Raw genomic sequence first — 49,855 nt, 5'->3', positions numbered from 1 at the left:
ATCAACTGACACGGCACCGGGCAACCGCGCGTCCGAGACCAGATCCACTGAGATTTCCAGGGTCACAGGGCCTCAGTTCTTCTGATCGCTGTAGGACACATGCATCACCAGGGACCAGATCATCTGAGACGGGACACGGGCTGGTGTGTGACCTAGCCGCCACCCTCCTGACCTGCACTAACGCAGTTGACGCCCCCTCTATAGATAGTAGAATTTAGTTAAGAGCTAAGGGGAAACCCACCAGTCAGCGACCCGAAGGACCCGCAATGACCACCTCGGACATCACTCCCGCCACCGCCCTGTACGTCGGCATCGACGGCACGGTCCGCGAACTCAACATCGGCTCCACCCTCAGCGAGCAGAGCAAGGTCATCGGCCGCGCCCTCCTAGACCACGCCGAAGCCATCGACTACATCCACCGGCCCGGCGGCACCTCCATCGTGGCCCTCGCACGCGCCCACCGCTCCCACAAACTCCCCAACCTGTACGCAGCTCTCGCCGTCCACGCCCTGGCCCACCCTCTCCCCCACATCGTCCAGGGCCCCGTCGTCTTCGCCGGATACACCGCCACGGGCGATCTCACCGCCATCCCCGACGACGACGCCGACACGATCCGCGACCTGCTCCACGACGCGGTCATCTGCATCTCCTTCTGAACCACCCGCACTGACACCTCTTGGAGCCCGCTCATGACCAGTACTGAAACCCCCCGCCTATCCCTGATCGACCTCTACCTCCTGGCCGATCCGATCCTTGACGCCGTCGGCGAGGGCTGGAGCAAGGACGACGACACACCTGGCGACGAGCAGACCATCCGCTTCGCCCACACAGACGGCCGCACCTTCGGCCTCCGCCGGCTGTGGGACGGCATGGCCGCCCAGACCTTCGCCCACGACCCCGCCCAGCCCGGCCCGCGCTACAACGCAGCCGCCCACTTCACCGACAGCGAAGCACCGCTCGACACCCTCATCTCCACCCTCCACCTGCGGCTGTTTCCCGGCCTGGCCGACCCGCGCCGCCATAGCAGCGAGCGCGGCACGCTCCGCGCCAACGGCACCCGCATCCCGGCTCCCGAACCCCAGCCGGAGCGGAACGAACAGCCCGTACCACGGCCCGCAGAGCCGACCGCCGCCCCCGCACCGGACACGGCCACGGCCCCGGCCCCGGCCCCGGCAGCCAAGACAAAGCCCGCGCGCAAGCGCACCGCGAGGAAGACGACCCCACCCGCCGCGCGTCGCAAGACCGCCCCGGCTAAGCGCAAGCCCAAGAAGGTCGCTGCGGCCTCCGCCTGATCACACGAGCCCGACCACGGTGTGGGCAGCTCCTGCTGCCCGCACCCCACACCCCGCACCACCCAAGGAACGAGCCCATGTCCGTCGCCGTCATCGACACCGAGCAGACCACCGAGAACCCTGAAGCCCTGCCTGCCTTTACCGGTCACTTCGCCTGGGTCGACCCACACGACCTCGTCATCGACCCCTACAACCACCGCCGCCACCGCGAGCACAACGAAGAAGACACCACCGAGCCCGACCCTGACCTGATCACCTCGGTCCAGGAAGTCGGCGTCCAAAGCCTCCTCCTGCTGCGCCCGCAGACCGGCGACAACGAAGGACGCCTCGGCATCATCTTCGGCCAGCGCCGCAACAAGGCAGCCCTCATAGCCGCCCAGAAGGCCAAGGACGAAGGCCGCCCGTACATGCTCGTGCCCGCCCTCATCCGCGACGACCTCCAGGGCGTCGACGACGAGGCCCTGGCCCTGTCAGTGATCGAGAACAAGCACCGCAAGGACACCCACGCCCGCGACTACATCGAAGCCGCCCAGCAGCTCTCCCTCATGGACGTCCCCTCGGCCGTCAAGGACCGGCACGCCAGAACCATCGGCCTGACCCGCGAGGAGATGGACGCCGCCCAGCAGGCATCCAACCTCTCCAACGCCTCCCTCCAAGCCGGACTCGACGCCGACTTCGACCTGGTCGAACTGGCCGACTTCCAGGAAGTCGAAAGCATCGACTACGCCCGGAACAAGCTGCAGCGGGCAAAGGAACGCGACCTCGCCGAGGGCACCGGCAACCGCGGCCACTGGGCACACGCCATGAACGAACTCCGCGAGAAGAATGCCGACCAAGCCAAGCGGGCACGACTGATCGCCGAACTCACCAACGCGGGCATCACGATGATCGACTGGAGGCGCACCTGGCACGAGACCCGCAGCCGGCCACTGGAAGACCTGCTGACCCAACTGGGCAAGCCCATGACGCCCGATGCCCACGCCTGCTGCCCCGGGCACGCAGCCTCCGTCCACCACTGGGAAGCAGAGGTGACGTGGCTGTGCGCCGACTGGAAGAAGAACCACCACGAGCTGACCCCCGAGGCAGCCAAGTCCGCCGCATCCTCTACCACCACGGAGGCCGAGAAGGAAGCCCGGCGCAAGACCATCCGCTACAACAAGGCGTGGCGCTCCGTACGGCTGGTCCGCCAGGAGTTCATCACCAAGATGTGCGACGCCCTTGGTGAAGCGTCCAACGAGGTCTGGGAACTCATCCTCAACACCATCACCGGCACCTCCCACACGTACTCCCAGTACGTGTCACGGCACCGCACGGATCTGGTCGCCGCGTTCTTGAAGGTCAAGGACCCCAACCACGACAGCCCCAGCGTGTGGCAGCGCGTCACCGCCCCCTTCACCAAGCTGATCGCACGCACCGGTAAGACCCGGCGCTGGCGCCTGCTGCTCGCCCAAGTCGCCGCCATGTATGAGTACGAGGCCATGGACGATCACGCCTGGCGCGACTCCATCCACGTGAACACCGTCGACTGGCTGACCTTCCTCGAAAACCAGGGCTACGTCCTCAGCGACATCGAGAACGAAGTCCTCACCACCGGCCGCGAGCAGCTGGCCAAGGCCCGCGAACAAAAGGCCAAGGACGCCGCCTGACGACGGCCCACCGGGTGCGGCCCACGACGGGCTGCACCCAGAGCCTCACACGGAGATCACCACACCATGCACCGCACCACCCCCTCCGCCAACATCAGCTCAGTCACCTGGCTGCGCCCGGAGTTCGTCGACAGGGAAGACGAGCTGATCAACCTCGCCGCCGGCGCGGACCTCGTCGGCGTCTCCCGCAGCGCGGTCAGCAACTGGGCTGCCCGGCATGCCAACTTCCCCAAGATCGCCCTGCTGACCGGCATCGGCAAGCGACGCAACAAGTACGTGCCCCGCGAGGAGTTCCTGACCTTCGCCCGCACCCAACTCGCCAAGCAACGCAAGGCCCCCACCCAGACCGCGCCCAGACGCCCGTCCGCCGAGATCCACGCCGAAAGGGTCGAGCACTACCAGCGCCAGGTGGAACGCCTCACCGAACGGGAAGCGAAGCACGCAGCACGGCTCGTACAGGCACAGCAGTCCCTGCGCATCGCGACATCCAAGCTCCGCAAAGCCCGCGCACAGCTGAGGGCCGACATCGCGGCCGCTCGACGCGCCGCAATCCCCGGGCCAGCCGACTGACCTGTTGACCACCCTCACGCCCCAACCCCTGCCCGCATGGATAGCAGAATTTCACCAAGCAGGCAGGGCCCTCCCTACACACGAAGGACCAACGCAGTGACCTATAAGACCGAGCGAACCCATCCCCGTCGGCGGCACCACCATCACCCTCAAAACCAGCAACCGCACCACCCTCGACCTCGACGTCACCACCACCGGCAAGATCGTCGTCCGCGGCCCCCACAGCACCACCGACAGCCAGGCCGCAGACCTCGCCGAACGCCGCCGCCACTGGATCTACCGCAAGCTCACCCGCCTCGCGGCACGAGCCCCCCTCGACCCGCCGCGCCACATCTCCACCGGAGAAACCTTCACCGTCCTCGCCGCCCGCACCAGCTCCGGATCGCCCCCGGCACCGACCTGGAACTGCCCATCGAGCACCACCAAGGCAAAGGAGGCCGCGACGAGATCCACATGCAGCGCAGCACAGCCATAGATCTGGGCAAAGCAAGGCAATCCCTCGTCCGCTTCTACGCCAGAATCGCCCAAGGATGGCTGGAAGAGAACGGTTCACACATCACCAGACTCACCAGCAAACCCGACATGCCACTCACCGCCTCCACCCGCCTACGCACCACGTGGGCCGCCCACCACCCCGCCGGCGGCCTCACCCTCCACTGGGCAACCGCGCAACTCCCCACACCCCAACTCCGCGAACTCCTCCACCGCACCCTCGCCTTCCACGCCGTCGCCGACACGCACCAGCTCGACCACGACCTGCGCAACCTCTGGATCGGCAACCTCACCCACGAGCCCACCCGCCACTGGCCCCCCACAACCCCTGCCCCGACTGCTCCGCACGCCCCGGAACCTCCACCTCGACCACCGCGGCATAGCCCGCTGCACACTCACCGGACTCCAGCGCACCGCCTGCCACCCACCCGAGACCTGCAACACCGTCTGGACCGGCACCCGCCCCGGCCAAGCCGAATGCATCGAGTACGGCTACTGCCGCCCCAGACCAGGCGGCTACGAGCCCTGCATTGATGACGACCCCGAGGCCATGCACGACTTCAACCGGCTGTACCGCGAATGTCGTTGGGATCCTGCAACGCAGCGCGTGATCCTCCAGCCCGACACGTGGCCTCCCCCACCCCACGCGAGCAGCCCCCGATCGGGCAGGACACCTCTCCAAGCTCAGAACCGCGAACTCTAAACGGTGGTCATCCGATTACCCCACGCCTCCTCATCTGCAGCGATGCGATGCGGTCGGCTCACTCCGACGAGCCACTGACGAAGAGGGACCCGTCGGGGGACAAGCGGGGGACAGAAGGGCAAAGATGATCAAGGAAGGGCCAGGAAAAACCAGGCACGAACAGGCAAGAACCTACGCCGTTCCCAAGCGGCGCCCCCGCACGAACTCGCCCCCGCCCGCCGCCCGGTCGGCCACTGACCGGCCCCTCGGACCCGCACCACACGACCTCAGCTCTGCACCCGATGCCGCACCGTAGAGCCCAACCGGTCCTTGACGACCTCCAGTTGGGCCGGGATGCGCGCCCTGAGGTCCGCGACATGGCTGACGATGCCGACGCTGCGGTCGCGTTCGCGGAGGGAGTCGAGGACGTCGAGGACCTCGTCGAGGGTCTGTTCGTCGAGGCTGCCGAAGCCTTCGTCGATGAAGAGGGTGTCCAGGCGGGTGCCGCCCGCCTCATCGGTGACGACATCGGCGAGCCCGAGTGCCAGCGCGAGCGACGCGAAGAACGTCTCACCGCCCGAAAGGCTGGAGGTGTCCCGCTCATGGCCGGTCCAGGCGTCGATGACGTGCAGGCCGAGGCCGGAGCGCCGGGCGCTGCCCGCCCGCTCGTCGGAGTGCACGAGGGTGTAGCGCCCGGAGGACATCCGGTGCAGCCGTGCGCTGGCGGCGGCTGCGACCTGTTCGAGCCGGGCGGCGAGGACGTACGACTCCAGGCGCATCCGCCGCTCGTTCTCGGTGGAGGTGCCGGAGGCGAGCGAAGCGAGGCGGGCGATGCGGTCGTAGGCGGCGCGCAGCGGGGCCAGTTCGCGGGCGTCGGCGTCGGCGCGGGCGGAGAGCCGGTCGAGTTCGGCGCAGCGTTCGCGAGCCGCGGCGTGGTGCGCGGAGGCGGCGCGCAGCCGGTGTCCCGCGGCGTCCAGCGCGGTTCGCGCGCCGTCCGGGTCCGCCGGCGGCAGGGCCGCGGCGGCGACGTTGTCGGGGTCGGCCAACTCCGCGTCCACTGCGGCAGATTCGGCCTGCCAGTCATCGAGCCGGCGCTGGAGCGTACGCCATTCGTCGTCGCGCAGCAGTGCCTCGGCGGCGGCCTTGGGGGTGTCGAATCCGGCGCGGTAGGCGGCGTCCGAGAGTCCGGCGTCGGTTTCCTTGAGCCGCTCCGCGCAGGAGTTCGCGGTACGCGCCGCCTCCGCGGCGGCGGCGAGCTGGGCGACCTGGCGTTCCAGCCGCGCGGCCCGCTCGGCCACGCTCGCACAGTCGCCCCGCGCCTGGCTCAACTCGGCTTCCAGTACGGCCCGTTCACGGTCCAGAGCCTCACGGTGCGAGGTACGGGCGGCGACCCGGCGCTCGGCACTCTGCTGCTCGGCGCGGCGTCGTTCGTACTCGCGCTCGGCGCGTCCCAGCGCCTCGCGCGCGGCGTGCAGATCCGCTCCGGCCGCGTGGTCGCGAGCGAATCCCGCTCGCAACTCCTCGACCTGGGCGGCGAGTTCGGCGGTCGGCGTGTCCCCCGCCGCGGCGGCCGCACCGGCCAGCGCCTCCTTGACCGTCTGGCAGCGGTTCTCCGCCTCCTGGCGGACGTCCTCGGTCCGGCGGTAGGCCGCCAGCGCAGCTTCCTCGGTCGCCCGGTCGATGTGTCCGGCGCCGGCGCGGGCCGGGTCGGGGTGCTCGGTCCCGCCGCACACCGCACATGCCTCGCCGTCCCGCAGACCGTCCGCGAGTTCGGCGGCGATACCGCGCAGCCGCCGGTCCTTGAGGTCGAGCCAGTGCTCGTGGGCGGCCAGTGATCGCTCCCTGGCCGTGAGCGACTCCCCCTCGGCCGACCCGAGTTCGCCGGCCAGCCGGTCGCGGCGGCGGGCCGCTTCCAGGCGCGCGGCGGCCGGCTCGATCAGGGTGCCGAGCTGCTCCGCCCTGGTCGCGGCTTCCTGGGCCGTCTCGATACGCCGCTGGTGGGCCCGGCGGGCGGTGTCCCATGCTGCGAGCCACTCCGCGGCGTCCAGCAGCGTCTGCTCGTCGGCGCGCGCCTCACGGTCGAGTGCGGCACGCTCCAGACCGATGTCGGCGGCCCGCCGCTCGGCCCGCCGCGCCGCCGCGAGGGAACCCAGGTCTTCCCTCAACCGGCGTTCCAGTGAGGCGAGTTGGTCACTCCCGGAGTCGGCGAGGTCGGGCGGCAGAACGGTCCTGCGCTGCCGCTCGGCGCGCTGCGCGGCGTCCAGCTCGCGCCAGGCCGCGTCACGCAGCGCGAGGGCGGGGGCGACGTCCGAGGCCGCGCGCGCCCGCTCCAGCCTGCTCCGCGTACGGTCCCGCTGCTCGGCGTGGGCATCGAGCCGGGCGGCCCGCCGGCGGGCGTCGGCGTGCCGCTGCTGGAGCCGGTCCCGCTCATGGGCCTCCTCCAGCCGCCGGGCCGCCGCCCGTTCCGCCGTCTCGGCCGAGTGCACCGCGGCCTGCGTGATCTCCAGCCGCTCCCGCGCGCCCACCCGGGCCACGGCGGCCCTGACCAGCACGGCCTCGGCGAATCCCGGCTCCCCGGGGCCGAGGACGGGGGCGTCGGGGTGGCCGGTGACGGTGTGTGCCGCCGCGCCCCGGTCTCCGCCCTCGGCGGGCCCGGCCTGCGCGGGAACGGTCGCCTTCGCCCGGCCCCGCGCCCGAGTCGGTGTGCCCGGCACTGCCCGCCCCGGCGCGGGGACCGACGGATCGGCGAGATCGGCACCGTCCCCGGCGGCCTGCGCCATCCGGTGGGCCAGCGCCAACAGCCGTTCGTCGCCCGCCGCCACACTGTCCGCCGCGGCCTTGCGGCGCGCGTTCAGCTGCTCTTCGAGGGCGGCGAACCTGCGGGTGTCGAAGAGCCGCCCGAGCAGCCGGCCCCTGGCCTCGGCGTCGGCACGCAGAAAACGCGCGAAGTCGCCCTGCGGCAGCAGCACCACCTGGCAGAACTGCTCCTTGCTCATACCGAGCAGCTGGCCGATCTCCTCGCCGATCTCCTGGTGCGAGCGGCTCAGCGCCTTCCAGTGGCCGCCGGACCCGTCGCCCGTACCGTCGCCGGGCGGCCCGTCCCCGGCACCGGCCGTCCCCGTGGGCACATACTCCCGCAGCCGGCTCTGCGCCTTCTCCTTCGTCGTGCCACTGCCCCGCTTCTTGGGACGGCTCTGCTCGGGCAGCCTGGTGATCTCCAACCGCCGTTCGCCCACGGTGAGTTCGAGGACGACCTCGGTGAGGGTCAGCGGGTCCGCGAGATCGCTGCGCAGCGCCTGCCCGTTCTGCCGCGCCCCGGGCACCGACCCGTAGAGCGCGAAGCACACCGCGTCCAGGACCGAGGTCTTGCCGGCGCCCGTCGGCCCGTGCAGCAGGAACAGCCCGTCCCTCGACAGCCGGTCGAAGTCGATGGTCTGGGTGCGGCCGAACGGGCCGAAGGCCGTGACGGCCAGCCGGTGCAGCCTCATCGCGCCACCTCGTGCAGTGTGTCGTCGACGCGTACCTCGTCGATCGCCGACCGCAGTTCGGCCCGCTCGTCCTCGTCGGCCGCGCGTCCGGCCCGTACGTGTGCCACGAAGTCCTCGGCGATCTCCTGGTCACTGCGCCCGCGCAGCCGCTGCGCGTACGAGGCCGACGAACGGGCGGGCCCCTCGTCGGGATCGAAGACGAGGCTGACGACATGCGGGAAGCGCTTGCCGAGCCGGGCCATGGGCTCGTGCGGGCGGGACGCGTCGGTGAGCGTCGCCTCGATCCACGCCGCTTCGTGACGGGCCAGCGCCGGGTCGTCGAGCAGCCGCTCCAGCGGCCCCCGGATACGGGCCAGCGGCCGCGGCACCGGGCAGTCCACCCGCTCCGCCCGCACCGCGCCCGCCGCGTCGAGGTCGACGATCCATGACGACTTGCGGTGCTCGGCCTCGGAGAAGGAGTAGGCGAGCGGCGATCCGGAGTAGCGGACCCGTTCGGTGAGCGTCTGGCAGCCGTGCAGATGGCCGAGGGCGGCGTAGTCGACGCCGTCGAACACGGCCGCCGGGACGGAAGCGACCCCGCCGACGGTGATATCCCGCTCGCTGTCGCTGGCTGCGCCGCCGGTGACGAAGGCGTGCGCGAGCACCACGGACCGCGTCCCCGGGGGCCGCCCGGCCAGGTCGGCCCGGACCCGGTCCATCGCCGCGCCCAGCACCTCGGCGTGCCCGGCCCGCGGGGCGCCCAGTTCGTCGCGCACCATGGCCGGTTCCAGGTACGGCAGCCCGTAGAGCGCCACCGGGCCGTGCTCATCGGCGAGCAGCACCGGGGTTCCGCAGGCCGCCGGGTCGGTGCGCAGATGGATTCCGGCACGCTGCATCAGTCCGGAGCCGACGCCCAGGCGGCGGGCGGAGTCATGGTTGCCGGAGATCATGACGGTGGGAACGCCGAGCCCGGCAAGGCGGTGCAGGGCGTCGTCGAAGAGCTCCACGGCGGCGAGCGGCGGCACGGCACGGTCGTAGACGTCCCCGGCGACGAGCACCGCGTCGACCTCCCGGCTACGGACCGTCTCGACGAGATGATCGAGGAACGCGCGTTGGGCGGCGAGCAGGCTCACGCGGTGGAACGACCGCCCCAGATGCCAGTCGGAGGTGTGCAGAAGTCTCAAGAAACCGCTCCGACCTGCACGCTTCCCCCTACTGCACCTATAAGACCAGCACGAACCAGCACAGGCTCGCAGTCAGCACCCACCACGCTAACGCCTGTCAGCACCCGATCCGTCACGGACCTCATGCCCGGCTCGTGCTCTTCAGGCGGAGCCCGCGGAGTCCAGGGGAGTTTCGATGTCGAAGTGGCTGCGCCGTCCGCTGCACAGCCAGACCGGATAGTAGCGCTTTTCGTTATCTGTTAGCTGGACTATCTATGATGGGGCCGGATCGGCAAGGCCGGGCACGGGCGGGGCGCCCGGGAGGCAAGGAGCGTCGGGCAGCGGCCCGGCGTGGGAAAGGGCGGCAGATGCGCATCGGGGAATTGAGTCGCGAGACGGGCGTCGCGGTCCCGACGATCAAGTACTACGTCCGCGAGGGGCTACTGCCCGCGGGCCGGCTGACCAGCCCGAACCAGGCCAGCTACGACGACAGCCACGTCCGCAGGCTGCGGCTGATCCGCGGGCTGATGGACGTCGGAGGACTCTCGGTCTCGGCCGTCCGAGAGGTGCTGGCCGCCGTCGACTCACCCGACGAGTCCGTGCACAAGGTGCTCGGCGCGGCGCAGTTCGCGATCACCGCGCCGCCGGCCGTCACCCCGGACGGCATGGAGGAGGCACGGAGCAGGGTCACGGAGCTGATCCACCGGCGCGGCTGGCGGGTCGAGTTGGAGAATCCGGCCGTCGAAGCGCTGGCCGTCGCGCTCGCCACCTTCCGAGGCATCGGCCACGGCGAGTTCGAGGAGATCTTGGACGACTACGCCGACGCCTGCGAAGGGGTGGCCGCCGCCGATCTCGCGTGGGTGGGCCGCAACGCGGAGGTCGACGGCATGGTGGAGAGCGTCGTGGTGGGGACCGTACTGGGGGACACCGTCCTCATGGCGATGCGGCGGATGGCGCATGTGGACGCGTCGGCGCGCAGGTATGAGGAGGGGCAGGGAGAAGGGGGCGCTCCGCCGATGACCCGCCACACAGGCCATAAGGCTCGCCGGGATGGGTGAAACGCTTCTACTCCCGCAGGGCTTTGCCCGGCGGGAGTAGGAGCGCGATGCCCCGGCGAGCTACTCCGTGAGTATCTTTTGCGCGACCTACTCGCCATCGTGCTCAGACGCGTCCACCGTCGCCGTAACGCCCACCTGCGGGACCTCGCCGGCACGCATGCGCTCCTCGACGCAGCCGAGCGTCTGTGTGCGTTCGCGCGCCCCAGCCGCCGCATGTCAGCGACCATCGCGATCACCCGCTCCATGGCCAGCGCGCTGCACGGCGACGCAGAAGCCACCGCACGTCAGATCGACGCGGCATTCGCCGTCCACACCGGCACACGGCACGACGACGACCCCGATTGCACAGAATGGCTGGCCACCGAGGCACTCTTTTTCCAGGCCGGTTGAGGCGATTGCATGGGTGCGCAATGTCCCCGAAATTCTCGGCCGGTCTCCGTCATTCTGTGTGCGACCGACGCCCCGTCAGCCGGGCCCCTCGCGCCCCTCCTCCGCCGAACGCCCCTGACGCGTCCCGTCCCCGTACCGCCCCGCCGGTCCCGGTTGTCACACGTCCCCGTATGCCTCGCCACCCAGCTCCAGCACCGCGGTCCCGGCTGTCGCGTCGGCCAGCCAGGCCCGGAAGGCGTCCAGGTCGGCCTCCGGCAGCCCGACCTCGATGCGTACGTCGGCCCCGTACGTCACCTCGCGCACCGCGCGACCCGTCGTACGCAGGTCGTTCTCCACCCGGCCCGCCCGCTGGTGGTCGACGGTGACCGTCACCAGCCGGAAGCGCTGCCGGGTGATGGTGCCCAGCGCGTCCAGCGCCTCGCCGACGACTCCTCCGTAGGCGCGGATCAGACCGCCGGCGCCGAGCTTGACGCCGCCGAAGTACCGCGTGACGACGGCGACGACATAGCGCACCTCGCGGCGCACCAGCATCTGGAGCATCGGCACTCCGGCGGTGCCGCCCGGCTCGCCGTCGTCGCTCGCCTTCTGGACGCCGCCGTCGGCACCGATGACGTACGCGAAGCAGTGGTGGCGGGCGGTGGGGTGCTCCTTGCGGATGCGCGCGATGAAGTCCTGAGCCTCGGTCTCGGTCGCGACGGGCGCGAGCGCGCAGATGAAGCGGGACTTGTTGATCTCGATCTCGTGGACTCCCTCGCGCGCGAGAGTCCGGTACTGGTCCTGCATCGCACCAGCCTATGCGGCCCTGTGACGCGCGGACACCGCCGGTCCCGGAACTCCGCGCCGCGCTGCGGTGTCCGCCGTACGGGCGCAGCCCACACGGCCAGGCGGCGTACTCGCGAGGCCCGCACGGTGCGTCGGGAAGACGTCCGGGCCGCCCGTGGGCACTGTGAGCCCACGGGCGAGGGCCTCGTGTTTCCGGGGCCGACTCGTGCACTCAGGAACGGAACGGCGGGTTGGCGGAGGCTTCATGGACAACAGCACACAGTCGGCGATGACGGCGGGCGTCCCCGTGACGGGTTCAGATATGCCCGAGCCGCCCCCGGAGGTCATCGAGGCGGCGCGGAACGCGCCCGATCACTGGCTGGCGATGGTGGATCTGACCTGGTCGGGCGACGGGCCACCACCGCTCTGGGCACTGATCGGCCAATGGCGGTCGGGGCCGACCGGCGAGATCGAGGAGTGGCGGGACAACCCGGAGTACCGGCCGTCCCCGCAGATGCTGGACTGGGCGGACCCGGCCGACCCGGTCGACAAGGCCGTGCAGCTGGCCGCGACCGGCTACGGCCCGGCGCAGGACGTACACGAGGCGCTGGCGCGCGCGGAGGTCTCCGTTCTGGTCACCACGACCGGGACACCGCTGGCCGCGGCCTCACCCGAGGGCACCCCGGTGATCCCCGTCTACACCTCCCCGGCCTACCTCGAATCCGTGGGGCGTCTGCTGTACGACCGGCGGCCGGTGGCCGAACTCGTCGAGCAGCTGCCGCCGGGCCATGCCCTGTATCTGAACCCGACCGGCCCGGTGAGCATGCTGGTGGAGACCAAGCCGCTGCGTGCGGCGCTGGCCGCCGTCGGCGCCGGGACCTCGGAGCAGCCGGACGAGGACCTCCCACCGGCCGCTACGGAGACGCTGCGCCCCGGCACCGGGGCCGCCGGAATCGAGCCGGTGCCCATCGGCAAGCCGGCCCGCACCACGGGCAGCAGCACCGTCGTCGGCGCCGGGATGGCAGGCAGCGGGGTGGTCGGCGGCGCGAACTGACCCGTCGACGCTCGGACCCGCCCCGCCCGTCTTCCCCTTCGGGCGGGGCGTCTGCCTACGCACGCAGATTCCTGTTCGCGACTCCTGCCACGGCTCTTGCGCGCGACTCCGGCTCACGATGCCTTCTCACAATTCCTGTTCGTGATTCTGTTCGTGATTTCTGTTCGTGATTGTTGCTCGCGCCGGGAATCTCTGGCCGGCCGCGTCCGTTGATCCACACAGGGCCGGTGATCCACACAGGGCCCTTCTCCATCCAGGACCTTTCCTCAGGGCCCTTCTTCAGGACCGTTCTCCAGCCGCGGGAGGCAGTGCGTGTACGGCGACCCCAGGACGATCCGCAGGATCCTCACCGAGCTCGGCGACACCTGGGCCGTGGTGGGCCTGTCCGCGAACGAGCGGCGCGCGGCGTACGGCGTCGCCGAGGTGCTGCAGCGGTACGGCAAGCGGATCGTGCCGGTGCACCCGAAGGCCGAGACGGTGCATGGCGAGCAGGGCTATGCCTCGCTGGCGGAGATCCCGTTCCCGGTCGATGTGGTCGATGTGTTCGTCAACAGCGATCTGGCGGGAGGCATCGCCGACGAGGCCGTGGCGGCCGGGGCGAAGGCCGTGTGGTTCCAGCTCGGAGTGATCGACGAGGGGGCGTGGGACCGGGTGCGTGGGTCCGGTCTCGACATGGTGATGGACCGCTGTCCGGCCATTGAGATACCGCGTTTGGGCTGAGCGCCGGCTGCGTTAGCGTCCGTGCATGATCACGCCACGCGCCGCTCGCCCCGCGGACGCCGCCGAGCTCGTCCGGCTGCGCCGCCTGATGTTCTTCGCGATGAACGGGCGTGATGAGCCCGGGAGTTGGGAGCGGGACGCGGAGGCGGTGGCGCGTCGCCAGCTGGCCGGGCCGGACGCACCGCTGGGCGGGTTCGTGGTGGACGGCGAGGAGGCCGGCGCACCGCATCTGGCGGCGTGCGCGATCGGACGGATAGAGGAGCGACTGCCGGCGCCCGGACACCCCTCGGGGCGCTTCGCGTTCGTCTTCAACGTCTGTACGGATCCGCGCTATCGGGGCCGCGGCTATGCGCGCGCCACGACGGAGGCGCTGCTGGCCTGGTTCGCCGAGCGTGGCGTCACCCGGGTCGATCTGCATGCCACGGAAGGCGCCGAGCCGCTGTACCGGAGCCTGGGCTTCACCGAGCACTCCACAGCACTGTCACTCGATCTGCGCCCCGGCACAGGAAGTCACTCAACTTAGCCATAGCCGTAGCCGTAGCCAAACGGGGGAGGTCATCACTGAACTTCTGACTTACGACCCTCACCTCTGACTCACGACACCAAGCCGAACGCAGTCAACGGCCCCGCAGTGAGGGAGCTCCCGAGGGAGCTCTAAGCGACACCGAGCCCGTCCAGGACCGTGGCGCCCGGCAGTTGGGCCAGCGCCTTGCCCGGCACGATGAGCTTGCCGCGGCGCCCGCCGCTGCCGATCAGCGCGTACGGCATATCGGCGACGGCGGAGTCCACAAGAATCGGCCAGGCGGCGGGCAGGCCGATCGGGGTGATGCCGCCGTACTCCATGCCGCTGTCGCCGACCGCGGTGTCCATCGGCGCGAACGAGGCCTTGCGGGCGCCGAGTTGGCGGCGGACCACGCCGTTGACGTCGACCCGGGTATGCGAGAGCACGAGGCATGCGGCCAGGGTGATCTCGCCGCCGCGCTTGCCGGCCACCACGACACAGTTCGCCGACTGCTGGAGCAGCCAGGCGCCGTAGTGCTCGACGAGGCGTTCGGTGTCCGCGATCGCCGGGTCCGTATCGACATAGCGGAGTTCCTCGACCGGTACGGGTCCGCGCCAGCCGCGGATCGCGGCGGCGACGGGCTCGGTCAGCAGGTCCAGGCACTCGGCGGCAGGCCGGACATCGTCGAAGGCATCCATCGGCACGGGCATGGCGCCAAGTTAACAGGCGTGGTGGCTCAGCGGCCGAGCGGGATGATCACCGACATGGTCATCTCCACCGGCTCCGTACCGTCGTTGCGGTAGCCATGGGCGACCTTGGCCTCGAAGGTCGCCGAGGCACCCGCGGCCACCGTGTGCTCCTCACCGTCGACGAGCAGCGTCAGTGTGCCGGCGCGCACATGGAGCAGCTCCACGGTGCCGGGCGGATGCGGATCGGAGCGGCTTTCGTCACCGGGCATCAGCCGCCAGTCCCACAGCTCGAAGGGCCCGGGCGCCTCGGCCCCCACCAGGAGCGAGGTATGGCTGCCGGCGTCGGTGGACCACATCCGGACGGCCTCGCCCGGCGCCACGATCCGCACCTGCGGGCCCTGTTCATAGTCCAGCAGCGTGGTGATGCTGACGCCGAGCGCGTCGGCGATCTTGACGGTGGTGCCCACGCTCGGGTTCGTACGGGCCTGCTCGATCTGGATGATCATGCCGCGGCTGACACCGGCGCGGGCCGCCAGGGCGTCGAGGGTGTAGCCGCGCTCGGTGCGCCAGCGTTTGAGGTTGCGCGCGAGCGACTGGGTGAGCTGGTCGAGGTCCGTCACGGTCCATCCACGTCCAAGTTGCACGTCGGAGTTAAATATATTCAATTCCGTAGTCGAGTTTGTTGTACTACGGTGTGGTGCACTTCAGCGTCCAGCTCACTGTACTGCGAGGTTTCACCATGACAGCGGTCTTCGCCCTGGCCACCAGCCTTCTGTGGGGGCTTGCCGACTTCGGCGGCGGACTGCTCACCCGGCGTCTGCACGCACTCACCGTGGTGGTCGTGTCACAGACGCTGGCCGCCGTGGTGCTGGGCGGCATCGTGGTGCTCACCGGCGGCTGGCGGGAGGCCGGTCCGCAGCTGTGGTTCGCGGTCGCGGCCGGCGTCGTGGGACCCGCCGCGATGCTCTGCTTCTATCGCGCCCTGGCGCTCGGCCCGATGGGCGTGGTCTCACCGCTCGGCGCGATCGGCACCGTCCTCGTACCGCTGGGCGTCGGCATCGTCGCGGGCGAACGGCCCGGACTCGTCCAGGCCACGGGGATGGTCGTGGCCGTGTTCGGCGTCCTGCTGGCCGCCGGACCGCGGATCGGCGGCGCGTCCGTGGCCCGCCAGACGATCGTGCTCACCATGATTTCGGCACTCGGCTTCGGCGCGGTGATGGCGCTGATCGCGAGCGCGTCCACGACCGTCACCGGGCTCTTTCTCGCCCTGTTCGTACAGCGGGTGTGCAATGTCGCGGTCGGCGGCGCCGCCCTGTACGCGACGGTGCGGCGCGGCACTCCGGCGCTGCCCGAGGGCGGCTTCGCGGCGCTGCGCGGCTCGCTGCCGGCGCTCGGCTTCATCGGTATCGCCGATGTCGCCGCCAACGGCACCTACGCCATCGCCGCCCAGAACGGCCCGGTCACCATCGCGGCGGTGCTCGCCTCGCTCTACCCCGTCGTCACCGCTGTCGCCGCGCTCGGCGTCCTCAAGGAGCGGATGCGCGCGATCCAGACGGCGGGCGCCTCGCTCGCCCTGGTCGGCACGGTCCTGCTCGCCTCCGGCGGCTGACGCCCACTCACCGTGCGCCTTACCAACACCGTGCGCCTTACGAGGCGTCCACCGACGACCGGCCCGGGGCGGCCACACCCGCCGCACCGGCCTCGTCACACTCCCCCGTCTCCGTCGTATCCCCCATCTCTCCCGTCGTCGCGCTCGTCTCCGCCGTCTCCCCTGCCCCGTCCTTCCACTCCGCCAGCGCGAGCAGCTGTTCCGGGCTGACACCCTCCGGAATCGGCACCGGCGCCGGCGTACGCAGCGGTGGCTGCCAGCCCTCCTCCGGGTCCCAGCTGCGGACGACCTTGGCGGGTGCGCCGGCGACGACCGCATGGTCGGGGACCTCGCCGCGGACGACGGCGCCGGCCGCGACCACCACGTTCCTGCCCAGCCGCGCACCGGGCAGGATGACCGCCCCGGTACCGATCCAGCTGCCGGGGCCGATGGTGACCGGGTCGGTGCGCGGCCACTGCTTCCCGACCGGCACCTCCGGGTCGTCGTAGCTGTGGTTAGTGGTGGTGATGTAGACACCGGGGCCGAAGAAGCAGTCGTCACCGATCGTCAGCCGGACATCGGCGATCACATGGCTGCCGCGCCCCAGGACCACGCCGTTGCCCAGCGTGAGGATCGGTTCCGAGCCAAGATCGAGGTCCGGCATCATGCCGGCGGTCAGGGTCACGTCCTGGGCGATGATGCAGTAGTCGCCGATCTCGATCCACGGGTCGCCGAAAACCGTGCCCTGCGGGTAGGCGAGCCGGGCGCCGTGGCCGATACGGCGGAAACGGTAAGGGCCGGGGCGCTCGGCCGTGACGGCCGCGGCCTGCCGCACCCAGCGTGCGCCGCGGTGGACGGCGCGGGACACCGCCCGGCGCCGCCAGGCCGCGACAGATGAGAACACGTTCTGGTTTATCGGCACTCGCACACCGTACTCAGCGTCCCGGGCGACCGGCCGCACGGTGCGCTGTGATCTTCGCCCCACCCTCGGCCACCCCAACCGCCCGCCGGCCGCGCCTCCGTCGTCTACGGTGCTGTGGGCGCGGCACAGACCTGACGAGGAGAGCGAACAATGGCGGGACGGGCGTTGATTTCAGAGGTGGGCGGCGAGGAACCGAAGATCGATCCGGCGGCGTTCACCGCGCCGACGTCCGTTGTGCTCGGTGACGTCACCATGGCTGCGGGTTCGAGCATCTGGTACCACACCGTCCTGCGTGCGGACTGCGGCCCGATCGTGCTCGGCGCCGACAGCAACATTCAGGACAATTGCACGGTTCATGTGGACCCGGGTTTCCCGGTGACCGTGGGCGAGCGGGTATCCGTCGGCCACAACGCGGTGCTGCACGGCTGCACCGTCGAGGACGATGTCCTGGTCGGTATGGGCGCCACGGTCCTGAACGGTGCGCATATCGGCGCCGGGTCGCTGGTCGCCGCGCAGGCCCTGGTCCCGCAGGGCATGCGGGTGCCGCCCGGCTCGCTGGTCGCCGGGGTGCCCGCGAAGGTCAAGCGGGAGCTGACCGATGAGGAACGCGAGACCATCAAGCTGAATGCCGCGATGTACCTGGAGTTGGCGGCACGGCATCGGGATGCGGTGAAGGACGCCGATAGCTGAGCCCGGCCGCCGCTGAGCCCCTGACCGCTGAAGCGCCGCGTGTGGCCCCCATGCAGGACCGCGCCGACCGCACCATTGCCCAGGACCTCAGCGGTGGCGGGAGTGTTCGGCGACGGTCAACGCAGACGTCAGCAGCTCCGCGTCGAACAGGGCGGCATCCGCGAGGCGGTTGGCGTTCGCGTACGCGTTCATCATGAGTTTGGCGGTCCTCAGAGCCGAGGGAGACCTGCGGGTCAGTGGTTTGGTCCACCGGGTAACCGTCGTGTCCAGCTCGTCTTCCGGGACGGCCTTGTGCAGGATGGACAGCTCTTGCGCCCTCTTGGCGTCGAAGTTGTCGGCGGTCAGTATCAACTCACGGACCTTGGCGGTGCCCGCCTCGTTCAGCAGCCGCGGCAGGATTCCTCCCCAGGCCGGGGGCACTCCAAGGCCTAGTTCCGGCAGCCGGAAGCGGCAGTTGTCCGCGCCGACCCGCAGATCACAGAACACCGCGAGCCCCACTCCGGCCCCGACCACCCCACCGTGCAGCCGCGCGATGGTCACCACCTCGGTGGTCGCGAGTGCATCGCAAACCCGGCGCGCCTTGTTGCCGAGGCCGCGAAGCGTCGCTCCGCTGGGGTCCTCGGTGAGCAACGCGGGGAACTCGCTGCGGTCCCCGCCCAGGCAGAAGTTGTCCCCTGCACCAGAGAGGATCAACACGCGGATGGCCGGCTCGTCATCCAGGGCGCCGAGCACGGTGAGCAGTTCGTCGAGGATCAGCCCGGATATGGCGTTACCCGTCTCAGGACTGTTCAACTGCACCTTGAGGACCGGCCCTTCGCATGTCACGAGAAGGGTCTTGAAGTCTTGCACCATGGTCTTCCTTGTTCTTCGTTCGGCGCTTCTTACGAGTTCGGCACATCAGGTATGGACCACCTGAAGTGCCGTGAGGCGGCGGAAGGCCACGCGTGGCGCCCAGACGGGAGCGGCACTGATACGCAAGCTCGGCAGGCGCTTGAGCAGCGAGGTCAGCAGGCACGTTGCTTCCAGACGGGCCAGTGTGTTGCCTAGGCAGTAGTGGATGCCCCCACCGAAGCTGAGGTAGGTGGCCTTGCGTCGAATGTCGAACACACCAGGATCGGCATACTGGTTCGGGTCGTGATGCGCGGCGCCGATCATGAGCTGCACCATCTCGTTCTTGCGCACTCGCACCCCGGCGAGTTCGGTATCCTCAGCCGCCACCCGGCTGATCATGTGTATCGGGGCGTCGTACCGCAGCACCTCGTCGATCGCGCCCGGTATGTGCTCCGGATGGATCCGCAGCCACTCCAGTTGGCGTGGGTGCTTCATTAGCAGCCACACCATGCTGGACAACACATGAGCCGTTGTCTCCAGCGCTGCCAGGACCATGAAGAGCGCAAGGGAGTAGACGGCCTCGTCCGCGGCATGCCGGTCGGATTCGAGTGCGTCCCAGGTCCGGATCCATGACGAAATCGGGTCGCCCCCGGGCGCCTTCCGGCGTTCCTGCACCAGCTCGGTGAAGTACTGCCGCAGACGGTGCGTCGCTGCGTCGGAGAGCGCGAGATGGCTCGGCGTCGGAAACAATTCCTGTGTGTAAACCTGGTCGTGAGTGAGCGACCGCAGGAGAGGGTAATCGGCAGACGGTATCCCCAGCCATTCACCGATGGTTATCACGGGAAGTTCTTCGCCGACTAGCGCACAGAAGTCGGCCGGACCTTCCCGCAATTCTTCTGCGAGCCGATCAAGGAGCCGCTCGATTACCTTCTCGACCGAAGGCTTTATTATTTCCAGAGACTTCCGGTCGAATATGTTTCCCAACGGTCGCCGCATGCGGGTGTGATGCGGCGGGTTGAGCATGGGCAAGGTATCGCCCATCTGACGCGAGGCTGCGGCACTCCATCGTGCCGCGTCATCCTGACACGTGCGCCAGCCACTGTCGGGCACGCGCCAGGATCTACTCCTCAGCACCTGGTGGCACAGCCTGTAGGAGGTCGCCAGGTGCCCGCCCCATGGAGCCGGAACCACTTCCCCCATTGTCCTGAGTTTCGCGTAGAACGGCAGTGGATTCGACTGCCCGTCGGCCGTGCGCAGACGCGAGAAAAGCGAAACCACAGTACGCCGATCACCGGGTGCGGCAGCCAGGGCGGGCTCCACGGCGACTCCCTCATTCAGAAGATCACACAATAATCGCCAACCTTGCATACCCCCGCGCTTGAACGTTCATGCGATCTTGGAACGGTTGCACTGTTACAAGCGTCACACCTTCCACCAGGTCAGGAATCCACTCCACCAGCTGCCCTTCCGCGGCTTGCCCTCGCGATTCTGGGTAGGTGTATCTCCCGCGGTATGCCCATTTGTCCGGTCAGGTGCGGACGTTCGCTTCTCCCGTACCGGCGTGAAGCGAGCGGGCAGCGCGTTGAGCGCCCGGTGGAACGGACCAGGACGCCAGGTCAGAGTGCGCGCAGGCACACCCAATTCAATGTCGGGCAGCACGTTGAGGAGCTTCTCGATGGCCCTGATGGAGATCAGCAGAGCCGGATCCTTGGCCGGGCAGGCATGCGGTCCCGCGCCCCAAGCGAGATGCGCGCGCTTACTGACCGTCTGCCGGCTCGCGGACAGACTCGGATCCGTGTTGGCGGCCGCGAAGCTGATGAGCACCGGCGTTCCGGCCGCCAGCTTGGCCCCCGAGAGTTCCACGTCATGCACGGGGTAGTGCGTGGCGTAGTTGGCGATCGGCGGGCTATTCCACAGCACCTCATTGATGGCATCCTCGACCAGAACTCCGGCACCGTGCTGGCCGCCGCCATACTGCTCGTCTGAAAGCAACAGAAGCAACGCGTTGGCGATGATGTTCTGCACTGGCTCGGTGCCCGCACCAATGAGAAGGGCCAGCTGGTGAACCATCTCCTCATCGGACAGCTGTGACTGATGCTGCATCAACCACGAAGTGACGTCGTCGCCCGGACTGGTCCGCTTGAGCGCGACAAGCTCGAACAGGGATGCCGCCATGGCCTCGTTGGCCCGCTCCGCGTCGATACCGTCGAAGAGGTTGGAAATGGCGAGGATCAGCTGGTCCCCTAGCTCTGCCGGGCACCCGAAGAGATCGTTAAAGACCAGCAGAGGCAGAAGCTGTGAGTAATCGGTGATCAGATCGGCCTTGCCCCGGACACTGAACTGGTCGATGAGATACGCGGCGACACGGTCGACGTGCCGGCTCACCCGGTGCATGTCCAACCGGCCCAGACTCTCCGTCACTGCCTGGCGTAGCCTCAGATGTTCAGCGCCGTCGGAGAACATGCTGTTCGGCCGGTACATCATCATGGGCAGCACAGGGCTGTCCAGAGGCACCTGCCCCTCGTTCAGAGCCCGCCAACGGCGGGAGTCCCGCGCGAAGGTGTCCGGATTCTGGAGGATATGCAGCGCCGCTGTGTAGTCCGTGACGAGTTCGGCCTCCACACCAGGAGCCAGCTCGACGGGCGCGCTGGGGCCGTGCTCTCGCAAGCGCTGGTAGAAGGCATCCGGGGCAGCAGCGAATTCGGGACCGTACATCGGCAACCGTTCACCGCCGTTGTGTGCGGGGCAGCCCGGTGGCGGGCCCTGGAATTCCGAGTGAGATTGCATGCCTGAACTCCTAGTTGAGGCGAGACTGTAGATAACGGACGAGCACCATCAGTGAATCCGCCGATGACCGCTGGTCACGCACATCACAGTTGACGACGGGCGTCTCCTGGAGCAAGTCCAGGGCCTCGCGGATCTCTTCGATCGAGTGGGCGGGGGTCCCGTCGAACCGGTTGACGGCGATGGCGTACGGGATTCCGTACTGCTCCACCAGGTCCATGACAGGAAAGGAGTCCTCAAGGCGCTCGGGATCGACCAGCACCAGTGCGCCGAGTGCCCCGCGGGTCATGTCTTCCCACACCTGAACGAAGCGCTGCTGGCCGGGCGTTCCGAACAGGTACAGGACCAGCTTCTCACTGAGCGTGAGGCGGCCGAAGTCCATGGCGACCGTTGTCGTGGTCTTGCCGGGAACGCCCTTCAGGTCGTCAATTCCCTCGCCGGCCTGCGTCATGACCTCTTCGGTACGCAGTGGGGGAATCTCGGACATGGTCCCGATGAACGTCGTCTTGCCCACGGCAAAATGTCCGACCACGAGAATCTTCGCCGCGGTCTGCACCGAATTGCGCAGGTACACTCCGTCATCCAAAGCGAGCCTGGAGCCCATTCAGCACCTCCTCAAGGATTTGCCTGTCGACGAGCTGGGCACTCGGTATGGGCGCACGAGTACAGAGGTGTCCTTCCTCGGTGAGATCGGACACCAGAATCTTGACGACACCCACGGGCAGCCGTGTGTGTCCGGCGATCTCGGCGACCGAAAGAAAACCTCCCGAACACAGCTCGATAACGCGGAGCTTCTCCGGGTCGAGAGGTTTGGTCCTGGGGGGGTCCTGGTGCACTGTGACCAGCGTGATCAGTGAGAAATCACTGTCGTCTGGAAGTCCACGGCCGTTCGTGATGACATACGGCCGTACTAATTCCGCGGCTTCGTGTTCCAGCTCCGGTTCGTCCGAGGGCGTCATGGTTGGATATCAGCCCTCTCACGAGGCGGGCTGGTCAGCGCCTTGCCGAGCTGTCCGACGAGCTGCTGCATCCGGAACGTGATCTCTGCCATGTCGACGTCGGGCGACGCCGATACAGCGAGATAGGCGCCTTCGCCGGCCGATATGAGAAAGACCCAACCGTGGTCGAACTCAACCAGCGTCTGACGCCACTGCGGCCGATGGCCGCTGCCCCGGCAGAAGTCGGAGACCGTACGGCTCAACGACTGCATTCCGCTCATCGCGGCGGCGACGGTATCGGCGTGATCCCGGCCGACGTCCTTCGAACGGGCCATAAGGAGCCCGTCGGCGGAGACGAGAATGGCGTGTTGTGCCTCGGGCACTTCCAGAGCACTGTCAAGCATCCACGACAGATCGTAGTTCACTGAGCCTCATGCCCTTCACTGCTTGCATTGGTGGAACGACGGCCCGACTGCGTCCCCCGCTGGAATGCGCCCATGACGGACGCGGTCTTCGCGCTGTCGCGGCCCGGGTCTTTCGTGCTCTCGGCTTCGGCCGGCACGATGGAAATGGCGCCGCGCCGGCGGCGCTTGGGCAACCCGCCGGCCGTGGTCGCGGGAGCCGGGGACGTCGCGGGCACCGGGGAACCGGAATTGTTCTCCTCGGGCGGCATCGGGGCGGACGCGGCCACGGCAGGACCCTCCTCGGGCTCATGCAGGGACGTCAGAAGATCGTCGGGGAGCAGGACGACCGCGCGCACTCCGCCATAGGGCGACGTGGAATCCACGGACACGTTGAAGCCGTAGCGGGCGGCGAGCACACCGATGACGGTGAATCCGAACTGCGGCGGATTGCCGAGGCTGGAAACACCGCGTGAGCCTCCGCCCGACAGTAGCTCGGCGGCCTTGGCCTTCTCTTCCTCGTTCATGCCGACACCCGCGTCGTCGACAACGATGCAGACGCCCTTGGGCACCGGACGGATATTGATCTCGATCATCGTTTCCGGCGCCGAATAGCTGGTGGCATTGTCCAGCAGCTCGGCAAGGGTGAGTGCGACCGGTTCAACGGCACGGCTCACGATGGCGAAATTGCTCTGGGAACGGATCTCGACGCGCGTGAAGTGGCGGATACGGCCCTTCGCGCTGCGGACCACGTCGTAGAGCGAGGCCGCGGTGCGCCGCCGGCCGAGCCATCCGTCGCAGAGTACGGCGATGGACTGGGCCCGCCGCGCGAACTGCGAGTTCATGTGATCGATGTCGAGGAGGTCCTGCAGGAATTGGCGTTCGCCGTACTTTTCCTGCATCTTGGAGATCGCCAGCTGCTGCTCACTCGCGAGGCCCTGAAGGGTCCGCATGGCGGCCTTCAGCGTGTTCTTCGTGGCCTCTTCAGCTCGGTCCTTGGCCTCCTCCACAGCCTCCGCGTAGTGCTCCTCCAGGGTGGCGTAGCGTTGCTTGAGCTCGCCCTTTTCTTTTCGTAGCTCGGTGATCTTCTTTCTGCCCTGAATAATCGCGGCTGCGGCGACAGGGGTACCAGCGATCAAACCCCAGAGCGCTGGATCCTGGAAGTATGGCGTCATAGGACTCTCTTCGGACGACGGTGCCACCGGGTATCGAATGCCTGGGTGGCGCGTTCCACGTCACTCGCGATTCCAGACATGCGTGTACGGCCGCGCAGGGTCGCCCGCCAGGAGCCAGCGAAGGCCCGGCTAATGGCATACCTCTCCCCAAGTGGCGGTTTCTCAGGCCAATACGCGGAATTTCCGTCTTGCCATAGCAGGTGTTTACCGCGGTTGGCAAGTGGGATGATCTTAGCATCAAGGTGACGCCGTGTGTCTATGCCGATCGAGTTCTGATACGGCTCTGACGGAGATTCAACAATGGCCCCATTTAGGAACATTGGACGTTGCGGCGGGATCCGGCCGAGGCGTCCTGATCGCTCCGCCCGCAACGTGATCTCCGGTGCCGTGCCGAACGCAACGGCGAGCGCCATGCGGACCGGCGTCCGGGTCATCCGCGCGGTGCGTCGTGAACGTAGGTGATCTCGCCGCCGCTGACCCGGACGACCCGTACGGTCATATCGCGGCCGATCCCCCGCAAGTAGTGGGCCGTGCACCGGATCCGCGCCCCCTCGACCGCGCGCAGGTCCTTGGCGCAGTCGACAAACCGCGGGCCCCTGGGAATCACCGGCAGCGACAGATGACCCGAGATCGACCGAGCGACCTCGGCGCGCGGCACGGCTCCGGTCGCATCGTCCACGGCGCTGGTCGCGTCCCGGTCCAGCAGCCAGTGGCTGCCCGCCGTGAAGCTGCCCGCCAGCAGCGCCAGCCCCGCCAACACCAGGCCGACGGCTTGCAGATACCGCACAGCACTCCTTCCACCGGGCACACGGAACCTCTGGCCGCGCCCACTGACCGGAGGAATGACAATTGTTGCCGGTGGCCGGGCCACGGCAATAGGAGGCCCGGTGCACCATGGGGCCGCCGGGACGGTCCGGGCCCACCGGTGCCGCCGGAGCCGTATGCCAACGGACCGTCACACGGACGGAACGGGTACCGGGCCCTGCATCTGTTCACTGATCCAGTGCAGCGAGTCGGCCATCCGCTGGATGTACGTGTGGCCGCTGTGCACACCGCCGGGTATTTCGAAGAGCGTGGAGTGGATCGGCCCGCCCGTGTGGTCCCGGATGAAGTTCTTCACATCGGGCACCGCGGCCTCCTCGGCCCCGAGCTCGAAGGCCAGATAGACCTCCGGCCCCTTGCGCGCGGCCAGTTGCCGCGCCAGCCACCGCGGGTCATTGGCCCGCATCTCGGCCGGGTGCCCCTTCCAGAGCGGCGAATCCGGCGCCGTATCGGGCCCGTTGGCGATGACGGCCTTGAACTTCCGCGGGTGCTTGAGCACCGCCTTCAGCCCGGCGAAGCCACCGGAGGAGGAGCCCATGAAGGCCCAGCCGTCCCGGCTGTCGTACGTACGGAAATTGGCGCGCGCGAAAGCCGGCACGTCCTCGGTCAGCCAGCTGCCCATCTTCGGCTGCCCCGGTATGTCGCTGCCGTCGTAGTACGTCTTGCGCGGATTGAGCACCGGCATCACCACGATGAACGGCAGCGTCTTGCCCTGCTGCGACCACTCGGCTATCCGCTCCTCCAGCGCGAACGGCGCACCGGCCCAGTAGTTGAACGGGTAGCCGTAGGCACCCGGGAGCGCGATCAGCACGGGGAAGCCGCTCTTGGCGTACTCCGGCTGGTTGTACTGCGGCGGCACCCAGGCCCAGATGTCGCCGGTGAAGCCGGACTTGCGGCCGTGCCAGGTGGCCTTGGCGACCCGGGTGCCGTCGTCCCCGGTCGTCCGGTACGGAGTGAAGGAGGAACGCGGGCCACGGGGCAGCACCACCCGGGGCGCGCCATTGGCGGCGTCCGCGACCTGGTCCGCAGCCGCGGCACGCGTGACGCGTCGACGGTGTCCGTGCCCTGGCTCCCGCAACCGGCCAGGAGTCCCACAGCGATCACACTCATCGCGGCACCGACGCGCAGGCACTTCATCGGGACGTTCTCCTCGGGTCCTCTGGCCGGTGTCCGGCGGGCAGCCCACGCTGCCCGCCGGATACCGGACGAAAGACACCACCATAAGATCATGCGAACAATGCCCTGCACCGGCCCCGGCCTGCGGCGATCCGATGATCCCGCGCGCGGGCCGCCATGGAACAACCGATGGGGTCAAACGCACCGGGCAGGTTTCCCTCCATCGATGAGTCCACCCGCTGTTTACCCGGCGGTCGGTTCTGGCATCGTGGGTCCTCCATAGGGAAGGACGCGGCGCCGTGCCGCGGACGGGAATGACCGATGAGCGCGTGGGCCGATCGCGGGCCACTGCCCGACCTGGTGGGACGGGCCGTTGAGCACGAGCGGGTATCCGGGTTGCTGAGCGGCTCCCCGCTGGTCACGCTCACCGGAGCCGCCGGGGTGGGCAAGAGCGTCCTGGCCCGTGCCGTCCTGGACGGACACACCGCACAGCACGGCGGCACGGTCATCCGGGTCGGCTGCTGGGACGGCCTGACGGAGAGCGGTCTGACCGACGCTCTGGCACGGGCGGCGGGCCTGGACACCGTATGCCGGGACACCGCGCGGGCCGTCGCCAGGCGCACCGTTCGCCCCTGTGCGTACGACGCGGTGCGCTGCGAGGCGGACGCCCCCACCGGCGATGGCGCCCAGCCGCCGGACGCGGACGATACGGCCGTCGCGGCGCTCGCCGCGCATTGTGTACGGCTCCGGGCCACGCTGCTGCTGGACGACTGCGACCCGCTGCTCGACGCGTGCGCGCGGCTGGCGCGGCGGCTGCTGCGGGCCGAGCCGGCGCTGCGGATCGTGGCGACGGCACGCCGTTCTCTGGGGCCGGCCGTGGAGCGCGTCATCGAGATCGCGCCGCTACCGGTGACCTTGGGCGAGGGGATCGCCGGACCGGCCGTGGAACTGCTGGCGGCGCGGACCGGGCCCGCGGCACCGGAGTTGCTCGTCGCCGTCTGCGCGGCGCTGGAGGGCTCGCCGCTGGCGATCGAGCTGGCCGCCCAGCAGTTGGACCGGCTGTCGCTGCCGCAGCTCGCGGCGCAGGTGGGCGCGGACGGTCCGCTGTTCTGGTCGGGTCCTGCCCCGACCGCCCGGCACACCTCGCTCTATGCGGCGCACGCCGCGGGCTACGCCCTCTGCTCACCCGTCGACCGCCGGGTGTGGGCGAGGCTCTCGGTGCTTCCCGGGGACTTCGATCCCTGGCTCGCGGGCTGCGTATGTGCCAGCAGTGACGTTCCTGCAGCGGAGGTCGACGCCGCGCTGGAACGGCTCCGGCTGGCGTCCGTCCTGGAACGCGTACGGGAGGCGGGCGGCGCCCCGCAGTACACCGGGGCCGCGCTGCCACCGCGCTACCGGCTCCCGCGCGGCGCCCGGGACTTCGGGCGGACGCGACTGAGCGAGGCGGGCGAGGAATCCTCCGCACTGCGCCGGTTCCGGCAGGCCTGTGCGGCACTCGCGGCCGAGGCACAGATCGCCTGGCAGGACACGGACCAAGAGGTCGCGGTGCGTCTGGTCGAGGACGAGCAGCACAACCTCGACGCGGCACTGACCCGGCCGCCGCAGGACGCGGACGATGCGCTCAGCGCGCTGGAGATCGCGGTCTCCCTGTGGTTCCGGTGGGCGGCGTGCGGCTTCCGCCACGAGGGGCGAGCGCACCTGGACCGGCTACTGCTGCTCTCCCGGGACGACACGGCGCTGCGGGCCCGGGCACTGTGGCTGGCGGGCTGGCTCGCAGCACAGGAGCACTCGCCCGCCACCGCGGAGGCGCTGCTGGACGAGGCGTGGGCGGCGGCCGTGATGCATGCGGACTCCGACGGGCTGGCCCGGATCGCGCACGCGCACGGCGTGCTGGCGCTGTATCGCGAGGACACCGGGACGGCGGTGGCGTGCCTGGAGGAAGCGGCCCGACACGAATCCAAGGATCCGTGGTTCGGCCCCGGGCCCGCCCACAGTTGGGCGCTGCTGGCCATCGCCCTCGCCGCGGTCGACGCCGGCCGTGCGGAGGCGGCCACCCGCAGGGCCTGGGAATTCCGGCACTCCGACGGGGACTTCTGGCTCTACTCGACCGTCCTGTACGCGCGCGCCCTCACCGAACGGGCCCACGGGCGACCGGAGGCGGCGCTGCGCGCCTGCCGTAAGGCGCTGGCCGCGAAGAAACTCATCGGTGATCCGCTGTTCATCGCGGGGGCGCGCAACATGCTGGCCGGACTGCGGCGCGAGATCCGCGACGGGCCGTCGGCGCCGGACACCGGCAACGAGGTTCGGTGGTGGCAGCGCGGCGGCCCCGACCTACAGGCTGCACCGTTCTTCTCGCGTCTTCGGGCGGGGCCCTGAAGGCGCGCGCCAGTGACCTCAGCCAGATGGCTACACAACGTAATCGAACAACTGCGCTCGGGATGCGGGCGCGCCGGTTCCGCCCCATGCTGGCCGTATGAATCGTGCGCCCGTGATCGTGCATCCGCCGTGCACCGGCGGCCGTCGCGTCACCCTCTATGGACAGGACCTGGGCCGCGCTCGGCGCACCGGCGACGTGGCCGCGTTCCTGCGCCGGGCCGGTTTCGCCACCTCGAAGTTCGTCTGGGACGACACAGGCGTCTTCGAGTGGCGCGACGGCGGACCCGACATCTGGTCGACATCCTGACGAGGCCGTACCACGTACGGCCTCTCGGTCGGCGGCTCGCGCTACGCCTTCCGCAACGATCAGACCTACTACCTCGGCTGGGACACCTCCACCAACACCCCGGACGCGGCGACCATCTTCCAGTGGAAGTCGTACGGCACCGGTGATCAACAGCAGCAGAACTACCCCGTGCTGTTGAAGGTCGAGGGCGGGGTCCTCAAGCTGTTCCACATCGAGGCCGGGGAGAAGTGGACGCTGAAGTGGAGCACCCCCGTGGCGACCGGCACGTACAAGCGCATCGTGCTGGGGATCCACACCTCGGACGACGCGTCGACCGGCTGGGTGAAGGCGTACTACAACGGCGCCGAGGTGACGTCGTTCTCCGGCCGCACCTGGGACGACCTGGGCAATGACACCCGGTGGGGCACATACGGCGCCGAGGTCACGAACAAGCGGGTCATCAACTGGATCGACGGGCTGAAGGTCGGCACGAGCTATGCGGACGTGGCATAGCCCGACGGCACGGGACAGCCAAAGGCACAGGCACAGGTATGGGTACGGGCATAGACATAGGGCCCGACCCGCTGGGTCAGGCCCTATGGAGTGCGATCTGATGCCTCGTCAGTCGACCGTGGCGGCGACCGGCACCTCCGCCACCTCGCGCTCGGCGGCGGCCTTCGCCGCGCGGCGCTTCATGACGATGAACGAGCCGACGCCGAACACCAGGGCGGCGACCAGGCCGAGCCACGAGAAACGCTTGAGCCACGGCTCGGCGACGATGCCGACGCTGTAGATCAGCGCGGTGGTACCGCCGGCCCAGACGATGCCGCCGAGAACGTTGGCGATCAGGAACTTCCAGTACGGCATCTTCAGCACGCCGGCGAGCGGCCCGGCGAAGATACGCAGCAGAGCGACGAAGCGGCCGAAGAAGACCGCCCACATACCCCACTTGTCGAACTTCGACTCCGCCATCGCGACATGATCGGGACCAAAGTGCTTGGGGAACTTGCGGCCGGCCCAGTTGAGCAGTGGCTGGCCTCCCTTGCGTCCGATCAGGTACCCGATGGAGTCACCGAGAATCGCGCCGGTGGACGCGCAGGCACCCAGCACGACCGGATCGATGTGGTCCGTGGTCGCGGCGAGAATCGCCGCACTGACGAGAACGATTTCGCCGGGCAGCGGAATGCCCAGGCTCTCCAGTCCGATGACCACCCCCACCAGGAGGTAGACGCTCACGGCCGGTACGGTCTCGAGCCACTCCTGGATATGCAACGCCGCTTCCTCCGCATGATGTGGGGCCCCCGTGGGCCGTTGCCCGGTCCGTGACGCCGGTGCCGTCATTTCCCTGGCGCGCCGGACAGCGCGCCAGGGCAGCGTACTCGATCGCCGTGGCCGGCAGCCGTCCCACGCACGCCCCGGGGAACATGCTCTGCGAGGTCGGGCGCGGGGCCCGGTCGGCACGACGGCGCGGCACGGCAACGGCCCGCCGCGCGGTACACGACGGGCCGAGGGAACCCAGCCGGACGGGCTGGGGAAGCCCAGCAGGACGAGCCGAGGAAAGCCGGCAGGACGGGCCGGAAATCCAGCCGACCGGAGCGTCGGCTATGCGATCGGCTATGCGGGTCGGCTCACTTGTTGGGGCGCAGGGTCCAGACGATGGTCATCTCGCCGGTGACCGCGCCGTCCTCACGGGTGATCTCGACGTTCACGGGGAACTCGGGGCGCTCTCCGGCGTCGAGCTCGGCTATCACCTCGGCCACTGGCCGACCGAGCTCCGCGGTGGCGGTGACCGGCCCCATGGCGAGCTTCTTGTAGCCGATCTCGGCGCGGACGGCCAGCGGCACCGCGCGGCTGAGCTGGCTGCCGAAGGCCGTCATCACGATCGCGCCGCTCGCAGACTCGGCGAGGGTGAACATCGCTCCGGCGTGCGGTCCGCCGACGTGGTTGTGGTAATCGGGCTGGTCGGGCATGCGGACCACGGCGCGCTCGGCGGTGGTCTCGGTGAACTCGAGGTTCAGGGTGCGCACCATCGGCACGGATGCCGACATCATCTCGCCGATCGACGGCAGGGTCTCGGAGGACATGGCAGGCATGTTACCTGCCAGTAGCTTGTGCTGGGAAGAGCGAAGGCACAGCCACCTTTCGCAGGCGCCTCTCGCAGGTGCCCCTCACAGGTACGGCTCGCAGGCGCGTTCCTCAGACGCGACTCGCAGACACGGCTCCCAGGTGCAGCCATAGGTACGGCTTTGGGTGCAGCTCTCAGGTGAGTGTGGCGAGGTGATCGGTGCCGTCCCGGGACGACGGCGCCCCCGCACGAAACCCGGATGCCGGCGTCATCCCACCCCTATCCACCCCTATCCCGCCCCTATCCCACCCCTCTTATCGTTGACGGCCATGAAGACTTCCCAACCCGTCACGACACCCTCCCGCCCGGTGCGGTCTTGGTGATGTCCCGCCCCGCCTGGGCGGGGCGCAACTTCACCCTGCTCACCGGCGCCACGGTGATCGCCGGCCTCGGCAGCTCCGGGGCGCTGATCGCGGCCGCCTTCGCGGTGCTCGGCTCCGGCGGCTCCGCCACCGACGTCGGTCTTGTCGCGACCGCCCGTACGGTCCCCCTCGTCCTCTTCCTGCTGATCGGCGGCGCGCTCGCGGACCGACTCCCCCGGCATCGCGTCATGGTCGCCGCCAACGCCCTCAACTGCGTCTCCCAGGGACTGTTCGCCCTGCTCGTCCTGGCCGGGGAACCGCAGCTGTGGCAGATGGCACTGCTGGCCGCACTGGGCGGCACCGGGCAGGCGTTCTTCGCGCCCGCCTCCGAGGGCATGGTGCTCGCCAGCGTCGCCGGCGAGCATTCCGGCCGCGCCTTCGCCGTCTTCCGCATGGGCATGAACGGCGCGAACATCGGCGGCGCGGCGCTCGGCGGCGCACTGATCGCCGCCGTCGGCCCCGGCTGGGTGCTGGCGATCGACGCCGCCGCGTTCGCCCTCGCGGGGGCACTGCGCGCGTTTCTCGACGTCAGCGGTGTCCCGGAGCGCGCTCCGGGCGGTGGAATGCTGCACGATCTGCGGGACGGCTGGCGCGAGGTCGCCTCCCGGCCGTGGCTGTGGGCGGTGGTGGCGCAGTTCGCCATCGTCAATGCGGTGGTGGTGGCGGCCGAGGCGGTCTACGGTCCGATGGTCGCCGATGAGCATCTGGGCGGCGCGAAGCCGTGGGGACTGGCACTCGCCGCGTTCGGTGCGGGCACGGTGGGCGGCGCGCTGCTGATGACCCGCTTCAAACCGCAGCGCCTGCTGCTGACCGGTGTGCTCTGCGTCTTCCCGCTGGCCCTGCCCTCGGCCGCGTTGGCGGTTCCGCTGTCGGCGGCGTGGCTCACCGCGATCATGTTCGGCACCGGTATCGCGATCGAGATCTTCGCCGTGACGTGGATGATGGCGCTGCACCAGGAGATCCCGGAGGAGAAGTTCTCCCGGGTCTCCTCCTATGACTGGTTCGGCTCGCTGGCCGTGGTCCCGGTGGCCACCGCGCTGGCCGGCCCGGTACAGGACCTCATCGGCCGGACGGCCGCACTGTGGGGCTGTTCCGCGCTGATCGCCGTACTGACGGCAGGGGTGCTGTGCGTGCGGGACGTACGCCGGCTGGTGCGCCAGGACACGACAACGAGCAGCCAGTCGACCACTCGTTCGTGTGGCACGTCACCCACCCCTTCCAGCAACCCCTCACCCCCGAGCAACCCCTCACCAGATCACTCAAGGTAATACAATGAGGGGAACTTATTACACTCTGTAATCGTTGCCGGGGTAAGAGGAGGAGGCGGCGCGCAAGGCTCACGTCAGCGGATCCGAAGTCGATGACGAGGCCAAGGCCAACGCCCACGTCAGCAGATGCTGAGCCGATCCAGAAGGGGCAGCCGACAGATCCAACAGGGCGACAGATCCAAAAGGGCCAGAGATCCAAAAAGGCGAGCCAGCGCAGAAGGGTCAGCCAATACTGAAGGCACCGTCCGGCGGCACCGGGGATGCCACCGCCTCCGCATCTCGTACAGGAGCAGCGCCCGCGATCAGCCGCCGCAGCGACGTGCCGTGCTCGACCCGGGCCGGGAACGCGTCACCGGCCACCCGCCGGGCCAGCCCGGCAACCGGAAGCTCCGCGCGCGAGGCGAGCAGCACGGCGTTGCCGAAGCGGCGGCCGCGTAGCACCGAGGGTTCGGCGATCAGCGCGAGGTGGGCGAAAACCGTGGCGAAATTGGCGAGTTGGCTGCGCAGAAAGCCGAACGGCGCGCTGTCGGCGAGGTTCGCGGCGTAGACGCCGTCCGGGCGCAGCACCCGGGCGGCGGCTTGCGCGTACTCGACCGAGGTGAGGTGGGCGGGCACCCGCGAGCCGCCGAAGACGTCCGCGACGATCACATCGGCGCTGTCCTCCGGTGCCGCTTCGAGCGCCGCACGGGCGTCCTGCGCACGTACCCCGATGCCGGAACCGTCGGGCAGCGGAAGGTGTTCCGTCACCAGGGAGAGCAGCCCGCGGTCGGCGTCGATGACGTCCTGCCGGGAGTGCGGGCGGGTGGCGGCGAGATAGCGCGGCAGGGTCAGCGCTCCGCCGCCCAGGTGCAGCACGTCGAGCGGGTGGCCGGGGGCCGCCGCCTCGTCGAGGACGTAGGCGAGCCTGCGGACGTACTCGAATTCCAGGTGCGTGGGCGCATCGAGGTCGACGTACGACTGCGGTGCACCGTCCACCGTCAGCAGCCACGCGCGGGGGCGGTCGACGTCCGGCATCAGCTTGGCGGTGCCGTAGTCCACGGTCCGGGTGACGGGTATCGGCTCAGGTGCTTCGTCCACCGTGCCATTGTGCCGGTCGGGGAGGATGCCCTCGGCCAGTCGGGGGGGACGGAGGCACCCCCTGCGCCAGTCGGGGGGGTGGTCCAGTGCGGCGCGGCCGGTCGGGGGGGGCCAGTGCGGCACGGCCAGTCGGGGAGGACGGTCCGGTGCGGCGCGGCCAGTCGGGGGGGACGGTCCGGTGCGGCGCGCCCTGGGACCTGGGGTGTCGAAGGTGCGGCTCCGGGACGGGAGTCTGCGATCAGTTCGACCGGACTTCGACCGGACTTCGACCGGACTTCGACCGGACTTCGACCGGACTTCGATCAGTTCGACCAGACTTCGCGGATCTCCTCGGCATGGGCGGCCGACTGCCGGCGTCCCGCGCGGGCCGCGTCAGCGCGCTTGGCGGGGTCCAGGACATTGCGGCCGAATGCCGACCTGGCCGCCCGGTCGGGGGTGATCACGCACACCCGCGCGCCCTGGCTCGCCAGCCTGGCGCCCTGGGTGCGCGGGGCGGCGATGGGCCCGCCGCTCACGGCCATGGGTGCGATGACCACCACCCGGCCGTATCCGGCGGCCAGATCGACATTGGCGCTGGAGTGCACGCCGCCGTCGATCCAGCGGCTGCCGTCGATGGTGACCGGAGGAAAGACGCCCGGTACGGCGCAGCTCGCGGTCACCGCGTCGACCAGCCCCACACCGCTGGTGTCGTCGAAGCCGGTTCGCTGCCCCGTCGCCGCGTCCACCGCGGTGATGACCAGTCGGCGCGCGGGCCAGTCGTCGAAGGTCAGGGTCCGGGCGATTGCCGCGCGCTGTTCCGCCTCCGGGGCCGTACGGGCCGCCAGCGCCAGCCGGCCCATCCGCGCGCCGAACGACACCGCGTCCCGGGAGCGCAGTGCGATCGCCGCGAAGCGTGCCATGGCGGCCGGGCCCATCCTGGCGGCAGTCCGGCGCCCGGACGACCGGCCTTCGTCCGACCGGCCATCGTCCGACCGGCCTCCGGATGAACGGCCTTCGGATGAACGGCCTTCGGATGAACGGCCCTCGCCCGGCCGGCCCTCGGGCGTGGCCAGCTGCCGTGTGTACATCTCTTCCAGGGTGAAGTGGCCCGACGTGAAGTGGGCGCCGACGATCGAGCCCGCGGAGGTGCCGATGACGACATCGGCGTCGGCGAGGTCGATGCCCGCCTCGGCGAGACCGGCGAGGAAGCCGATCTCCCAGCCGATTCCGGTGAGCCCTCCGCCGCCCAGGACCAGTGCCCTACCCGTCATGCGCCCTCCCCTTCCCGCCCTGGCCGTCCGCCCGGATCACGCGGCTCGCCCGACCGATGGGCAAGCAGTGTCGCACCCCGCCCGCCAGGCGGACAGCACCTGTCCAGGGCGCGCGGCTGCGCCCCGTACCTGGGAAGGTACGGGGCGCAGGGGGAGCTCCGGAGCAGGGGGAGCTCCAGGGTTGGCGCGCGGATGGCGCCTCCGGGATTCTGCGGTGCGCTCCGCCTCGTCAGCCTTCGACGGTACGTACCGTGCCCGCGCCGACGGTCCTGCCGCCCTCGCGGATGGCGAAGCCGAGGCCCGGCTCCAGCGGCACGTCCCGGCCCAGCTCGACGGCGACGGTCACGGTCTCGCCGGGGCGGGCGACGGCGCGCTCGCCGAGGTCGAGGTCGCCGACCACGTCCGCGGTGCGGATGTAGAACTGCGGCCGGTAGCCGGTCGACAGCGGCGTACGGCGCCCGCCCTCCTCCGTGGACAGCACATAGACCTCGGCGGTGAAGCGGCGGCGCGGTGTGACGCTGCCCGGCGCCGCGACGACATGTCCGCGGCGCACCTGGTCGCGGTGCAGGCCGCGCAGCAGCAGCGCGACATTGTCGCCGGCTTCGGCGGACTCCATCGGCTTGCCGAACGTCTCCAGCCCGGTGACCGTGGTCTCGGTCTCCGCGCCCAGCACCGCGACCCGGTCGCCGACCCGTACCGTGCCGCGCTCGACGGCGCCGGTGACGACGGTGCCGCGCCCGGTGATGGTCAGCACGTTCTCCACCGGGAGGAGGAATGGTGCGTCGACGTAGCGCTCGGGCATGGGTACGTAGGTGTCCACGGCGTCCAGCAGGGCGTCGATCGCCGCCGTCCACCGCGGTGCGCCCTCCAGCGCGCGCAGGCCGGAGACCCGTACGACGGGTACGTGCTCCCCGTCGTAGCCGTGCGCGCCCAGCAGTTCGCGTACCTCCAGCTCGACCAGGTCGGTGAGCTCCGGGTCGCCGGCGTCGGCCTTGTTCAGGGCGACGACGATGTGCCGTACGCCGACCTGCTTGGCGAGCAGGACGTGCTCGGCGGTCTGGGGCATGATCCCGTCGAGCGCGGAGACGACGAGGATCGCGCCGTCGAGCTGCGCCGCGCCGGTGACCATGTTCTTGATGAAGTCGGCGTGTCCTGGCATGTCGACATGGGCGTAGTGCCGGGTGCCGGTCTCGTACTCGACATGCGAGATGTTGATGGTGATGCCGCGGGCGGCTTCCTCCGGGGCCCGGTCGATCCGGTCGAACGGTACGAAGGTGCCGCTCCCCCGGTCGCTGAGGACCTTGGTGATGGCGGCGGTCAGTGTCGTTTTTCCGTGGTCGACGTGGCCCATGGTGCCGATGTTCAGGTGCGGCTTGGTGCGTACGTATGCCGTCTTGGGCATGGTGTTCTTCCTCGCAACAATGCGGTGAGGACGGCGACTTGGCGCCGTGGGGACCCCTGGGCCGGTCCGACCCTCCCCCTGCGGGGTCCGCCGGACAATCCGGAGAGGGTCAGCTTCGCGCGCCGTCTGCCGCGGCGGCTGCCGGGACGGCTGCTGCTGCGACGGTGGTGGCAGCTGCCACCATGGCGGCGCCTGCGGGCGCGCAGTCGGCTGCGGCGATGGCCGCGAGGAAGTCGACGGCAGCCTTCGGCTCGTCCGCGACTGCGGACGGGAGCGGAAGGAAGGCGTGCCGGGACATACGTCATATGGTGCCGGGTGGGGGCTGCGGCGTCGAACGATTTATCCGCGATGCAGCCGCGATGTAGCCGGCCGGATCAGGGTGCGAATTGGGCGGCGAATCCGCCGCAGCCGGCTCCTCTTTGCTGGACGGTAGGCGGTGCTCCCTCGGCTGGCCGCCCCGCCCTGGCCTACCCCCGCGCCTGGCCCGGCGGCCGGGTGCACCTTCGACCGAGCCGGTTTCGGGGCAATGCGGGCAATATCACAGCTCCTCGGGCACGCTCGTCGGTTACGCTCCCGGGATGCTCGAACCCGCCGCGACGCCCGACGGCCTCGCCGCGCGCTACACGCGTGTGCTGTTCTCCCCCTGGTCCCGGCTGAGTCTGCTGCTCGTCCTGCTGGCCTGTGCAGCGGCCGCGATGCTGTTGTGGCAGCCACAGCGGCTGCTGGCCGAGGGCTGGCCCACACAGCTGTCCGGCCCGGCGGCCGTGGTCGGCTTCGCGGCGGCGTACGGCGTGTGTACCACCGCCTTTGTGCCGCGCCCGATCCTGAACCTTGGCGCGGGTGCCCTCTTCGGCAGCCAGGCCGGGCTGGCCGCTGCGCTCGCCGGTACGGTGCTGGGCGCCGGCCTGGCCTTCGGGCTCGGGCGGCTGCTCGGGCAGGACGCGCTGCGCCCGTTGCTGCGCGCCCGGTGGCTGACGGCCGCGGACCGGCAGCTGAGCGAGCACGGTTTCCGGTCGATGCTGGCGATCCGCCTCTTCCCCGGGCTGCCGTTCTGCGCCTCGAACTATTGCGCCGCGGTCTCCCGTATGGGCTGGCTCCCTTTTCTTGTCGCGACGGCGCTCGGCAGCATCCCGAACACCGCGGCGTACGTCATCGCAGGAGCGCGGGCCTCGACGCCCACTTCTCCGGCGTTCCTGCTCTCCATGGGCTTCATCGCGCTCAGCGGTCTGGGCGCGATGGTCGTGGCGTGGCGCAAACGCAAGGCGCTGCGCGGGCGCTGAACGAGCGGGGCGCGGACGTGGACGGGCGGGGCGCGGACGAGCGGGGGCGAGGACACGAGCGGGCGCGCCCATCGAGGGAGGCGGGCGCGCTCATCGAGGAGAGTGCGGCGTACGGGGCGGGGCAGGCACAGCACCCCACATGGCAGGCCCCCCGCCTGGAATCCGTCGTATCTCCAGGGCCCTTTGGGCGGCCGGACATCTACGGGCGCTACGCTGCCCCAGTCGGTCGATGATCTGATCCGCGTCCGCCGCCACCGTCCGCTTTCTCCCCGCCCGCGCCGGTAAGCGCTTGATCACCCCTGGATAGCGTAGTTTCCATGACTTGGTTTGAATCGTTCGTCCTCGGACTCGTCCAAGGGTTGACCGAGTTCCTGCCCATCTCCTCCAGCGCACATCTCCGCCTGACCGCGGCGTTCGCCGGCTGGCACGACCCCGGCGCGGCCTTCACCGCGATCACGCAGATCGGCACCGAGGCCGCCGTCATCATCTACTTCCGCAAGGACATCGGGCGGATCATCTCCACGTGGGCCCGCTCGCTGTTCAACCGGGAGCTGCGGCACAACCACGATGCCCAGATGGGCTGGCTGGTCATCGTCGGCTCGATCCCGATCGGTGTGCTGGGCCTCACCCTCAAGGACGCGATCGAGGGGCCGTTCCGCGACCTCCGGCTGATCGCGACGACCTTGATCGTGATGGGTGTGGTACTCGGTATCGCCGACCGGTTGGCCGCCCGCGACGAGCTCGGCGGCCGGCACCGTGCCGCCAAGCAGCGCAAGTCGCTCGACGACCTCACGGTCAGGGACGGTCTGCTGTACGGCGTCTGCCAGGCCATGGCGCTGGTCCCCGGCGTCTCCCGCTCCGGCGCGACGATCAGCGGCGGTCTGCTGATGGGCTACACCCGTGAATCCGCCGCCCGTTACTCCTTCCTCCTGGCCATCCCGGCGGTGGTGGCATCGGGCGTCTTCGAGCTCAAGGATGCCGGCGAGGGCCATGTCTCCTGGGGCCCCACCATCTTCGCCACGCTGATCGCCTTCGTCGTCGGCTATGCCGTGATCGCCTGGTTCATGAAGTTCATCTCCACGAAGAGCTTCATGCCCTTCGTCATCTACCGCATCCTGCTGGGCATCGTCCTCTTCGCCCTGATCGCAGCGGGCGTACTGGCCCCGGACGCCGGGGAGACGGCGGGCTGAGAGGGGCATGGAGGACGCGACCGTCCGCGCTGGCGGCGGCGACCAGGGCACCGGCGTCCTCATGCCCCACCGGCGCCGGGCCGGACAGAACCGGCTGCCCGACGGGAAAGAGCGCACAACACCTCGCACCGGCAGGTCCGGGCCCGCGTGAAGCACACTTCCGCCCGTGTGAAGCACACCTTCGCCCGCATGAAGAACTGGAAGATCCTCCGGGACTGCCGCCTCAAGGGCGACGGCGCCTTCTGGGCGACCGGCGGCGTCGCCCACATGCACAACCTCGGCCTCAACGGAGGCTGATCACGGCGCCACGAGACAGCCTTTAGGGTTCGGTCGTATGACCGACCGCGTTCTGGATCTCTTGCGCACCCGCCCCGATCTCGCCGAACTGGCTGCTTTCCCTTTCGACTTCGATGTGAGCCGGGCGTACCACGTCGAGGAGGTACACCTGGCTTCCGGTGCGTCGCTGGAGCCCATCGCCGGTGACGACACCGGCGGCACGTACTTCCTGTGCGAGGGAACAGCCGTACTCCACGCGTCCTCCGACGGGTATGCCTCGCTGCTCGCCGACAGTGTCGGCGAGGCCCTCGAAATCCTCGTGCGGCTGCCCGCGTGGTGCGAGAACGTCTCCCCCGAGCTGGACGAGGAGGGCCTGCTCGCCGCGGTACGTGAGGGGGACGACGAGGCGCGGGAGGAGTTCGCTCCCGAACTGGACGCACAGCGAGCGGCGTTGATCAGGGGTCTCGGTCTGCCGGTCCGGTCACTGGTCGAACTCAACGCCCTGTCGGAGTCGGCCACCCGGCGCACCGAGCCGGACTACCTCCTGCTCAACTCGGACGAACTCTGCGCCTACCAACTGGAGGAACCCTTCCGCCAGTCCCTGCCCGACGTGGTCCTCGGTCCGGGGCGGGAGACGCTGGAGCGGATACGCACCGGCGACCTCGGCGCGCGGGAGGAAGCGGCGGAGGACCCGGTGCTGCGGACGGGAGTGCTGCGGGCGGCGCAGTACGACCGCCGTGGCGGCGACCTGCCGCTGCTGCGTTTCCTGCTGGAAAGCGAGAATGCCGCCCGGACCGAGAGGTTCGAGGAACGGCGGCTGGCCGCGATGCTGGTGGCGCTGCACGGACAGGAGGAGGACGTTTCGCTGCTGCGTCCGGCCACTGCCGGGCAAGTCACCGACAGCGCCGGAGCCGTGGAGTGGGCCCGCGCCGAGGACGCCGAGCGGTACGGGAGGGAGGTGGCCACGGAGAGCGAGTTCACCTGGATCGAGCTGGCCCACCGGCAGGGTCGTATCGAGAACGCCCGGGTCGCGCTCATCCGCATGCTGGACGACACGGGCCCGGACGCGACCCGGCTGCGCGAGCTGAGCCGCGCACTGGAGCGCATCGGCGACCACGCACAGGCGGCTCGCGCCCAGTTCAACCTCCTCTCGCTTCAGGACACGGGATGGGAGCGGGCCTCGGAGGCGTACGTACTGGCCCGACTTGAGCGCGGCAAGGGCGACCTCGCCGCAGCGGGGCGGGCACTGCAACGGGCACGGGCGGCGGTCGGCGCCGACGGCGCCCCGCCGGACGGGGCGGTTGCCGAGTGGCACCGCCGTGGACTCGGCCGACTGATCACGGAGCAGCATCTGGAGCTGGCGCTCGCCGCGGTCGAGGCGGGTGACGCCGAACTCGCGCGTACGACGATGGCGCACGGCAAGCTGTTGCTGGACACGATCGGCAAGGAGTCGGCGAAGGCGCTCAGCCAGCTGTCCACGCGGGCGAAATGGGCGGTGGCCGGGCTTCGCCCGCCCGGCGTCTGAGTCCGTCAGTTTTAGATCTAGGCACGTCGGAAATGGCTCTCGGTCTGTGTCGCGTCACCTACGCAGGCGGAGCGATCAGCACCACAGCCCCGGGTTGAACTGTCACTTTGTGTTACCCTCAAATGTTTGGACGGCCGTGACGGCTGGCGATTCTCCGTCCGTGCGGTTCCCACTGTTCGTCGACTGCTCATTCCTGCCGGGCCTTCCTCGGTACGTTCCCCATGCGGAAGGCTCTTCATGAACCACCCGGACCGTCTCGGCACCTCGCACGGCGACCTCGCCCGGCCAGTACCCCTCACCTCTACGGTGTCCCCGGTCGCCTCCTTCGCCGACCTGGAACTGCCCGCCGAGGTGCTGCGAACGCTCACCGAGCTCGGCGTGCGCGAGCCCTTCCCGATCCAGGCAGCCACGCTGCCCAACGCCCTCGCGGGACGCGACGTCCTAGGGCGCGGGCGCACGGGATCGGGCAAGACGCTCGCCTTCGGCCTGCCGCTGCTCGCACGGACGGCCGGGCGGCGCGCGGAGCCGAAGCAGCCCCTCGCCCTGATCCTGGTGCCTACCCGGGAGCTGGCCCAGCAGGTAACCGAGGCGCTCGCGCCCTATGCCGACGCGCTCCGGCTGCGGATGGTCACGGTGGTCGGCGGCATGTCGATCGGCCGGCAGGCCGCTGTGCTGCGGGACGGGGCCGAGGTCGTCGTCGCCACCCCTGGCCGCCTGCACGACCTCATCGAGCGGAAGGCCTGCAGCCTGAAACGGGTACGGATCACCGTCCTCGACGAGGCCGACCAGATGTGCGACATGGGGTTCCTGCCGCAGGTCACCGAGGCACTCGACCAGGTACACCCCGACGGCCAGCGGATGCTGTTCTCGGCCACACTGGACCGCGACGTCGACCACTTGGTCCGCAGCTACCTCCACGACCCGACCGTCCACGAGGTCGACCCGTCCGCGGGCGCGGTCACGACGATGGACCACCATGTGCTGGTCGTCCACGGCCCCGACCGGTACGCCGTCACCACGGAGATCGCCGCCCGCGACGGCCGCGTACTGCTGTTCCTGGACACCAAGCACGCGGTCGACCAGCTCACCCGGCATCTGCGGGCCAGCGGAGTGCACGCCGCGGCCCTGCACAGCGGCAAGTCCCAGCCGCAGCGCACCCGGACCCTCGCACAGTTCAAGAACGGCCAGCTCACCGTCCTGGTGGCGACCAATGTCGCGGCCCGTGGTCTGCACGTCGACGACCTCGATCTCGTGGTCAACGTCGACCCGCCCACCGACCCTAAGGACTACTTGCACCGCGCGGGCCGCACTGCTCGGGCCGGTGAGTCCGGCAGCGTCGTCACGCTGGTGCTGTCGAGCCAGCGCCGCGAGATGAGCCGGCTGATAGCCGGGGCCGGCATCGAGCCGACGATCACCAAGGTGCGCTCGGGTGAGGCGGAGCTGAGCCGGATCACCGGGGCCAAGGCCCCCTCCGGCACCCCGCTCGACGGTGGGCCCGCGGCGCCCCGGGCCAAGAACACCAACGCCCCCTTCCGCGGCCTGGGCACCAGCAAGGACGCCTCCCGCGGCACCGGCGGCAAGTCCCGCAAGGCCAACGAGGCCCGTAAGCTCGCCGAGGCCCGCAAGGCGGCCCGGGTGCGCCGCGGCGGCTGAGAGCCGCTGCCCTGATAGCCGCACATTCCTGATCACATCAGCGAGAGCCTCCGGCCCTGCCCGAAGCTCTCCCGTGAGGACGCCTACGAGATGAACGCCCTCGTGGTGTGCCCGGCCGCGAGTGGGTACCCGCCGAGGCCGGAGCCGAGTGGGGGCGGTGCCCAGCAGCGCAGGGGGACACTCGGCAAGGCCCGTCGGGAAGGTGAACGGAGCCGCGCGTTTTCCGCAGGATGCGGAACTGGCGCGTTGGTATCGAAGCCGTGATCCGCCCCTGATGACTACCTCAGGTGGTGATCTCCAGGTGCATCACCTGGAGCTCGCGCGTCGCGGCCGGAAGATCGTCCTCGGGAGCGGTTGTGGCGTCCTCCCAGTGGCAATACACCTGGCCCGATCGAGTCCAAGCCAGAAGGTCGACAATCTGCGTGAACGTCGACGGAGCGAACGGCGGGATCAGATCCTCGTCGTCACCCTCAAGGTATCTCGTGGTACGCAGTGTCCGCCCTGTCCGCAGGCGCAGCCAGGCCGCCGACGCGTAGGCTGACTGGGACACAATGTGTCGCTCCGGGTCCTGGTCTTCGGAGTAGCACAGACCCACTTCGGTCAGCTGCTCATGGACCGCATCGACGTCGGTCGGCTCCCCAGCAGCAGCTTTGCGGATCCCCTGCACCGCATCCGCGGTCGACAGCACGGGCTCATCGCTCAACTCCTCGTCCTCCTGCTCAACGCGGTCGAGCAGGGGAGCGATCAGGCCGTAGAGGCAGGCCGCCTGCTCATGCAGGTCCAGCTTTCCAGCGAACTCATCGATGGTTTCCAGCAATTCGGAGTACGTCGTGTCCGTCATGCAAGCCTGCATAGCACGAGGCACGGACATCCCCCCTGGCGCTGACCTGAAGTGCTTTCGGCGACAGAGTCCCGCCCGGCTCAGGTTGTTGCACGGTGCTGGCTGGCCTGGGCTCTGGCCGTCCAGGCCAACGCGACCAAGGCGTGGCCGGTGGATCTTGGTTGATCCATAGGAGTGCACTGACCAGTTCCTTGTCGTTTCGCTGCCTGGCGAGCCCTGTGCGCAGGCATACGGTGGTGGGCCAGAGCAGATGGTGGCCACCAGACAGCCGCTTGGCCGGGGGTAGCGATGCGTCAGACCAATCTCACTGGGGAGTCGGCCGACTACGTCAGCGCCCGTGAGGAGTTGCGGCAAGCCGAGATCGACCTGATGCGCCATCGTGAACGCGTCGCCGACCTGCGTCGCCGGTTGCCGCTGGGCCCTGTCGTCGATGACTACGTGTTCGAGGAGGGCCCTGCTGATCTGCAGGCCGGTGACGCGCCGACGCGGACCGTGCGCCTGGGGGAACTGTTCACCCGGCGCGGGCGTGACCTGGTCGTCTACCACCTCATGTATGGCAAGAAGCAGACCGATCCGTGCCCCATGTGCACGATGTGGCTCGATGGGTTCAACGGAGTGGCCCACCACGTCGCGCAGAACGTCGACCTCGCGATCGTCGCCGCGGCCGACCTGCCCACGCTCCGCGCGCATGCCCGCAGCCGGCAGTGGACGAATCTGCGTCTGCTCAGCGCCGGGTCCAGTACGTTCAAATACGACCTGGGCAGCGAGGACGCCGAGGGCCACCAGGACTCGACGGTGTCAGTGTTCACCCGCGACGACAACGGGTCGGTACGCCACTTCTACTCGGTGCACCCCCGGATGTCCGACGACATCGACCAGCGGGGCATCGACCTGCTCAGCCCGGTATGGCACCTCCTCGACCTCACCCGCCAAGGCCGAGACGACTGGTTCGCCGCACTCAGCTACTAGACACTGTTCGGCGAGTCACGAGCAGAGTCACAGTCTCATGGCAGTCACAGTCATGGTGCCGTGGAAAACATGCACTCCCTTGTCATAGCTGGTGGCTACGGCCCGGAAGCCCTTGAGTGTGTTGATCGTTCGACCGACTTCCGGAAGAGTGCGCCGTTGATCGAGCCCACTCCTGGTCCGACACGTCACCCCGCTCCACACCGAGCGGAGCAACGTGCGGGCGCTCCCGGTTTCACGACCCCGTCGGACAGGGCCTAACAGCCCATGGCCCACACATGGGCGTCGCCGCGGTCGTTGGCGGTGGCGTTGTAGCCGACCTCGTCTCCGGGGCGGAGGCAGATCGTCATGTTGCCGCCGGTGGAGGGCCACTGGATGGAGTCCTCGTAGACCTTGACGTGGTCCTTGACGCCGGGGCCGGAGATCCCGTGGTTCGCCCAGGAGGAGTCCTCGTCGGCGATCCAGCTCTCCCACCATTCGTCGTCGCCCGAGGCATTCATGCGCTGCCCACCGAAATTGGCATCGGTCCAGACGCAGAAGTTGCCGCTCGGGCAGTTCGCGGCCGATGCGGGTGTGGCGGTGGCCAGGCCCACGCCGGTAGCGAGTAGGGCGGCGGCGAGCAGGGCTACGGGCTGCTTCATGAGGGGGGCCTTTCGTCGCGTTCGGCAGTGAATTCGTTGTGCTCTGCGGACGGTTCGTCGAGTTCAGCGGTGAGCAGTGCCCTCGCCTCGGTGAGCGCGTGCGCGCGTAGCTCCCGGTAGGCGGCGCGGTCGCGCGACGGGGCCTTGGACTTGAGGTTGTTGACGGTTGTGACCGCTCGGAACCAGCGGCGCTGGTCCCCGTAGAGGAGGCGCTCCGCGGCCGCCAGGCAGCCGTCGGTGTGGTGGCCGATGACGTGCCCGCTGGGCAGGGTGAGCGTGAGTTCGGCCCGTCCGGTGCCGAACAGCGCGCGGTCGACGCGGCGGGCGTCGGCCGCACTCGTGGGCGGGTGGCCGGGGCGCGGTGGGGTAAGCCCCTGTCGGGTCAGGCAGCGGTCGGTGAGCAGGAGTTGGGCGGCCTTGAGCGTGTCGGCCGGGCTGAGTGAGACGGCCGGTTCGCGCGGCGTGCCGCAGCCGGCCAGGCACGTGGGCGCGGCCAGCAGGCAGACCGCGGTGAGCACGGCGGCGCGCGTGCGCCCCGTTGTGCTCACCCCGGCTCGCAGTCGGCGTGCCGCGCGGTGTCGACCGCGTCGAGCTTGTCCCACCACTCCCAGTTCTCTGAGTAGTCACCGCCTCGGATAGTGCGCTGCAGGCAGCGTCCCTGGCTGGGGAAGTGGAGGGCGTACACGGTCTTGTCGACCTGCGAGCCGAACGACTTGGCGTGCCGGAGCACGTGGTCGGCGGGCACCGCGAACCCGCCGGGCGCGGGGTTGTAGCACCAGCCGCCTCCCGGGCCCGTCTCTCCTGGCTCGGGCCAGAAGCAGACGTGCCCGGGCAAGGCCGCAGCCGGGGGAACAAGTGGGGGCGCTGCGGTCAGCGCGAGCGTCGCGAGGACGCCGGAGAGAGCGAGGGTGGAGCGTCTCAATTCGTTCTCCGGATAAGGCGGTTGGGCAGTGCACGCGCTGCCTTCCCCAGTGTTGTCGCAGGGAAGCGCGGTGAGTGTGGGCATCACCCGCAGCGGTGATTAGTCCTATCGCAGCGGTCGCCGGTGTCCCCGCAGCCGCAGAGAGCGCGGCCCGTGGGCCCGCGCACGACTGTCGGGCACGGCGGCCCAGGCGTACACCGCCTCGGCAAGGAACCCGACACGCACCGGACTCTGGAGGGCCGCCCGTTCACCTTCGCACCGCGGCGCGGAAGGTGAACTGCCCGGCCAACAGACGGCGGAAGCGCGTGTGATCCGGCGGGTCCATGTCCACCAACCAGCCGGGCAGGGCCGGTTGGCCGATGAACGGGTCGGCGCCAGGGCGGGCGACCGGTACCCGCTTGAGCTCGGACCGGGCGCTGAACCGGGCGTCGGCAAGGATCTCCCGGGCCGGCCGGTGGCTGGTCACCAGCCAGCCCTGGTGCCCGTCCGGGTAGCGCAGGAGGCGGATCGGCTCCTGCTCGCGGTACTCGGCGAGCGGATCGGGCGGCGAGAAGGGGCAGCTCCGCCGGGTCGGCAGCGGGACGGCGGGCGAGGGGTGCGAGGGGTGCGAGGCAGTATGTGACGAAGACCGTATGGCTGGTTTCTCACTCTTCCCCCCTTGTCGTTCGGGCCGTCCGGCCGGATGGCGGGGATTTCAGCGGCAAAACCTTGGGAATTGGCGTAGCCATCGCACGGGATCGTCGCCGTGACAGACGACCCGTGTGTACATGCCGTCGCGCTCAACACAGAGACCTCACCGCCAGGTTGGAGGAAAGTCAGTGAGCCTCGGCGCCGCTCCCCTTCACCGATTCGGACGCGTCGGCGGTCGCCACGTCACTCGTCGGCTCGTCCCCTTGCGGTGCGATGCGGTAGCGCCGGAAGGACGGCACCGCGGCGGCGAGCGCCAGCACCGCCGCGACGCAGGTGACACCACCCACCACCGCCGCCGCTCCGGGACCGATGGCACCGGCGACGAATCCCGCCCGGCCGTCACCGAGGCGCGGCCCTCCCGCTCCGACGATGGTCAGCACCCCCGACGTCCGGCCCACGAGTGCGTCCGGGGTCTCCCGCTGGATCACGGAGGTCCGGAGCACCGCGCTGAAAGTGTCGGCCGCGCCGGCGGCCCCGAGTAGCAGCAGCGCCAGCCACAGCTCCTGGGCCAGTCCGAACGCCCCAAGCACCGCTCCCCAGGCGATGACGACGCCGATCGACATGAGTCCGACCCGCCGCACCGAGCCGAGCCAGCCGCTGAACACCGTTCCCAGCAGGGTCCCCGCCGCCAGGGCCGCGGAGAGGTAGGCGGCCGTCTCGGTACTGCCGTGGAAGCGCTCCACGGCCAGGGCGGGGAACAGCGCGGTCGGCATCGCGAAGACGGTCGCGACGATGTCCAGCCCGTAGGACATCCACAGCACCGGACGCTTACGGATGAAGCGAAGGCCCTCGACTACGGATCTCAAGTCCGCGCGACGTCCCCCGTCCGGCAGCGGAACGCTCGGCAGCCCCCGCAGCAGCGTGATGGCCACCGCGAAGGCGACGATGTCCACGAGATACGCGATGCCGTAACCGCCCATGGCGACCATGGCGCTGCCGATCAGCGGGCCACCGATGACGCCCAAGGAGAAGACCAGGAACAGCAGCGAGTTGGCGGCCGTCAGGTCGTCGGGCCCGACCAGCCGGGGCACCAGCGCTCGTCTGGCCGGCAGGTCGACTGCGAACAGGCCCGCCTGCGCCGCGACGCACCCGTACAGCACCCACACGTTGTCCAGCCCCGCCAGTGCCTGGGCGACCAGCACCACGCTCACCAGCGCCGAACCGGACGCCACCAGCATCACCAGCCGCCGCCGGTCCATCGCGTCGGCGATGGCTCCGCCGTACAGGCCGAAGACGACCATGGGCAGCAGAGCGGCCAGTCCCACCGCTCCCACACTCACCGAGGAGTGGGTGATCGAGTACACCTGCCACGGCACGACGACCTGTGTGACCTGACTGCCGAGCAGAGTCATGCACTGCCCGCCGAACAGCCGGCGGAACGCCGGATATCGCCGTAACGGGGTCACATCAATGAGCAGCCCCAGCAACTTCACCGCAACTGCCCCTGCCCCTGCCCCTGCCCCTGCCGTAATGAGGATTTCATGCGTCCCTGACCGTAGTCCGTTCGATCGCGAACGGAGTGGACGTAGGCAAAGCGATCAGCGCCCATCAGATCACGCACGCCGAAGTGTGTGGTGGTGCGGCCCAAGCAAGGGACGCGGTATCCCGGTCGGGTGCCGTCGACCGGTCAGAGCGGCTGAGCGTCTCGGCTACCCGTTCCAGCACCGCCAGCTGCCCCTTGTACGGGGGGCGAGTCCCTCGGCCAGTTGACGACGAGGTCGGTGAAGCCGGCTTCACCGAAAAGCCCTGCGGCGTCCTCGAAGGCTGCCGCCGAAGCGAGCACTTCGCCCGTGGTCGACCCGGTGACCAGCATCCGGCGCAGCGTGTCGGGGGCGCGCCCGGCCTCGGCGCAGGTCCTGTGACGCCTCGATGAGGAGCCGTCCGCGAGCACCACCTCGGCGGCGAGGATGTGATCACAGGTCAGGCCATGGCGCCGGCTGAGCCACCCGTCACGGGCGACCCAGACCCCATACGGGAGGAGTTCCTTACCCAGTTGCCGGTGCGTGAGGAAGATCACCCGGTGGGCTGCCACAACCCGTACGCTCGTGAGCGCTGCTCTCCGTGCTGACGAGGAGGGCCCGTATGACCGAGCCCGACCCGATGATGGCCGAGATCAGCCGTGGTATCGCACTGAGCCACAGCGGCGAACGGGAGGCGGCCCGCAGCTTGTTCGCCGGTCTCTGGGACGCGATCGGCGCCACCGGCGACGCGTTACATCGCTGCGTGCTCGCCCACTCGATGGCCGATGTCCAGGACGATCCGCGTGCGGAACTGGTCTGGGATTTACGGGCGTTGGAGGTGGCGGACCTGATATCGGACGAGCGGGCTCGGCAGGGCGGTGTCGCCGGCTCGGTCGTGGTTTTCTATCCGTCTCTGCACCTCAACCTCGGGGACGTCTACCGGAGGCTCGGCGACCTCGACCGCGCCCGCGATCACCTCTCGCGCGGACGTGCCGCGGTCGGTGAACTCGGTGACGACGAGTACGGGCAGCTGATCAGGGGAGGGCTGGACCGACTCGCGCACCAGCTGTCGACGGCCTGAGGGGCGGGACGTTCGCAGGAGCACAATCGCATCCGTGATGGCGCTGAAGGACGGCATCGAGATCTGGAACCGCTGTATCGCCCTGGCGGTAGAGCTCTACCACCGCCTCCGCCGCAGGAGCGCATCCTGAGACATGTCGACCAGGCCCCCATGGACAGCTCAACAAGCGATCACCGCATAGGACGCCGTCTCAGGCGAAGCCGCCGACAAGACCGACCCCTTCTGCAGGCCTGAGGCTGCTCTCCTGAGAAGGGGATCGATCCGCTTGCTCGGTCAGCCCACGGCCGACGCCAGTACGGCCGCCGTCTTGGCGATGAGGGGGTTGTCGCCGGTCTGGGAGGGGTGGGGCTTGCGGGTGAGGACGGCCAGGACGATCGGTGTGCCGTCCGCCGTCCATGCAATGCCGACGTCATTGCACGTGCCGTAGCTCGCGCCTGTACCGGTCTTGTCAGCCAGGGTCCAGTCCTTGGGGAGGCCGGCGCGGAATCGTTCGCCACTGGTGGTGTTGTGCAGCAGCCAATCGGTCAGGCGCGCGCGATCACAGGGCTCAAGTGCCGTACCCAGTACGAGGTTTCGGTAGGTACGTCCGATGGCGTACGGGGTGGTGGTGTCCGTGATGCGCCAGGGCTCGGAGGAGTTGAGTTCGGGTTCCCGGCGGTCCAGGCGGGTGGTCATATCGCCGGTGGAGCGGCAGAAGCGGGTGATGGCGGTGGGGCCGCCCAGTTCCTTGAGGAGCAGGTTTGCGGCTGCGTTATCGCTGTAGCGGATGGCGGCGTCGCACAGTTCGCCGATGGTCATGCCGGTGGCGAGGTGCTCGGAGGTGATGGGCGAGTTCGGGATCAGGTCGTCATTGGTGTAGCGGACGCGGCGGGACAGTGTCTCGCCGTTGTGGTCGAGGTCGCGCAGGACGGCGGCCGCGGCGAGGGTCTTGAAGACGGAGAGAAGGGGGAAGCGGTCGTGTGCGCGGTGTAACACGGTCGCGCCCGTGGCGAGGTTGTGTGCAAACGCCCCTACACACGCGTCGTGTTCGCGTTCCAGGCGGCGCAGGCATGCGGTCGCTCCGCCATCCCGCGTCTGATGTTCGGGTTGGGGTGAGGCCGCGGACGCGGGCGAGGCGTTGGTCATCAGCAGCCCGGCGGCGGCCAGGCCGGCGCCCGTCCCCAGCATTGCGCGGCGCGTGAACACGGTGGATTCCAAGGTGAGTCCCTCCCCTTGCAGAAACGTGACTGGGCTTCGCCTGTTTCCGACAGGTTCGCCGTTCACACCGTATGCGCATGCGGGCTGAGGCGGCGGCGAATCGACGAGCGGCGGGCCCGGAAGGAAACCGGGCCCCCCCTGGCAACCCGATGCCCCAAAAACCCGGGGAGGGGGGGGGGGACGGGGTGGGGTTTTTGCCCGGGGGCCCAAACCCGCGGGAGGTGAAGAAGGGA

At 69.6% G+C, this 49,855-nt stretch carries 51 protein-coding genes and 3 pseudogenes; 23 read left to right on the top strand and 31 right to left on the bottom strand.

What is annotated here, in order from left to right:
* Positions 1-266 precede the first annotated feature (266 nt).
* The 5 genes from AB0I10_RS27685 to AB0I10_RS27665 all read left to right on the top strand — a co-directional run bounded on the left by AB0I10_RS27685 (position 267) and on the right by AB0I10_RS27665 (position 3,983).
* On the top strand, positions 267-656 hold the full coding sequence (locus AB0I10_RS27685) for a hypothetical protein (RefSeq protein WP_363155353.1): 390 nt from the start codon (positions 267-269) through the stop codon (positions 654-656).
* Positions 657-689: 33 nt separating this feature from the next.
* On the top strand, positions 690-1,292 hold the full coding sequence (locus AB0I10_RS27680) for a hypothetical protein (protein WP_363155352.1): 603 nt from the start codon (positions 690-692) through the stop codon (positions 1,290-1,292).
* 77 nt (positions 1,293-1,369) lie between these two features.
* Positions 1,370-2,938 (top strand): ParB N-terminal domain-containing protein, encoded by a 1,569-nt coding sequence (locus AB0I10_RS27675; protein ID WP_363155350.1) that lies wholly within the window; start codon positions 1,370-1,372, stop codon positions 2,936-2,938.
* Between the two features lie 66 nt (positions 2,939-3,004).
* On the top strand, positions 3,005-3,508 hold the full coding sequence (locus tag AB0I10_RS27670) for a hypothetical protein (protein WP_363155349.1): 504 nt from the start codon (positions 3,005-3,007) through the stop codon (positions 3,506-3,508).
* Between the two features lie 103 nt (positions 3,509-3,611).
* A complete protein-coding gene (locus AB0I10_RS27665) occupies positions 3,612-3,983 on the top strand; it encodes a YgjP-like metallopeptidase domain-containing protein (RefSeq protein ID WP_363155356.1) in 372 nt (123 codons plus the stop codon).
* Positions 3,984-4,114: 131 nt separating this feature from the next.
* Here AB0I10_RS27665 and AB0I10_RS27660 read toward each other — a convergent pair whose 3' ends face one another.
* From AB0I10_RS27660 to AB0I10_RS27650, 3 genes are all read right to left on the bottom strand, one after another.
* Positions 4,115-4,297: a hypothetical protein gene (locus tag AB0I10_RS27660; protein ID WP_363155348.1), complete on the bottom strand. Its 183-nt coding sequence runs from the start codon at positions 4,295-4,297 to the stop codon at positions 4,115-4,117.
* 672 nt (positions 4,298-4,969) lie between these two features.
* The gene (locus AB0I10_RS27655) at positions 4,970-8,170 is read right to left on the bottom strand and encodes an SMC family ATPase (protein ID WP_363155347.1); all 3,201 of its coding nucleotides are present in this window, start codon (positions 8,168-8,170) and stop codon (positions 4,970-4,972) included.
* On the bottom strand, positions 8,167-9,333 hold the full coding sequence (locus tag AB0I10_RS27650; RefSeq protein WP_363155346.1) for an exonuclease SbcCD subunit D: 1,167 nt from the start codon (positions 9,331-9,333) through the stop codon (positions 8,167-8,169). Before AB0I10_RS27650 ends, AB0I10_RS27655 begins: the two co-directional genes overlap by 4 nt.
* A gap of 347 nt (positions 9,334-9,680) precedes the next feature.
* Here AB0I10_RS27650 and AB0I10_RS27645 point away from each other — a divergent pair, with 347 nt between their 5' ends.
* Together AB0I10_RS27645 and AB0I10_RS27640 are read left to right on the top strand one after the other, a co-directional pair.
* Positions 9,681-10,370: a MerR family transcriptional regulator gene (locus tag AB0I10_RS27645; protein ID WP_363155345.1), complete on the top strand. Its 690-nt coding sequence runs from the start codon at positions 9,681-9,683 to the stop codon at positions 10,368-10,370.
* A gap of 99 nt (positions 10,371-10,469) precedes the next feature.
* Positions 10,470-10,760, top strand: a complete 291-nt coding sequence (locus AB0I10_RS27640) for a hypothetical protein (RefSeq protein WP_363155344.1) — start codon at positions 10,470-10,472, stop codon at positions 10,758-10,760.
* Positions 10,761-10,916: 156 nt separating this feature from the next.
* On the opposite strand, the gene AB0I10_RS27635 is transcribed toward AB0I10_RS27640, so the two are convergent.
* Positions 10,917-11,543, bottom strand: a complete 627-nt coding sequence (locus tag AB0I10_RS27635; protein WP_363155343.1) for a YigZ family protein — start codon at positions 11,541-11,543, stop codon at positions 10,917-10,919.
* Positions 11,544-11,787: 244 nt separating this feature from the next.
* Between AB0I10_RS27635 and AB0I10_RS27630 the strand changes: the two genes are divergently transcribed.
* The 3 genes from AB0I10_RS27630 to AB0I10_RS27620 all read left to right on the top strand — a co-directional run bounded on the left by AB0I10_RS27630 (position 11,788) and on the right by AB0I10_RS27620 (position 13,819).
* Entirely contained in the window at positions 11,788-12,576 is a 789-nt protein-coding gene (locus tag AB0I10_RS27630; RefSeq protein WP_363155342.1) for a type VII secretion system-associated protein, read from the top strand.
* A gap of 312 nt (positions 12,577-12,888) precedes the next feature.
* Complete coding sequence (locus tag AB0I10_RS27625; RefSeq protein WP_363155341.1) at positions 12,889-13,296, top strand: CoA-binding protein; 408 nt, start codon at positions 12,889-12,891, stop codon at positions 13,294-13,296.
* Positions 13,297-13,321: 25 nt separating this feature from the next.
* Complete coding sequence (locus AB0I10_RS27620; protein WP_363155340.1) at positions 13,322-13,819, top strand: GNAT family N-acetyltransferase; 498 nt, start codon at positions 13,322-13,324, stop codon at positions 13,817-13,819.
* A 131-nt stretch (positions 13,820-13,950) separates the two neighbouring features.
* On the opposite strand, the gene AB0I10_RS27615 is transcribed toward AB0I10_RS27620, so the two are convergent.
* Both AB0I10_RS27615 and AB0I10_RS27610 read right to left on the bottom strand, forming a co-directional pair.
* Positions 13,951-14,508 carry a YbaK/EbsC family protein gene (locus tag AB0I10_RS27615; RefSeq protein WP_363155339.1) on the bottom strand — a complete coding sequence of 186 codons (558 nt, stop codon included), beginning with the start codon at positions 14,506-14,508 and terminating at the stop codon, positions 13,951-13,953.
* Between the two features lie 26 nt (positions 14,509-14,534).
* Positions 14,535-15,107 carry an XRE family transcriptional regulator gene (locus AB0I10_RS27610; protein ID WP_363155338.1) on the bottom strand — a complete coding sequence of 191 codons (573 nt, stop codon included), beginning with the start codon at positions 15,105-15,107 and terminating at the stop codon, positions 14,535-14,537.
* Positions 15,108-15,226: 119 nt separating this feature from the next.
* Here AB0I10_RS27610 and AB0I10_RS27605 point away from each other — a divergent pair, with 119 nt between their 5' ends.
* Positions 15,227-16,096 carry an EamA family transporter gene (locus tag AB0I10_RS27605; protein ID WP_363155337.1) on the top strand — a complete coding sequence of 290 codons (870 nt, stop codon included), beginning with the start codon at positions 15,227-15,229 and terminating at the stop codon, positions 16,094-16,096.
* A gap of 37 nt (positions 16,097-16,133) precedes the next feature.
* On the opposite strand, the gene AB0I10_RS27600 is transcribed toward AB0I10_RS27605, so the two are convergent.
* Positions 16,134-16,997 (bottom strand): acyltransferase, encoded by an 864-nt coding sequence (locus AB0I10_RS27600; RefSeq protein ID WP_363155336.1) that lies wholly within the window; start codon positions 16,995-16,997, stop codon positions 16,134-16,136.
* Between the two features lie 150 nt (positions 16,998-17,147).
* Between AB0I10_RS27600 and AB0I10_RS27595 the strand changes: the two genes are divergently transcribed.
* On the top strand, positions 17,148-17,687 hold the full coding sequence (locus tag AB0I10_RS27595; protein WP_363155335.1) for a gamma carbonic anhydrase family protein: 540 nt from the start codon (positions 17,148-17,150) through the stop codon (positions 17,685-17,687).
* Positions 17,688-17,774: 87 nt separating this feature from the next.
* On the opposite strand, the gene AB0I10_RS27590 is transcribed toward AB0I10_RS27595, so the two are convergent.
* The 9 genes and pseudogenes from AB0I10_RS27590 to AB0I10_RS27550 form a co-directional block, all read right to left on the bottom strand.
* Positions 17,775-18,539, bottom strand: coding sequence for an enoyl-CoA hydratase/isomerase family protein (locus AB0I10_RS27590; protein WP_363155334.1), 765 nt, complete (start codon positions 18,537-18,539; stop codon positions 17,775-17,777).
* A gap of 45 nt (positions 18,540-18,584) precedes the next feature.
* Positions 18,585-19,838, bottom strand: a complete 1,254-nt coding sequence (locus AB0I10_RS27585) for a cytochrome P450 (RefSeq protein WP_363155333.1) — start codon at positions 19,836-19,838, stop codon at positions 18,585-18,587.
* 102 nt (positions 19,839-19,940) lie between these two features.
* Positions 19,941-21,305, bottom strand: a complete 1,365-nt coding sequence (locus AB0I10_RS27580) for a cytochrome P450 (RefSeq protein WP_363155332.1) — start codon at positions 21,303-21,305, stop codon at positions 19,941-19,943.
* Positions 21,306-21,315: 10 nt separating this feature from the next.
* Positions 21,316-21,906: an ATP/GTP-binding protein gene (locus AB0I10_RS27575; protein ID WP_363155331.1), complete on the bottom strand. Its 591-nt coding sequence runs from the start codon at positions 21,904-21,906 to the stop codon at positions 21,316-21,318.
* Positions 21,881-22,261 carry a DUF742 domain-containing protein gene (locus AB0I10_RS27570; protein ID WP_363155330.1) on the bottom strand — a complete coding sequence of 127 codons (381 nt, stop codon included), beginning with the start codon at positions 22,259-22,261 and terminating at the stop codon, positions 21,881-21,883. The genes AB0I10_RS27575 and AB0I10_RS27570 overlap by 26 nt, the downstream gene beginning before the upstream one ends.
* On the bottom strand, positions 22,258-22,665 hold the full coding sequence (locus AB0I10_RS27565; RefSeq protein WP_363155329.1) for a roadblock/LC7 domain-containing protein: 408 nt from the start codon (positions 22,663-22,665) through the stop codon (positions 22,258-22,260). The genes AB0I10_RS27570 and AB0I10_RS27565 overlap by 4 nt, the downstream gene beginning before the upstream one ends.
* On the bottom strand, positions 22,662-23,816 hold the full coding sequence (locus tag AB0I10_RS27560) for an ATP-binding protein (RefSeq protein WP_363155328.1): 1,155 nt from the start codon (positions 23,814-23,816) through the stop codon (positions 22,662-22,664). Before AB0I10_RS27560 ends, AB0I10_RS27565 begins: the two co-directional genes overlap by 4 nt.
* A 430-nt stretch (positions 23,817-24,246) precedes the next feature.
* Positions 24,247-24,603, bottom strand: a complete 357-nt coding sequence (locus tag AB0I10_RS27555) for a DUF4333 domain-containing protein (RefSeq protein ID WP_363155327.1) — start codon at positions 24,601-24,603, stop codon at positions 24,247-24,249.
* A gap of 168 nt (positions 24,604-24,771) precedes the next feature.
* Positions 24,772-25,775: pseudogene (locus tag AB0I10_RS27550) on the bottom strand (alpha/beta hydrolase-fold protein).
* A gap of 300 nt (positions 25,776-26,075) precedes the next feature.
* On the opposite strand from AB0I10_RS27550, the gene AB0I10_RS27545 reads away from it, so the two are divergent.
* The 3 genes from AB0I10_RS27545 to AB0I10_RS27535 all read left to right on the top strand — a co-directional run bounded on the left by AB0I10_RS27545 (position 26,076) and on the right by AB0I10_RS27535 (position 28,929).
* A complete protein-coding gene (locus AB0I10_RS27545) occupies positions 26,076-28,130 on the top strand; it encodes an AAA family ATPase (RefSeq protein WP_363155326.1) in 2,055 nt (684 codons plus the stop codon).
* 97 nt (positions 28,131-28,227) lie between these two features.
* Complete coding sequence (locus AB0I10_RS27540) at positions 28,228-28,437, top strand: hypothetical protein (RefSeq protein WP_363155325.1); 210 nt, start codon at positions 28,228-28,230, stop codon at positions 28,435-28,437.
* A 168-nt stretch (positions 28,438-28,605) separates the two neighbouring features.
* Positions 28,606-28,929, top strand: a complete 324-nt coding sequence (locus tag AB0I10_RS27535; protein ID WP_363155324.1) for a hypothetical protein — start codon at positions 28,606-28,608, stop codon at positions 28,927-28,929.
* 108 nt (positions 28,930-29,037) lie between these two features.
* Here AB0I10_RS27535 and AB0I10_RS27530 read toward each other — a convergent pair whose 3' ends face one another.
* Positions 29,038-29,688, bottom strand: coding sequence for a DedA family protein (locus AB0I10_RS27530; RefSeq protein WP_363155323.1), 651 nt, complete (start codon positions 29,686-29,688; stop codon positions 29,038-29,040).
* A 356-nt stretch (positions 29,689-30,044) separates the two neighbouring features.
* Complete coding sequence (locus tag AB0I10_RS27525) at positions 30,045-30,500, bottom strand: DUF4442 domain-containing protein (RefSeq protein ID WP_363155322.1); 456 nt, start codon at positions 30,498-30,500, stop codon at positions 30,045-30,047.
* A 363-nt stretch (positions 30,501-30,863) separates the two neighbouring features.
* Here AB0I10_RS27525 and AB0I10_RS27520 point away from each other — a divergent pair, with 363 nt between their 5' ends.
* Positions 30,864-32,171, top strand: a complete 1,308-nt coding sequence (locus AB0I10_RS27520) for an MFS transporter (RefSeq protein ID WP_363155320.1) — start codon at positions 30,864-30,866, stop codon at positions 32,169-32,171.
* A 222-nt stretch (positions 32,172-32,393) separates the two neighbouring features.
* Here AB0I10_RS27520 and AB0I10_RS27515 read toward each other — a convergent pair whose 3' ends face one another.
* The 4 genes from AB0I10_RS27515 to AB0I10_RS27500 all read right to left on the bottom strand — a co-directional run bounded on the left by AB0I10_RS27515 (position 32,394) and on the right by AB0I10_RS27500 (position 36,198).
* Positions 32,394-33,185 carry a fused MFS/spermidine synthase gene (locus AB0I10_RS27515; protein ID WP_363155355.1) on the bottom strand — a complete coding sequence of 264 codons (792 nt, stop codon included), beginning with the start codon at positions 33,183-33,185 and terminating at the stop codon, positions 32,394-32,396.
* Between the two features lie 365 nt (positions 33,186-33,550).
* Positions 33,551-34,498 (bottom strand): patatin-like phospholipase family protein, encoded by a 948-nt coding sequence (locus AB0I10_RS27510; RefSeq protein WP_363155319.1) that lies wholly within the window; start codon positions 34,496-34,498, stop codon positions 33,551-33,553.
* A 229-nt stretch (positions 34,499-34,727) separates the two neighbouring features.
* Entirely contained in the window at positions 34,728-35,900 is a 1,173-nt protein-coding gene (gene tuf / locus AB0I10_RS27505) for an elongation factor Tu (RefSeq protein ID WP_363155318.1), read from the bottom strand.
* 109 nt (positions 35,901-36,009) lie between these two features.
* Positions 36,010-36,198 (bottom strand): hypothetical protein, encoded by a 189-nt coding sequence (locus AB0I10_RS27500; RefSeq protein ID WP_363155317.1) that lies wholly within the window; start codon positions 36,196-36,198, stop codon positions 36,010-36,012.
* 280 nt (positions 36,199-36,478) lie between these two features.
* Between AB0I10_RS27500 and AB0I10_RS27495 the strand changes: the two genes are divergently transcribed.
* The 5 genes and pseudogenes from AB0I10_RS27495 (at position 36,479) to AB0I10_RS27475 (ending at position 41,824) form a co-directional block, all read left to right on the top strand.
* Positions 36,479-37,180: a VTT domain-containing protein gene (locus tag AB0I10_RS27495; protein WP_363155316.1), complete on the top strand. Its 702-nt coding sequence runs from the start codon at positions 36,479-36,481 to the stop codon at positions 37,178-37,180.
* 317 nt (positions 37,181-37,497) lie between these two features.
* A complete protein-coding gene (locus AB0I10_RS27490; protein ID WP_363155315.1) occupies positions 37,498-38,370 on the top strand; it encodes an undecaprenyl-diphosphate phosphatase in 873 nt (290 codons plus the stop codon).
* Positions 38,371-38,404: 34 nt separating this feature from the next.
* Positions 38,405-38,667, top strand: a pseudogene (locus AB0I10_RS27485) (IS5/IS1182 family transposase); the annotation flags it as partial.
* A gap of 37 nt (positions 38,668-38,704) precedes the next feature.
* A complete protein-coding gene (locus tag AB0I10_RS27480; RefSeq protein WP_363155314.1) occupies positions 38,705-40,171 on the top strand; it encodes a hypothetical protein in 1,467 nt (488 codons plus the stop codon).
* Between the two features lie 237 nt (positions 40,172-40,408).
* Complete coding sequence (locus AB0I10_RS27475; protein WP_363155313.1) at positions 40,409-41,824, top strand: DEAD/DEAH box helicase; 1,416 nt, start codon at positions 40,409-40,411, stop codon at positions 41,822-41,824.
* 283 nt (positions 41,825-42,107) lie between these two features.
* Here AB0I10_RS27475 and AB0I10_RS27470 read toward each other — a convergent pair whose 3' ends face one another.
* Positions 42,108-42,665, bottom strand: a complete 558-nt coding sequence (locus tag AB0I10_RS27470; protein WP_363155312.1) for a hypothetical protein — start codon at positions 42,663-42,665, stop codon at positions 42,108-42,110.
* Positions 42,666-42,953: 288 nt separating this feature from the next.
* On the opposite strand from AB0I10_RS27470, the gene AB0I10_RS27465 reads away from it, so the two are divergent.
* Positions 42,954-43,634 carry a DUF899 family protein gene (locus AB0I10_RS27465; RefSeq protein WP_363155311.1) on the top strand — a complete coding sequence of 227 codons (681 nt, stop codon included), beginning with the start codon at positions 42,954-42,956 and terminating at the stop codon, positions 43,632-43,634.
* Between the two features lie 27 nt (positions 43,635-43,661).
* Here the strand turns inward: AB0I10_RS27465 and AB0I10_RS27460 are convergent.
* From AB0I10_RS27460 to AB0I10_RS27430, 7 genes and pseudogenes are all read right to left on the bottom strand, one after another.
* Positions 43,662-43,775: pseudogene (locus AB0I10_RS27460) on the bottom strand (IS5/IS1182 family transposase); the annotation flags it as partial.
* A gap of 113 nt (positions 43,776-43,888) precedes the next feature.
* On the bottom strand, positions 43,889-44,272 hold the full coding sequence (locus AB0I10_RS27455; protein WP_363155310.1) for a peptidase inhibitor family I36 protein: 384 nt from the start codon (positions 44,270-44,272) through the stop codon (positions 43,889-43,891).
* Entirely contained in the window at positions 44,269-44,820 is a 552-nt protein-coding gene (locus AB0I10_RS27450) for a hypothetical protein (RefSeq protein WP_363155309.1), read from the bottom strand. The genes AB0I10_RS27455 and AB0I10_RS27450 overlap by 4 nt, the downstream gene beginning before the upstream one ends.
* Positions 44,817-45,194, bottom strand: a complete 378-nt coding sequence (locus tag AB0I10_RS27445; protein ID WP_363155308.1) for a hypothetical protein — start codon at positions 45,192-45,194, stop codon at positions 44,817-44,819. The genes AB0I10_RS27450 and AB0I10_RS27445 overlap by 4 nt, the downstream gene beginning before the upstream one ends.
* Before the next feature lie 247 nt (positions 45,195-45,441).
* Positions 45,442-45,660 (bottom strand): hypothetical protein, encoded by a 219-nt coding sequence (locus AB0I10_RS27440; protein ID WP_363155307.1) that lies wholly within the window; start codon positions 45,658-45,660, stop codon positions 45,442-45,444.
* Positions 45,661-46,009: 349 nt separating this feature from the next.
* The gene (locus AB0I10_RS27435) at positions 46,010-47,317 is read right to left on the bottom strand and encodes an MFS transporter (RefSeq protein ID WP_363155306.1); all 1,308 of its coding nucleotides are present in this window, start codon (positions 47,315-47,317) and stop codon (positions 46,010-46,012) included.
* A gap of 194 nt (positions 47,318-47,511) precedes the next feature.
* A complete protein-coding gene (locus AB0I10_RS27430) occupies positions 47,512-47,916 on the bottom strand; it encodes a hypothetical protein (protein ID WP_363155305.1) in 405 nt (134 codons plus the stop codon).
* 50 nt (positions 47,917-47,966) lie between these two features.
* Here AB0I10_RS27430 and AB0I10_RS27425 point away from each other — a divergent pair, with 50 nt between their 5' ends.
* Positions 47,967-48,425, top strand: a complete 459-nt coding sequence (locus AB0I10_RS27425; protein WP_363155304.1) for a hypothetical protein — start codon at positions 47,967-47,969, stop codon at positions 48,423-48,425.
* A 273-nt stretch (positions 48,426-48,698) separates the two neighbouring features.
* On the opposite strand, the gene bla is transcribed toward AB0I10_RS27425, so the two are convergent.
* On the bottom strand, positions 48,699-49,550 hold the full coding sequence (gene bla, locus AB0I10_RS27420) for a class A beta-lactamase (protein WP_363155354.1): 852 nt from the start codon (positions 49,548-49,550) through the stop codon (positions 48,699-48,701).
* Between the last annotated feature and the right edge of the window lie 305 nt (positions 49,551-49,855).

The sequence above is a fragment of the Streptomyces sp. NPDC050636 genome (assembly GCF_040654775.1).
Classification (GTDB): domain Bacteria; phylum Actinomycetota; class Actinomycetes; order Streptomycetales; family Streptomycetaceae; genus Streptomyces.
The sequence above is the reverse complement of the archived record's forward strand: the minus strand, read 5'-3'. Positions and strand labels throughout refer to the sequence as shown.

Bases quoted from the DNA above. Each gene is read 5' to 3' on its own strand.
- AB0I10_RS27685 (WP_363155353.1), top strand. From the start codon at position 267: ATGACCACCTCGGACATCACTCCCGCCACCGCCCTGTACGTCGGCATC.
- AB0I10_RS27680 (WP_363155352.1), top strand. From the start codon at position 690: ATGACCAGTACTGAAACCCCCCGCCTATCCCTGATCGACCTCTACCTC.
- AB0I10_RS27675 (WP_363155350.1), top strand. From the start codon at position 1,370: ATGTCCGTCGCCGTCATCGACACCGAGCAGACCACCGAGAACCCTGAA.
- AB0I10_RS27670 (WP_363155349.1), top strand. From the start codon at position 3,005: ATGCACCGCACCACCCCCTCCGCCAACATCAGCTCAGTCACCTGGCTG.
- AB0I10_RS27655 (WP_363155347.1), bottom strand. From the start codon at position 8,170: ATGAGGCTGCACCGGCTGGCCGTCACGGCCTTCGGCCCGTTCGGCCGC.
- AB0I10_RS27645 (WP_363155345.1), top strand. From the start codon at position 9,681: ATGCGCATCGGGGAATTGAGTCGCGAGACGGGCGTCGCGGTCCCGACG.
- AB0I10_RS27635 (WP_363155343.1), bottom strand. From the start codon at position 11,543: ATGCAGGACCAGTACCGGACTCTCGCGCGCGAGGGAGTCCACGAGATC.
- AB0I10_RS27630 (WP_363155342.1), top strand. From the start codon at position 11,788: ATGGACAACAGCACACAGTCGGCGATGACGGCGGGCGTCCCCGTGACG.
- AB0I10_RS27620 (WP_363155340.1), top strand. From the start codon at position 13,322: ATGATCACGCCACGCGCCGCTCGCCCCGCGGACGCCGCCGAGCTCGTC.
- AB0I10_RS27615 (WP_363155339.1), bottom strand. From the start codon at position 14,508: ATGCCCGTGCCGATGGATGCCTTCGACGATGTCCGGCCTGCCGCCGAG.
- AB0I10_RS27605 (WP_363155337.1), top strand. From the start codon at position 15,227: ATGACAGCGGTCTTCGCCCTGGCCACCAGCCTTCTGTGGGGGCTTGCC.
- AB0I10_RS27595 (WP_363155335.1), top strand. From the start codon at position 17,148: ATGGCGGGACGGGCGTTGATTTCAGAGGTGGGCGGCGAGGAACCGAAG.
- AB0I10_RS27590 (WP_363155334.1), bottom strand. From the start codon at position 18,539: ATGGTGCAAGACTTCAAGACCCTTCTCGTGACATGCGAAGGGCCGGTC.
- AB0I10_RS27580 (WP_363155332.1), bottom strand. From the start codon at position 21,305: ATGCAATCTCACTCGGAATTCCAGGGCCCGCCACCGGGCTGCCCCGCA.
- AB0I10_RS27575 (WP_363155331.1), bottom strand. From the start codon at position 21,906: ATGGGCTCCAGGCTCGCTTTGGATGACGGAGTGTACCTGCGCAATTCG.
- AB0I10_RS27570 (WP_363155330.1), bottom strand. From the start codon at position 22,261: ATGACGCCCTCGGACGAACCGGAGCTGGAACACGAAGCCGCGGAATTA.
- AB0I10_RS27560 (WP_363155328.1), bottom strand. From the start codon at position 23,816: ATGACGCCATACTTCCAGGATCCAGCGCTCTGGGGTTTGATCGCTGGT.
- AB0I10_RS27545 (WP_363155326.1), top strand. From the start codon at position 26,076: ATGAGCGCGTGGGCCGATCGCGGGCCACTGCCCGACCTGGTGGGACGG.
- AB0I10_RS27540 (WP_363155325.1), top strand. From the start codon at position 28,228: ATGAATCGTGCGCCCGTGATCGTGCATCCGCCGTGCACCGGCGGCCGT.
- AB0I10_RS27525 (WP_363155322.1), bottom strand. From the start codon at position 30,500: ATGTCCTCCGAGACCCTGCCGTCGATCGGCGAGATGATGTCGGCATCC.
- AB0I10_RS27520 (WP_363155320.1), top strand. From the start codon at position 30,864: ATGTCCCGCCCCGCCTGGGCGGGGCGCAACTTCACCCTGCTCACCGGC.
- AB0I10_RS27515 (WP_363155355.1), bottom strand. From the start codon at position 33,185: ATGCCGGACGTCGACCGCCCCCGCGCGTGGCTGCTGACGGTGGACGGT.
- AB0I10_RS27510 (WP_363155319.1), bottom strand. From the start codon at position 34,498: ATGACGGGTAGGGCACTGGTCCTGGGCGGCGGAGGGCTCACCGGAATC.
- tuf (WP_363155318.1), bottom strand. From the start codon at position 35,900: ATGCCCAAGACGGCATACGTACGCACCAAGCCGCACCTGAACATCGGC.
- AB0I10_RS27500 (WP_363155317.1), bottom strand. From the start codon at position 36,198: ATGTCCCGGCACGCCTTCCTTCCGCTCCCGTCCGCAGTCGCGGACGAG.
- AB0I10_RS27495 (WP_363155316.1), top strand. From the start codon at position 36,479: ATGCTCGAACCCGCCGCGACGCCCGACGGCCTCGCCGCGCGCTACACG.
- AB0I10_RS27490 (WP_363155315.1), top strand. From the start codon at position 37,498: ATGACTTGGTTTGAATCGTTCGTCCTCGGACTCGTCCAAGGGTTGACC.
- AB0I10_RS27480 (WP_363155314.1), top strand. From the start codon at position 38,705: ATGACCGACCGCGTTCTGGATCTCTTGCGCACCCGCCCCGATCTCGCC.
- AB0I10_RS27475 (WP_363155313.1), top strand. From the start codon at position 40,409: ATGAACCACCCGGACCGTCTCGGCACCTCGCACGGCGACCTCGCCCGG.
- AB0I10_RS27470 (WP_363155312.1), bottom strand. From the start codon at position 42,665: ATGACGGACACGACGTACTCCGAATTGCTGGAAACCATCGATGAGTTC.
- AB0I10_RS27465 (WP_363155311.1), top strand. From the start codon at position 42,954: ATGCGTCAGACCAATCTCACTGGGGAGTCGGCCGACTACGTCAGCGCC.
- AB0I10_RS27455 (WP_363155310.1), bottom strand. From the start codon at position 44,272: ATGAAGCAGCCCGTAGCCCTGCTCGCCGCCGCCCTACTCGCTACCGGC.
- AB0I10_RS27425 (WP_363155304.1), top strand. From the start codon at position 47,967: ATGACCGAGCCCGACCCGATGATGGCCGAGATCAGCCGTGGTATCGCA.
- bla (WP_363155354.1), bottom strand. From the start codon at position 49,550: ATGACCAACGCCTCGCCCGCGTCCGCGGCCTCACCCCAACCCGAACAT.